General features: G+C 73.3%; 44 protein-coding genes and 2 pseudogenes (2 of these 46 running past the window's edge). 17 read left to right on the plus strand and 29 right to left on the minus strand.

The genetic code is table 11. The features are described from left to right. From Q0994_RS26125 to Q0994_RS26150, 6 genes are all read right to left on the minus strand, one after another. Positions 1-545 carry the 5' end (the start) of an 8-oxoguanine deaminase gene (locus Q0994_RS26125; RefSeq protein ID WP_299538949.1) on the minus strand. Its footprint begins 847 nt before the window's first position, so the window shows 545 of its 1,392 coding nt (coding positions 1-545); it begins with the start codon at positions 543-545; the stop codon falls past the left edge of the window. Positions 546-688: 143 nt separating this feature from the next. Further along, on the minus strand, positions 689-1,624 hold the full coding sequence (gene pucL / locus Q0994_RS26130; protein ID WP_299538951.1) for a factor-independent urate hydroxylase: 936 nt from the start codon (positions 1,622-1,624) through the stop codon (positions 689-691). 7 nt (positions 1,625-1,631) lie between these two features. Continuing rightward, positions 1,632-2,030, minus strand: a complete 399-nt coding sequence (uraH, locus tag Q0994_RS26135) for a hydroxyisourate hydrolase (protein WP_299539077.1) — start codon at positions 2,028-2,030, stop codon at positions 1,632-1,634. Positions 2,031-2,035: 5 nt separating this feature from the next. Further along, on the minus strand, positions 2,036-2,545 hold the full coding sequence (gene uraD, locus Q0994_RS26140; protein WP_299538953.1) for a 2-oxo-4-hydroxy-4-carboxy-5-ureidoimidazoline decarboxylase: 510 nt from the start codon (positions 2,543-2,545) through the stop codon (positions 2,036-2,038). Between the two features lie 218 nt (positions 2,546-2,763). Then, positions 2,764-3,123 carry a helix-turn-helix domain-containing protein gene (locus Q0994_RS26145; RefSeq protein ID WP_299538955.1) on the minus strand — a complete coding sequence of 120 codons (360 nt, stop codon included), beginning with the start codon at positions 3,121-3,123 and terminating at the stop codon, positions 2,764-2,766. Further along, the gene (locus Q0994_RS26150; protein WP_299538957.1) at positions 3,120-3,371 is read right to left on the minus strand and encodes a hypothetical protein; all 252 of its coding nucleotides are present in this window, start codon (positions 3,369-3,371) and stop codon (positions 3,120-3,122) included. The genes Q0994_RS26145 and Q0994_RS26150 overlap by 4 nt, the downstream gene beginning before the upstream one ends. Before the next feature lie 239 nt (positions 3,372-3,610). Between Q0994_RS26150 and Q0994_RS26155 the strand changes: the two genes are divergently transcribed. The 3 genes from Q0994_RS26155 (at position 3,611) to Q0994_RS26165 (ending at position 7,094) form a co-directional block, all read left to right on the plus strand. Next, a complete protein-coding gene (locus Q0994_RS26155; RefSeq protein WP_299538959.1) occupies positions 3,611-4,462 on the plus strand; it encodes a TIM barrel protein in 852 nt (283 codons plus the stop codon). A 72-nt stretch (positions 4,463-4,534) separates the two neighbouring features. After that, positions 4,535-5,428 (plus strand): 2-hydroxy-3-oxopropionate reductase, encoded by an 894-nt coding sequence (locus Q0994_RS26160; protein WP_299538961.1) that lies wholly within the window; start codon positions 4,535-4,537, stop codon positions 5,426-5,428. A 208-nt stretch (positions 5,429-5,636) separates the two neighbouring features. Then, entirely contained in the window at positions 5,637-7,094 is a 1,458-nt protein-coding gene (locus Q0994_RS26165) for a catalase (RefSeq protein WP_299538964.1), read from the plus strand. 78 nt (positions 7,095-7,172) lie between these two features. On the opposite strand, the gene Q0994_RS26170 is transcribed toward Q0994_RS26165, so the two are convergent. Both Q0994_RS26170 and gcl read right to left on the minus strand, forming a co-directional pair. Further along, positions 7,173-7,487 (minus strand): hypothetical protein, encoded by a 315-nt coding sequence (locus Q0994_RS26170; RefSeq protein WP_299538966.1) that lies wholly within the window; start codon positions 7,485-7,487, stop codon positions 7,173-7,175. A 219-nt stretch (positions 7,488-7,706) separates the two neighbouring features. Further along, on the minus strand, positions 7,707-9,485 hold the full coding sequence (gene gcl, locus Q0994_RS26175) for a glyoxylate carboligase (RefSeq protein WP_299538968.1): 1,779 nt from the start codon (positions 9,483-9,485) through the stop codon (positions 7,707-7,709). A gap of 394 nt (positions 9,486-9,879) precedes the next feature. On the opposite strand from gcl, the gene Q0994_RS26180 reads away from it, so the two are divergent. The 3 genes from Q0994_RS26180 (at position 9,880) to Q0994_RS26190 (ending at position 11,995) form a co-directional block, all read left to right on the plus strand. Then, the gene (locus Q0994_RS26180; protein WP_299538970.1) at positions 9,880-10,716 is read left to right on the plus strand and encodes a hypothetical protein; all 837 of its coding nucleotides are present in this window, start codon (positions 9,880-9,882) and stop codon (positions 10,714-10,716) included. 241 nt (positions 10,717-10,957) lie between these two features. Further along, the gene (locus Q0994_RS26185) at positions 10,958-11,548 is read left to right on the plus strand and encodes a GNAT family N-acetyltransferase (protein WP_299538972.1); all 591 of its coding nucleotides are present in this window, start codon (positions 10,958-10,960) and stop codon (positions 11,546-11,548) included. A 186-nt stretch (positions 11,549-11,734) separates the two neighbouring features. After that, on the plus strand, positions 11,735-11,995 hold the full coding sequence (locus Q0994_RS26190; protein WP_299538975.1) for a hypothetical protein: 261 nt from the start codon (positions 11,735-11,737) through the stop codon (positions 11,993-11,995). Positions 11,996-12,088: 93 nt separating this feature from the next. Here the strand turns inward: Q0994_RS26190 and Q0994_RS26195 are convergent, their stop codons facing one another. The 8 genes from Q0994_RS26195 to Q0994_RS26230 form a co-directional block, all read right to left on the minus strand. Beyond that, complete coding sequence (locus Q0994_RS26195; protein WP_299538977.1) at positions 12,089-12,694, minus strand: helix-turn-helix domain-containing protein; 606 nt, start codon at positions 12,692-12,694, stop codon at positions 12,089-12,091. A 125-nt stretch (positions 12,695-12,819) separates the two neighbouring features. After that, positions 12,820-14,859, minus strand: coding sequence for an ABC transporter ATP-binding protein (locus Q0994_RS26200; protein WP_299538980.1), 2,040 nt, complete (start codon positions 14,857-14,859; stop codon positions 12,820-12,822). Continuing rightward, on the minus strand, positions 14,859-15,689 hold the full coding sequence (locus Q0994_RS26205; RefSeq protein WP_299538983.1) for an ABC transporter permease: 831 nt from the start codon (positions 15,687-15,689) through the stop codon (positions 14,859-14,861). Before Q0994_RS26205 ends, Q0994_RS26200 begins: the two co-directional genes overlap by 1 nt. Continuing rightward, positions 15,686-16,834 carry an ABC transporter permease gene (locus Q0994_RS26210; RefSeq protein WP_299538985.1) on the minus strand — a complete coding sequence of 383 codons (1,149 nt, stop codon included), beginning with the start codon at positions 16,832-16,834 and terminating at the stop codon, positions 15,686-15,688. Before Q0994_RS26210 ends, Q0994_RS26205 begins: the two co-directional genes overlap by 4 nt. Continuing rightward, positions 16,831-19,170 (minus strand): S9 family peptidase, encoded by a 2,340-nt coding sequence (locus Q0994_RS26215; RefSeq protein WP_299538987.1) that lies wholly within the window; start codon positions 19,168-19,170, stop codon positions 16,831-16,833. The genes Q0994_RS26210 and Q0994_RS26215 overlap by 4 nt, the downstream gene beginning before the upstream one ends. Before the next feature lie 97 nt (positions 19,171-19,267). Further along, on the minus strand, positions 19,268-20,881 hold the full coding sequence (locus Q0994_RS26220; RefSeq protein WP_299538989.1) for an ABC transporter substrate-binding protein: 1,614 nt from the start codon (positions 20,879-20,881) through the stop codon (positions 19,268-19,270). A gap of 724 nt (positions 20,882-21,605) precedes the next feature. Then, positions 21,606-23,213 carry an AMP-binding protein gene (locus Q0994_RS26225; RefSeq protein WP_299538992.1) on the minus strand — a complete coding sequence of 536 codons (1,608 nt, stop codon included), beginning with the start codon at positions 23,211-23,213 and terminating at the stop codon, positions 21,606-21,608. A 123-nt stretch (positions 23,214-23,336) separates the two neighbouring features. Further along, positions 23,337-25,037: an AMP-binding protein gene (locus tag Q0994_RS26230; RefSeq protein WP_299538995.1), complete on the minus strand. Its 1,701-nt coding sequence runs from the start codon at positions 25,035-25,037 to the stop codon at positions 23,337-23,339. A gap of 137 nt (positions 25,038-25,174) precedes the next feature. On the opposite strand from Q0994_RS26230, the gene Q0994_RS26235 reads away from it, so the two are divergent. From Q0994_RS26235 to Q0994_RS26245, 3 genes are all read left to right on the plus strand, one after another. Further along, positions 25,175-26,017, plus strand: coding sequence for a helix-turn-helix transcriptional regulator (locus tag Q0994_RS26235; RefSeq protein ID WP_363325578.1), 843 nt, complete (start codon positions 25,175-25,177; stop codon positions 26,015-26,017). Positions 26,018-26,287: 270 nt separating this feature from the next. Continuing rightward, a complete protein-coding gene (locus Q0994_RS26240; RefSeq protein WP_299538998.1) occupies positions 26,288-26,914 on the plus strand; it encodes a hypothetical protein in 627 nt (208 codons plus the stop codon). A 359-nt stretch (positions 26,915-27,273) separates the two neighbouring features. Continuing rightward, positions 27,274-27,780 carry an Imm1 family immunity protein gene (locus tag Q0994_RS26245; RefSeq protein WP_299539000.1) on the plus strand — a complete coding sequence of 169 codons (507 nt, stop codon included), beginning with the start codon at positions 27,274-27,276 and terminating at the stop codon, positions 27,778-27,780. Between the two features lie 34 nt (positions 27,781-27,814). Here the strand turns inward: Q0994_RS26245 and Q0994_RS26250 are convergent, their stop codons facing one another. Next, on the minus strand, positions 27,815-28,981 hold the full coding sequence (locus tag Q0994_RS26250) for a winged helix DNA-binding domain-containing protein (protein WP_299539003.1): 1,167 nt from the start codon (positions 28,979-28,981) through the stop codon (positions 27,815-27,817). Positions 28,982-29,158: 177 nt separating this feature from the next. Between Q0994_RS26250 and Q0994_RS26255 the strand changes: the two genes are divergently transcribed. Continuing rightward, the gene (locus tag Q0994_RS26255) at positions 29,159-30,031 is read left to right on the plus strand and encodes a DMT family transporter (protein ID WP_299539005.1); all 873 of its coding nucleotides are present in this window, start codon (positions 29,159-29,161) and stop codon (positions 30,029-30,031) included. A 34-nt stretch (positions 30,032-30,065) separates the two neighbouring features. Here the strand turns inward: Q0994_RS26255 and Q0994_RS26260 are convergent, their stop codons facing one another. Both Q0994_RS26260 and Q0994_RS26265 read right to left on the minus strand, forming a co-directional pair. Beyond that, the gene (locus Q0994_RS26260) at positions 30,066-31,145 is read right to left on the minus strand and encodes a glutathione S-transferase family protein (RefSeq protein ID WP_299539006.1); all 1,080 of its coding nucleotides are present in this window, start codon (positions 31,143-31,145) and stop codon (positions 30,066-30,068) included. Continuing rightward, positions 31,142-32,599 (minus strand): annotated as a pseudogene (locus tag Q0994_RS26265) (MFS transporter); the annotation flags it as partial. The gene Q0994_RS26260 and the pseudogene Q0994_RS26265, both read right to left, overlap by 4 nt. Before the next feature lie 538 nt (positions 32,600-33,137). On the opposite strand from Q0994_RS26265, the pseudogene Q0994_RS26270 reads away from it, so the two are divergent. Beyond that, positions 33,138-33,521, plus strand: a pseudogene (locus Q0994_RS26270) (VOC family protein); the annotation flags it as partial. Between the two features lie 582 nt (positions 33,522-34,103). Further along, entirely contained in the window at positions 34,104-36,515 is a 2,412-nt protein-coding gene (locus tag Q0994_RS26275; RefSeq protein WP_299539009.1) for an endonuclease/exonuclease/phosphatase family protein, read from the plus strand. Positions 36,516-36,613: 98 nt separating this feature from the next. On the opposite strand, the gene Q0994_RS26280 is transcribed toward Q0994_RS26275, so the two are convergent. From Q0994_RS26280 to Q0994_RS26290, 3 genes are read right to left on the minus strand one after another with little or no spacing between them, the layout of a single operon-like run. After that, complete coding sequence (locus Q0994_RS26280; protein ID WP_299539011.1) at positions 36,614-37,549, minus strand: alpha/beta fold hydrolase; 936 nt, start codon at positions 37,547-37,549, stop codon at positions 36,614-36,616. A gap of 18 nt (positions 37,550-37,567) precedes the next feature. Beyond that, on the minus strand, positions 37,568-38,833 hold the full coding sequence (locus Q0994_RS26285) for a beta-ketoacyl synthase (protein WP_299539013.1): 1,266 nt from the start codon (positions 38,831-38,833) through the stop codon (positions 37,568-37,570). After that, positions 38,830-39,063: an acyl carrier protein gene (locus Q0994_RS26290; RefSeq protein WP_299539015.1), complete on the minus strand. Its 234-nt coding sequence runs from the start codon at positions 39,061-39,063 to the stop codon at positions 38,830-38,832. The genes Q0994_RS26285 and Q0994_RS26290 overlap by 4 nt, the downstream gene beginning before the upstream one ends. 429 nt (positions 39,064-39,492) lie before the next feature. Between Q0994_RS26290 and Q0994_RS26295 the strand changes: the two genes are divergently transcribed. Next, the gene (locus tag Q0994_RS26295) at positions 39,493-41,046 is read left to right on the plus strand and encodes a peptidoglycan-binding protein (RefSeq protein WP_299539018.1); all 1,554 of its coding nucleotides are present in this window, start codon (positions 39,493-39,495) and stop codon (positions 41,044-41,046) included. Positions 41,047-41,143: 97 nt separating this feature from the next. Here the strand turns inward: Q0994_RS26295 and Q0994_RS26300 are convergent, their stop codons facing one another. The 6 genes from Q0994_RS26300 to Q0994_RS26325 all read right to left on the minus strand — a co-directional run bounded on the left by Q0994_RS26300 (position 41,144) and on the right by Q0994_RS26325 (position 51,748). Further along, positions 41,144-44,794 (minus strand): S8 family serine peptidase, encoded by a 3,651-nt coding sequence (locus Q0994_RS26300; RefSeq protein ID WP_299539081.1) that lies wholly within the window; start codon positions 44,792-44,794, stop codon positions 41,144-41,146. Between the two features lie 230 nt (positions 44,795-45,024). Continuing rightward, positions 45,025-46,197: an XdhC family protein gene (locus tag Q0994_RS26305; RefSeq protein ID WP_299539021.1), complete on the minus strand. Its 1,173-nt coding sequence runs from the start codon at positions 46,195-46,197 to the stop codon at positions 45,025-45,027. 37 nt (positions 46,198-46,234) lie between these two features. After that, positions 46,235-47,686, minus strand: coding sequence for an NCS2 family permease (locus Q0994_RS26310; RefSeq protein ID WP_299539023.1), 1,452 nt, complete (start codon positions 47,684-47,686; stop codon positions 46,235-46,237). A 190-nt stretch (positions 47,687-47,876) separates the two neighbouring features. Continuing rightward, complete coding sequence (locus Q0994_RS26315; RefSeq protein ID WP_299539026.1) at positions 47,877-50,270, minus strand: xanthine dehydrogenase family protein molybdopterin-binding subunit; 2,394 nt, start codon at positions 50,268-50,270, stop codon at positions 47,877-47,879. Between the two features lie 3 nt (positions 50,271-50,273). Further along, positions 50,274-50,855: a (2Fe-2S)-binding protein gene (locus Q0994_RS26320; RefSeq protein WP_299539027.1), complete on the minus strand. Its 582-nt coding sequence runs from the start codon at positions 50,853-50,855 to the stop codon at positions 50,274-50,276. A gap of 2 nt (positions 50,856-50,857) precedes the next feature. Beyond that, positions 50,858-51,748, minus strand: a complete 891-nt coding sequence (locus Q0994_RS26325) for a xanthine dehydrogenase family protein subunit M (RefSeq protein ID WP_299539029.1) — start codon at positions 51,746-51,748, stop codon at positions 50,858-50,860. 316 nt (positions 51,749-52,064) lie between these two features. Here Q0994_RS26325 and Q0994_RS26330 point away from each other — a divergent pair, with 316 nt between their 5' ends. Both Q0994_RS26330 and Q0994_RS26335 read left to right on the plus strand, forming a co-directional pair. Next, positions 52,065-53,810, plus strand: coding sequence for a PucR family transcriptional regulator (locus Q0994_RS26330; RefSeq protein ID WP_299539083.1), 1,746 nt, complete (start codon positions 52,065-52,067; stop codon positions 53,808-53,810). 165 nt (positions 53,811-53,975) lie between these two features. Beyond that, positions 53,976-54,761: a hypothetical protein gene (locus Q0994_RS26335; protein ID WP_299539031.1), complete on the plus strand. Its 786-nt coding sequence runs from the start codon at positions 53,976-53,978 to the stop codon at positions 54,759-54,761. A gap of 37 nt (positions 54,762-54,798) precedes the next feature. Here the strand turns inward: Q0994_RS26335 and Q0994_RS26340 are convergent, their stop codons facing one another. Continuing rightward, the gene (locus Q0994_RS26340) at positions 54,799-55,527 is read right to left on the minus strand and encodes a GntR family transcriptional regulator (protein ID WP_299539085.1); all 729 of its coding nucleotides are present in this window, start codon (positions 55,525-55,527) and stop codon (positions 54,799-54,801) included. Positions 55,528-55,715: 188 nt separating this feature from the next. Here Q0994_RS26340 and Q0994_RS26345 point away from each other — a divergent pair, with 188 nt between their 5' ends. Continuing rightward, on the plus strand, positions 55,716-56,558 hold the full coding sequence (locus tag Q0994_RS26345; RefSeq protein WP_299539034.1) for a (2Fe-2S)-binding protein: 843 nt from the start codon (positions 55,716-55,718) through the stop codon (positions 56,556-56,558). A 194-nt stretch (positions 56,559-56,752) separates the two neighbouring features. Further along, on the plus strand, positions 56,753-57,671 hold the 5' portion of the coding sequence (locus Q0994_RS26350) for a DUF2637 domain-containing protein (RefSeq protein ID WP_299539036.1). The gene runs 158 nt beyond the window's last position; only the first 919 of its 1,077 coding nucleotides appear in the window; it begins with the start codon at positions 56,753-56,755; the stop codon falls past the right edge of the window.

A 57,671-nucleotide genomic window follows, 5' to 3' on the forward strand; every position in this document is an offset into this window, starting at 1 on the left:
GTCTCCACGGCGAAGTCGGGCGGCAGGCCGCCGTCCTTCTCGCTGCGGTCCATGGAGCCGCGGGCGAGGGTGAAGCGCACGCCCATGTCGCGGGCGGCGCCGATGATGGCGCCGGAGAGGTCGCCGGAGCCGCGCGGGTAGACGTAGTGGTGGTCCATCGCCGTGGTGACGCCGCCGCGCGCCATCATGGCGAGCGAGCCCTGTGCGGCGGCGCGGACCATGGGCTCGTCGATGCGGGCCCAGGTGGGATAGAGCGCGACGAGCCAGTCGAAGAGGTTGTGGTCGGTGGCGAGACCCCGGGTGATCCACTGGTAGTAGTGGTGGTGGGTGTTGACGAGACCGGGGGTGACGAGGTGGCCGGTGCCGTCGATCCGCCGGACCACGCCGGTCAGGTTCTCCGGCGCCTTGCCCGCGCCGACGGACTCGATGCGATTGCCGGCGACGACGACGTGGCCGTCGGCGTACTCGGTGTCCTGGGCGTCGACGGTCGCGATCGCGCAGTTCTCGATCACGATGCGCCGGATGTCTGCTGCCGCAGCTGCCATGGTGCTTCCTTCTCTCTGTCGCGGGGCGGGCACGGCAGGACCCGGTAAGACATTGAGTGCCACAGCGTCATGGCCGGCTGTGGGTGCCGAGTGGTGGAGAGGTCCGAGGGCCGGGCCGGCCGGGTGGGCCGGCCCGGGGCGGATCAGAGGTTGGTGAGGTCGACCGGGATACGCGGCTGGACGCCGTCCCGCAGCACGGTGGCCTCGATCAGACCGTAGGGGCGGTCCGCCGCGAAGTAGACGGCCTCGCCCTCGGCGGGGTCGTTCTTCAGGCCGAACGGTTCGAGGTCCACCAGGAAGTGGTGGTTGTTGGGCAGCGAGAACCGGATCTCGTCGATCTCGCTGCGGCTCTCGATGATCCGCGAGCCCATCTGGTACAGGGTCTGCTGGAGGGAGAGCGAGTACGTCTCGGCGAACGCGTGCAGCATGTGCGTGCGGGCCTGCTCGTAGGACTTCTCCCAGTGCGGCACGGGCTGTTCGTCGCTGGTCCAGTTGTACCGCCAGCGGGCGGAGACGTCGGTGGCCAGGATGCGGTCGTACGCCTCCTTCAGCGTCGTGTACTTGTCCTTGACGTAGCCCCAGAACTCGGAGTTGGTCGAGTTCATGACCGTGAGGTCCTTGAGGCCGGAGATGACCTCCCACGACTCGCCGTCGTAGGTGATCTGGGTGGTGCGGGTCTCCTGTCCCTTGCGCACGAAGGAGTGCTGGACGTCGTCCGCGCCGATGAACTTCGCGTTGGCGTCGGAGGCGGCGATGCGCTCCCAGGCGTACTCCTCGATCCGGATCCGGGCGGTCTTGATCGGTTCCTGGGAGGTCACGAAGTGCCGGGCGAGGTGGATGCCGAACTGCTCGGCCGACTCGATGCCGTGTTCCTTGGCGAACGCGAACACCGTGTTCTTGGTGGTGTCGGTCGGCAGGACGTTGGCGTTCGATCCGGAGTAGTGCACCTCGTCCATGTCGCCGGAGAGGGCGACGGAGACGTTGAGGTCCTTGATGTGGTGGGTGTCGCCGTCCCGCGTGATCTTGACGACGCGGTTCTCTGCTTTGCCGTACTGGTTCTGGCCGAGAATCGTGGGCATGTCGGTGCTAGCTCCCTCGGTAAACGGAGTAGCCGAACGGGTTGAGCAGCAGCGGTACGTGATAGTGCTCGCCCGGCCGGACGGCGAACGTGATCGCCACCTCCGGGAAGAACACACCGCTGTCCCTGAAGCGGGGGGCATCCTGCCGCGCGCCGGCTTGCTGGCTGGAACGGGTGGAGAAGTAGGCCTCGGTGTCGAAGTCGAGGCGTACGTGGGTGGTGCCTTCCGGCAGGGCCGGCAGATCCTTGCAGCGGCCGTCCGCGTCGGTGGCCGAGCCGCCGAGCTCCGTCCACGGCGCGTCCGCGCCGCCGCGGGCGGCGAGGGTGACGGGGACGGAGGCCGCGGGGCGTCCGATGCTGGTGTCCAGGATGTGGGTGGACACCGAGGCGGTGGTGTCGGTACTCAGGACCGTCACGCTCCTTCGGTCACGAGGCGGGTCAGCCGGATACGGTTGATCTTGCCCAGTTCGGTGCGCACGATCGCGCGCTCCCGTTCGGGCGTGTTCCCGGTCCGGGCGATCAGCGCGTCGCGCATCTGCTCGCCCGTGGCGCCGGTCGCGCAGATCAGGAAGACGTGGCCGAACCGTTCCTGGTAGGCCAGGTTCAGTTCGAGCATCTCGGCCTTGAGGTCCTCGGAGGCTCCGGCCATGCCGCGCTGTTCGCGCGAGGAGACCGGGTCGCCCTCCTTGGGGCGTCCGATCGGCGGGTGGCCGGCCATCGCTTCGGCCAGGTCGTCCGCGGTGAGCGCCGCCGTGGCGGTGTCGCTCGCCTCGAGGAGGGCGTCGGCGGTGGGGTACGGGCGGCCTTCCCGCAGGGCGGCCCCCCAGGCCGCGCTGGCACAGACCTCGTGCAACGCGGTGGCGGCGTCTTCGTCCGCGAGGGTGTTGAACCGGGCGAGGCCCGGTGTGGAGCTCGAAGTCACGGGAGCCTCCGTGGCTGATCTTCGCTGGTGCGTCGTTCGGGCTGCCGATAGCTAACGCCCTCCGCAACACCACGTCAACACTTTGTTGAAATCTCGGGTACGGGAAAAGCCGCCGCCGGAGTCTCCGGCGACGGCTCCGCGAACTGTCGTCCAACTGCGCCGCCGCGGGGGCGCTTTCCTCGCGCCGGGGGCACGGGGCACACCGGTCGGGAGGGGGATCAGGCCCGGTTCAGGTAGTTGTAGACGGTGAAGCGGCTGACCCCGAGGGCCGCCGCCACGGTCTCCACCCCGTGGCGCACGGTGAAGGCGCCGCGCGCCTCCAGCGTGCGGACGACGGACTGCTTGGTGCGGCGGTCCAGCTCGGCGAGCGGCATCCCGTGGGTCCGCTCCATCGCGGCCAGGATGTGGTCGAGCGACGCGGAGAGGCGGGGCAGCCGCACGGCTATGACGTCCTCCCCCTCCCAGGCGAGCACCACGTCCTCGGGGAGCGCGTCGCCGACCCGGAGGAGCTCCGCCCCCATGGCGTCCACGAGCGGTTTGACGGCCTCGGCCAGCGGGTGGTCGGGCGCAGCGGTCACCGGTCACCCTCCCCCAGGACATTGACCTGGAGCGACACCCGGGTGGCGCCGGCGGCGAGCGACCGGCGCAGCAGGGCGTCCACCGCGCTCAGCACGGCCTCGGCGCCGCCGTCCGCGGTGTTGCCGAAGGGACCGACGTCGACCGCGTCGAGGTCGGCGCCCTGGATGACCTCGCGGGCCACCACGGCGTGGGCGGGCGCCTCGTCGAGATCGAAGGGCTCGGTGGTGAATTCCACCCTCAAACGCACGGTGCCTCCCTGGTCTCCTCGCCGGGGGTGCGGCCCCGGCGGTCCGGCACGACTGTAACGCGGCGCCCCGCCCGGTCCGGCGGCCGAACGGGCCGCCACCGGCCGGGCCGCACCCCTCCCGAACGGGGGCCGCGGGACGCACGGTCGGAGTCCGCCTCTTGACAGCCTCCCCGCATCCCGTGCAGTCTTCCATTAGGCAGAAACAAACTTCCGCTATACGGAAGGAGCGCCGAACCCTCATGGGCTACCCGGACCAGCGCTTCGATGTGAACCTCTCGATCCTCTTCACCGAACTCCCCCTGCTGGAACGGCCCGCGGCCGCGGCCGCAGCCGGTTTCACCGCGGTGGAGCTGTGGTGGCCGTGGATCTCCACACCCACCCCTCCGGCGGCCGAACTCGACGCGCTGCGGCGCGCGTTGGACGACGCCGGCACCCGGCTGGTGGGGCTCAACTTCTACGCCGGCGAACTGCCGGGCCCCGACCGGGGCGCCCTGTCGGTACCGGGAGACGAGTCGAAACGCTTCCGCGCCAACATCGACGTGGCCACCGAGTTCGCCGACGCCACCGGATGCCGGGCGCTCAACGCGCTGTACGGCAACCGGGTCGCCGGGGTGGACCCGGCCGTCCAGGACGAACTCGCCCTGGAGAACCTCGTCCTGGCCGCCCGCGCGGCGGCCTCGATCGGCGCGGACCTGCTGATCGAGACCCTCAACGCGCCGGAGTCACCGCGCTACCCGCTGGTGAGCGCACCGGCCGGGGTCGAGGTGGCCGACCGCGTCAACGAGGCGACCGGACTCACCAACGCCCTTTTCCTGATGGACCTTTACCACCTGTCGATGAACGGCGAGGACCTGAGCCAGGCGATCAAGAGCTACACCGCCAGGACGGGTCACGTGCAGATCGCCGACAATCCCGGGCGCGGCGCGCCCGGCACCGGCTCGCTGCCGCTGGAACGGCTGCTCGACGAGCTGACCGCGGCGGGCTACACCGGCCATGTGGGCCTGGAGTACAAGCCGGGCGACCGCCCGAGCGCCGAGGCGTTCGGCTGGCTGCCGGCCGACGCGCGGGACGCGTCCCGCCCGCGCGCCTGACCACGCCCGTACCCGCAGCCGTACCGCGGTCGCCGCACCGCGTCCCGTACACCGTCCGAGGAAGGCATCCCCATGAGCAACAACCTCCCCAAGGTCGCCTGGATCGGGCTCGGCATCATGGGGTCGCCCATGTCCGAGAACCTGGTCAAGGCCGGATACGACGTCACCGGTTACACCCTGGAACGCGACAAGGTCGACCGGCTGGTCGCCGCGGGAGGGTCCGGGGCCGGGTCGATCGCGGAAGCGGTCGCCGACGCCGACGTCATCGTCACGATGGTCCCGGCGTCCCCGCAGGTCGAGGCCGTGGCGTACGGCCCCGACGGCATCCTGGCGCACGCCAGGCGGGGCGCGCTGCTGATCGACATGTCCTCGATCACCCCGCAGACCTCGGTCGACCTGGCCGAGAAGGGCCGCGAGCAGGGCGTCCGGGTGCTGGACGCCCCCGTGTCGGGCGGCGAGGCCGGGGCCGTGGAAGCGGTCCTGTCCATCATGGTCGGCGGCGACCGGGACGACTTCGACGAGGCGCGCCCGCTGTTCGACGCGCTCGGCAAGACCATCGTGCTCTGCGGGCCGCACGGCTCGGGCCAGACGGTGAAGGCCGCGAACCAGCTCATCGTCGCGGTGAACATCCAGGCGTGCGCGGAGGCGGTCGTCTTCCTGGAGAAGTCGGGCGTCGACCTCTCGGCCGCGCTCGACGTGCTGGGCGGCGGACTGGCCGGCTCCACGGTGCTGGCCCGCAAGCGGGACAACTTCCTGGACCGCGACTTCGCGCCCGGCTTCCGCATCGACCTGCACCACAAGGACATGGGCATCGTCACGGACGCCGCCCGCAACGTCGGCGCCGCGCTGCCGGTCGGCGCGGTGGTCGCCCAGCTCATCGCCTCGCTGCGCGCCCAGGGCGACGGCGGCCTCGACCACTCCGCCCTGCTCCGCGCCGTCGAGCGCCTCTCCGGCGCGCAGGTCTGATCCCGGCCCTCCTCGCCGAGGGCCCCACCGACCCCGGTCCGCGGCGGCGCCGACACCTGTCCTGTCGCGCCCAGGCGCCCCCGCGGACCGGATCCAACCGCACCACCGCCCCACTCTTCGAATTCAACAAACTGTTGACGTTTCGTTCCCGGCGAACCTACGCTCGCCGGGCCGTCAGCAGCTCCAGTGAGGAAGGTCATTCCGACATATGGCTACGCGTGTGCTCACGACCGAGTCAGGCGCCCCGGTCGCCGACAACCAGAACTCCGCCACCGCCGGCGTCGGCGGGCCGGTCCTCCTCCAGGACCAGCACCTGCTGGAGAAGCTCGCCCGTTTCAACCGTGAGCGCATCCCGGAGCGCGTGGTGCACGCCCGCGGCTCGGGGGCGTACGGCTACTTCGAGGTGACGGACGACGTCAGCGGGCTGACCCGCGCCCACTTCCTGTCCGAAGTCGGCCGCCGCACCGAGACGTTCATCCGCTTCTCGACCGTCGCCGACTCGCTCGGCGGCGCGGACGCCGTCCGCGACCCGCGCGGCTTCGCCCTCAAGTTCTATACCGAAGAGGGCAATTACGACCTGGTCGGCAACAACACCCCGGTCTTCTTCATCAAGGACCCGGTGAAGTTCCCCGACTTCATCCACTCGCAGAAGCGCGACCCGTTCACCGGGCGCCAGGAACCGGACAACGTCTGGGACTTCTGGGCGCACTCCCCCGAGGCGACCCACCAGATCACCTGGCTGATGGGCGACCGGGGCATCCCCGCCTCGTACCGCCACATGAACGGCTTCGGCTCGCACACCTACCAGTGGACCAACGCCGAGGGCGAGGCCTTCTGGGTGAAGTACCACTTCGAGACCAACCAGGGTGTGCGCTCGCTCTCCAACGAGCAGGCCGCCGAGACCGTGGGCAAGGACGCCGCCTCGCACCAGACCGACCTGCTTCAGGCGATCGAGCGTGGCGTGTACCCGTCGTGGACGCTGTACGTGCAGGTGATGCCGGTGGCCGAGGCCGCCGACTACCGCTTCAACCCGTTCGACCTGACCAAGGTGTGGCCGCACGCCGACTACCCGCTGCGGCGGGTCGGCCGGCTGGTGCTGAACCGGAACCCGGACAACGTCTTCGCCGAGGTCGAGCAGGCCGCCTTCTCACCGAACAACTTCGTGCCGGGCATCGGTCCGTCGCCGGACAAGATGCTCCAGGGCCGTCTGTTCGCCTACGCCGACGCGCACCGCTACCGCCTCGGCGTCAACCACACCCACCTGCCGGTCAACGCGCCGAAGAACGCCACCGTGGACAACTACGGCCGCGACGGCCTGATGGCCACCCGCAACGGCGGTCGCCGCGACAAGAACTACGAGCCCAACTCGTACGCGGGCCCCGCCGAGACGGGCCGTCCGCTGTCGGCGCCGGTCGCCGTGCAGGGCTGGACCGGGACGCACGAGGCGCCGGCCCACACGAAGGACGACGACTTCTTCCAGGCGGGCGAGCTGTACCGGCTGATGTCGCCGGCCGAGAAGGACCGCCTGATCGCCACCATCGCGGGCGGCCTCTCCCAGGTCACCCGCGACGACGTGGTCCAGAAGAACGTCGCGCATTTCCACGCCGCGGACCCCGAGTACGGCCGCCGCGTCGAGGAGGCCGTCCGCGCACTCCGCGAGGGCTGAGCCCACGCCGCACCACGACCCGCACACGCCGGTGCCGCCGATCCGTCTCCCAGGATCGGCGGCACCGGCGTGTGCGGGTCAGCCGGGGTAGCCGATGCGCACCGACTCGAAGGCGGTGAACGTGCCGTCGTCGGGCAGTACGAGCGCGACGGGCCGCCCCTGGCAGTCCGTGTCCGCGTAGAGGACGACGGGGGTGTCCGTGCCGTTGGCGATGAAGTGCCGGGGAGCGGCGGGCCCGCCGACGTTCAGGCAGCCGTCCGCGGGGTCCTGGTGGGTGGTCGCGTCGATCGTGAGCGGCCCGGTCGCGGCGAAGGCCGCGGCGGGAGCGGTGAGGGCGAGCGCGAAGGCCGCGGTGGTCGCGGCCAGTGCTGTGGTGACACGTCGAAGAGTCATGATCCGACCCAACCGGACCCCGGCGCCGGGACGGGGAAGGCCCGGCCCGGAAGTCACCCCCCTGCCGGAACCGCCACCCGCCGTACGGAAAGCGTCCGTGCGCACGGCGGGGGCGCCGAACCTTCCTGCTCCCCGTCGGACGCGGCGAGAAACGCACGTGCGGTCCGGCCCTCTCTTCGTGAGGGGGCCGGACCGCGACGGGTGCGGGGTGGCGGCGGATCAGACCAGCGGGCGGATCGCGGTGGGGGCGTGGCCCGGTTCGGTGGCGAGGTCCTCGAACTCGTTGACGGAGGCGATGTCGCTGCCGCTCATCGAGATGTTGGTGACCCGCTCCAGGATCGCCTCCACGACCACCGGGACCCGGTGCTCCGCCGCCAGCTTCTTCGCCTGCTCGAAGGCGGGCAGCAGCTCCGCAGGGTCGGTGACGCGGATCGCCTTGCAGCCGAGGCCCTCCACGACCTTGACGTGATCGACGCCGTAGACGCCCAGCTCGGGGGCGTTGATGTTCTCGAACTCCAGGTTGACCTGGAAGTCGATGTCGAAGTTGCGCTGCGCCTGCCGGATCAGCCCCAGGTAGGCGTTGTTGACCAGCACGTGGACGTACGGGATGTGGTGCTGTGCGCCGACGGCCAGTTCCTCCAGCATGAACTGGAAGTCGTAGTCGCCGGAGAGCGCCACGACCGAGCCCTCCGGGTCGGCGGAGGCCACCCCGAGGGCGGCCGGGATGGTCCAGCCGAGCGGACCGGCCTGGCCGCAGTTGATCCAGTGGCGCGGCCGGTGGACGTGCAGCATCTGGGCGCCCGCGATCTGCGAGAGGCCGATGGTGGTGACGTAGCGGGTCTCGGGCCCGAACGCGCGGTTCATCTCCTCGTAGACGCGCTGGGGCTTGATCGGCACGTTGTCGAAGTGGGTACGGCGCTGGAGCGTCGCCCGACGGTGCTGGGCGGAAGCGGCCCACGCGGAGCGGTCCTTGAGCCGGCCCGCCTCCTTCCGCTCCCGCGCCACCTCGATCAGCAGCTCCAGCGCGGCGCCCGCATCGGAGACGATGCCCAGCTCGGGGGCGAAGATCCGGCCGAGCTGGGTGGGTTCGATGTCGATGTGGACGAAGGTGCGCCCCTGCCGGTACACGTCCAGCTTCCCGGTGTGCCGGTTGGCCCAGCGGTTGCCGATGCCGAGGACGAAATCGGACTCCAGGAACGTGGCGTTGCCGTAGCGGTGCGAGGTCTGGAGGCCGACCATGCCCGCGTTCAGTTCGTGCTCGTCACCGATGGCGCCCCAGCCCATGAGGGTCGGGATCACCGGAACTCCGGTCACCTCGGCGAACTCGACCAGCAGCGCGGACGCGTCCGCGTTGATGACGCCGCCGCCCGCCACGATCAGGGGGCGCTCCGAGGCGTCGAGCAGATCCAGTGCGCGCTCGATCTGCCGCCGCGAGGCGGCCGGGCGCTGCACCGGGATCGGTTCGTACAGATCCGGGTCGAACTCGATCTCGGTGAGTTGCACGTCGATCGGGAGATCGATGAGGACCGGTCCCGGGCGCCCGCCGCGCATCAGGTGGAAGGCCTGCTGGAAGACGCCCGGCACCTGGGCGGCCTCCAGGACGGTCGTCGCGGCCTTGGTCACCGGGCGGGCGATGGAGGCGATGTCGACGGCCTGGAAGTCCTCCTTGTGCAGGACGGACGTCGGGGCCTGGCCGGTGATGCAGAGGATCGGGATCGAGTCGGCGATGGCGGAGTAGAGGCCGGTGATCATGTCGGTGCCGGCGGGGCCGGAGGTGCCGATGCACACACCGATGTTGCCGGGCCGGGCCCGCGTGTACCCCTCGGCCATGTGCGAGGCGCCCTCGACGTGCCGGGCGAGGGTGTGGTGCACCCCGCCGGCCGCCTTGAGTGCGGCGTAGAAGGGGTTGATGGCCGCTCCCGGCACACCGAACGCGTGGCTGACGCCTTCACGCTTGAGGATCTCTACTGCCGCGCGGGCAGCGGTCATACGAGGCATGAGTGCTCCTGCTCGGACGTGGTGGATTCGGGCTCTGTCGCGCCACCCGAGAGCACCAATTCCGCATTGTGGAATATTTCTTCTGTTATGTGGAATCAGCGTAGGGTTCGACGGAGGGGGCGTCAAGGGAGGGGCGCCGGTCGCCCGCAGGACGGAGCCGTCGGGACCACCGGCGGTGGAAATCGGCCAACTGCCCACGCCCGGCACGGCCGGGGAGGACCATGGGGGTGCGGACGATGCCCGGTCCGGCCGGCGCGGCGGCGGGAGGGCGGGCTCGACGGGAGGAGGCGGCGCGATGGATTCCGTTCAGGTGCGATGTCCGGTCTGCCGGAGGGAGCACGCGTGCGCGCTGCCGGCCTACCCGTGCCCGTGCGGAGCGCCGAACTCCCCGCCGGTGCTGCCCGACACGCCCGTCACCGCTACCCGGCACCGGTCCTGGGCGGACGGCTGGGTGGTCGCCCGCTGCACGTCCTGCGGACGGCGCGACCACTGGCCGCAGCCCGAAGTCGGCTGCCCCTGCGGCATGTTGCTCCGCATCCCGGTCCGGCCGGAGGCGGGGACGCCAGACACGGGGGACACGACGACGACCACGGACGGTACGGAGCGCGGTCTCCCCACGGACGCGGACGCGCTCGGCGGGGACCAGCTGGGCGCGGGCCTCTTCACGGAGGGGCGGCCCGCGGCGGAGGGGAACGCGGGCGGGGACCGGGACGGGGACGGGGACGCGGGGTCGGTTGGCCCGCAGCCCGGCGGGCCGACCGCCGGGACGTTCGGGGCCGTACGTCCCGAGGGGCCGCCCGCCGGTCCGGGACCCGCGCACATCCCGTTGCCGCGCACCGCCACACGTCCGCGCCCCGCGTTCCGGCCGGTGGCCATCCGGAAGGCCGAGGACGCCGTCACCGCCGCGGGCGCGTATCTGACCTGGCTCGGCTTCCGCGGCATCGGACCCCCGCACCAGGAACTCGCGTCCGACATCGCGTTGCGCGCGGACGGTCTCGTGGCGCAGGTGGACGTGTCGTCCCGGCCGACCCCCCTGCGGGACGTGGAATGCCTCTGGCTGCACGCTCTGAGCGCCTCCGCCCACTCCGCCTGCTTCTCGCTCGCGGGCTACACCGACGACGCCGCCGCGCGCGCCGAGCAGCTGGGGGTCGCCCTGTTCGCCCTGGACCTGTCGGGCGCACCGCAGCCGGCCAACGGCGCCGCCGACGAGATGTACAGCACCGGGGCGTGATCCGGCGGGCCGCACCGGCCGCCCGCGCCCGGTGCGGTCACGGGCGCGGGTCACGGTCGCGGTTCGCGGCACGATAGCGGTCGTGCGCGACCGTCACGCCGTACCGCCGCCACCGTCACGTCGTACCGCCGCCGTTACGCCGTACCGCGCCACCGTTACGGTCGTGCGCCGCCGGCGTCCGCGCCCTCGGGCCCACCCGGCCCGATTCCGCGTTCGGGGTGCGCTGGCCATACTGGGATGCATGCGTATCCGCTTGGCCAGACGCTCCGAGCTCTCCCGTATCCAGGACATCGAGCGCGCCGCCGGAGAGCCGTTCCGCGCCCTCGGCATGGACACCGTCGCGGACGACGACCCGCCCCCCGTCGAACTGCTGGAGTGGTACCGCGCGGCGGGTCGCTGCTGGGTGGCCACCGGCCCCGCCGGCCGCGCCGACGACCGGCCCGTCGCCTACCTGACGGCGGACCTGGTGGACGGCGCGGCCCACATCGAACAGGTCTCGGTCGACCCGGCATACGCGCGTCTGGGCATCGGCCGCGCGCTCATCGACCACCTCGGCGCGCGGGCCGAGCGTCACGGCCTCCCTGCGCTGACCCTGACGACCTTCTCCGGGGTCCCGTGGAACGAGCCCTACTACGCCCGCCTCGGCTTCGTGACCGTCCCGGACCGTGAACTCGGGGACGGGCTGCGGAACATCAGAGCCGAAGAGGCCGAACACGGTCTGGACCGCTGGCCCCGCGTCTGCATGCGCCGCTCCCCCGCGCTCCTCGTCCCCCCGGCGCTCGCCCCGCTCGCCGCCGACGGGCACGCGGACGACCGCGCGGCGCTGCGCTGAGCGCCGGGCTGCCGGAAGTGCGGCCCGTGGGAGATCCGGCCCCGGAAATCAGGCCTTGAGATCCGGCCCGCTACCGCCAACAGAGTGTGACTCCATGAGCACGTTACGTACTTTTACCCGACCATGGGAGTCGGGCTCCGGAGAATCTCCGCGGCCGTTGTCAGTGGCGAACGCTAATCTGTGCGCATGGCTTTGACACCCCGTCACTCCCTCCCGAAGAGCCCTTCCCGCACCGCGGCACCGGACGTCTCCACGACCGTCCGGCCCGCCGCCGAGACCTCCGCATCGGTCGGCAAGTCCGCCTCGGAGACCAACGACGCCATCCGTGCCCTGGTCGACGCGACCGCGGGCCAGGACTGGTCGTCGGACGCGTACGAGATCCTGCTCGTCGAGTGGGCGGCGGCGATACGCACGGGCGGCCCCGGCGACATCGTCGAGGCCGCCTGAGGCGGGGCGGCGCGCCGGGCGGACGATCCGTCCCGGCAGGCCGGAATGCCGAGGCCCCGGACGCCGGGTCTTCCGGACGCCGGGGCTCCGGCGTCAGTCGTCGGGGTAGCAGACCATCGTCTGGGTGACCGCAGGGCGGTCCTGGGTGGTGTAGTAGTGGCTGCTGAGCCCGGAGAAGCGCGCGGTGTCGCCCGCTTCCAGCAGGTGCGGCACCTCGTCCACCACCAGCGTCACGCTGCCCGACACCACGGTGACGTACTCGACGGAGCCGGCCCCGTGCGAGCTGACCTGACTCTGGTCGTGCGGGTGCAGCCGTGACCGGTAGATCTCGATCCGTCCCTCGCCCCGCCCGGCGAACAGCAGGTTGACGGAGGTCTCGTCGTCCGGCTCGTGCAGGTCCGCCGCGCGCACGATCTCGGGGCGCAGCATCGGCTGGCGGAGTAGATCGGTGGCCGTGGTCTCCAGCACGTCGGCGATCCTGACCAGCACGTCCACCGTGGGGTTGGCCTCGGCGCGCTCGATCTGGGACAGCAGCCCCTTGCTGACCCCGCAGGCCGCCGACAGCTCGCGCAGGCTCCATCCCCTCGCCAGCCGACGGCGGTTGAGGTTGGCGGCGAGCGCGGAACGAACCGTCCCCGGGCCGGCCGACGGGGTCTGCTCGCGGGCGGGCGCGGGCAGGGCGGCGGTGAGTGGCTCCACCCTTCCTCCTCGCTGTGTGTCGGGCACGGTGTATCGGACACGATGTGTCGGGACGCCGTGTGTCGGGACGCCGGGTCCCCGGATCGCGCAGGTCAGCGGCTCACTCTACCGGCGGGCTGCGGCCGTCAGCCCGCTGCGGGCACGGGTTCCCCGTCGGGCAGGGCATCCAGCATGCGCCGGGTCCACGGGTGTCGCGGCGCCTCGAACACCTCGGGCACAGAGCCCTGTTCGACGATCCGTCCCCGGTACATGACCGCCACACGGTCGGCGATCTGACGCACCACCGCCACATCGTGGGTGATGAAGAGGACGGCGAAACCCTCGCTGCGCCGGAGCCGGTCCAGCAGGTTCAGCAGCTGCGCCTGGACCGAGACGTCGAGGGCCGCCACCGCCTCGTCACAGATCAGCAACCGGGGCCGGGCCGCCAGGGCGCGGGCCAGGGCGACTCGTTGCCGTTCCCCGCCGGAGAGGGCGGCGGGCCGCCTGGCGGCGTAGGAGGCGGGCAGGCCCACCTGGGTGAGGAGCGCGACCACGTCGGCGGGCGCGACGTCGCGGGCACGGCGTCCCGCAGGCGCTGCCAGTGCCTCCCGCAGCGTCGTGCCCACCGAACGCACCGGGTTGAGCGAGGAGTACGGGTCCTGGAACACGATCTGCGCCTGCTCGGCCAGCCGTCGGCGGTCCGCGGTGCCGGGACGGCGGCCTGACGGCAACGGGATGCCGCCGGTGGTCACCGTTCCCTCGTCGAACGTCTCCAGGCCGATGGCGATCCGGGCCAGCGTCGTCTTGCCGGAACCCGACTCCCCGACGAGCGCCAGCACGGAGCCGCGCGGGACCGTGAGGCTGACGTCGAGCAGCGCGGGATGGTCGCCGGCCGGCGACCGGAAGGTGCGGTGGACGGAGGTGACGGCCAGGGCCGGTTCCTCGCCCGCACCGTCGGCGTCCGGGGCGGCGGACCGTACGGCGGTCACCGCGTCGGGATCGGCGGGCCGGCGGTCACCGGGGCCGGCCAGGGCGGCGGCGATCTCGGTGATCCGCAGACACGCGGAGAGCCTGCCACCGGCACCCGCTCCGGGCCCCGCATGGGCTTTGGCAGCGGCAGCAGCGGCGGCTTCGGCAGCGGCTACGTCCTGGGCGTCGGCATCGGCACCGGCCGGAGCGGTGACGGCCGACGGCGGCACGGGTCCGAGGACCGCTGGGGTGGTCCGGCACCGGGCAGCCACGTACGCGCACCGGTCGGCGAAGAGGCAGCCTCCGGTACGGGTCCCGGGCGCGGGGACCGACCCGGGCAGGGCCGGCAGTTCCTCGAACCGGGTCCTCACCGACGGCTCCGACGCCAGCAGCCCGGCCGTGTAGGGGTGGCGGGGCGCCGCTTCCAGCTCGGCTGGACGCCCGTGTTCGAGTACCGCACCGGCGTAGAGCACGTAGACCCGGTCGCAGGCGGAGAAGGCGACCCGCAGGTCGTGGCTGATCAGCACGAGCCCCATGCCGCGGTCCCGTTGGAGGCCGCGCAGCAGGTCGAGCACCGCCTGCTGGTTGGCGGCGTCGAGTGCGGTGGTCGGCTCGTCGGCGATGAGGAGTTCGGGGTCGCCCGCGAGCGCGGCGGCCGCCGCGACCCGCTGGCGCATGCCACCGGACAGCTCGTGCGGGTACCGGTCGGCGACCTCGGGGGCGAGACCGACCTCGGCCAGTCGCCGCGCCACCTCGGCGCGCCGCTCCGCCGCACCACGGCGGCCACGCAGGGCGCCGTGCCGCTCCCGCAGCCCGTCGGCGATCTGTCGACCGCAGGTCAGCTGCGGATGGAGCATGGTGAACGGGTCCTGCATCAGCAGGGTGACGCGGCGACCGCGCAGGGCGTGCCGGTCCGCCGAGGAGAGTCCGAGCACGTCCTCGCCCGCGATCCGCACCGTGCCGCCGGTGGCGGCGGTGCCGGCCGGGAGCAGACCGGCCACGGCCCGCATCGCAAGTGACTTGCCGCTGCCCGACTCCCCCACGATGCCGACGCATTCGCCCCGGCCGACGCGGAGCGACACGCCGTCGACGATGGGCACGGAACCGTCGCGGTGGGCGGTGGCGGCGACCTTGAGGTCCTCGACGACCAGCAGGTCGTCTGCCGGGAGGAGGTCGTCGGGCACCGGCGCGGCGCCGGGCGCGGAGGCGGCGGACATCATGACCTCCCACGGTCGGAGAAGGCCTCGGACATGCGGTCGCCGAGGAGGTTGAGGGCGACGGCCGCGACGATGACCAGGACGGCGGGGGCGAGCGCGGCGGACGGGTTGTCGTAGAGCAGGGTGCGGTTCTCGGCGAGCATCCGTCCCCAGTCGGGAGCGCCGGGCGGTACGCCCAGCCCGAGGAACGACAGGGAGCTCAGCGCCACGATCGCCCCGGCGAAGTTGAGCAGGGCGTTGGCGAGGGCGACCGGCAGCACGTTGGGCCAGATGTGCCGGGTCATCACGGTGAACGGGGACAGTCCGAGCGTCTCGGCGGCCTCGACGTAGGCGCGGTGCCGTTGTTCCCGCACCGCGGACCTGACCAGCCGGATGTCGGCCGGCGAGGTGAGGACCACCAGCACCCCGACGGCGAGCGCGTATCCGCCGCCGCCGATCCCGGCGACCACGAGGGTGACGAGCAGAGCGGGGAGCGCCAGCAGCAGATCCGCCCAGCGCCGCACGAGCACGTCGACCGGACCGCCCCGGTACCCGGCCCACAGGCCCAGCACATTGCCGATGACCATCGATCCGACCGCCACCAGGGCGGCGCCGACGAGGGTGGAACGCGCCCCCGCGACGACCAGGCTGAGGACGTCGCGGCCCAGTTCGTCGGTGCCGAGCGGGTGTCCGCCGCCCGGCATGGAGACCCCGGTGGCGAGGTCCTGATCGGCCCAGGCCGGTATCGCCCACTGCCCGGCGACGGCGGCCAGCGCCAACAGCGCCACCACGGCTCCGCTGCCCACGGTCAGGGGCGAAAGCCCGCGGAGGATGTGTCTGCGGGAGCTCATCGGCCCTCCTCATGGACGGCGGCGGACGCCGGGACGGCGGAGGGCCCCTGCGCGGAGAGGCCCTGCCCGGAGAGTCCCTGTACGGACGGAATCGGCGCGGAGTCGCCGGTGAGGTCCTGCGGTGAAGCGGGCGCTCCGGGGCGCGGCGCCTTCGGCGGCGGGGCGTCGGTCAGCCGGGGGTCCAGCAGCGGGAGCAGCAGGTCGGTGGCGAGGGTGGCGACGCAGACCAGAGCGGCGAGCAGCAGCGCCTCCGCCTGGACCACCGGCAGGTCCCGGAAGGTCACCGCCTCCACGAGCAGTGATCCCAGGCCGGGCAGCGCGAAGACCTGTTCCACCATGACGGTGCCCGCGAGCAGGAAGGCCACGACGAGGCTCACCCCGGTCAGGACCGGGACCAGCGTGCCCCGCAGGACGTAGTGGAGCAGGATGTCCCGTTCCCGTACGCCGCGGGCGCGAGCGAACGTGACGTGCTCGCGCTCCAGTTCCCGTACGACGGCGGTGCGGGTCAGTTTGAGCAGGACCGCCATGACGGCCAGCCCCAGGGCGACGGCGGGAAGCACCAGATGTGCCAGCCGGTCCGTGCCGCTCCCTTCGCCGGGGCCGTAGGCGGGGAACCAGCCGAGCATCAGCGAGAACACGTAGATGAGCAGCAGACCGCCGGCGAACACCGGGGTGGAGAGCGCCACCACGCCCAGGCTCTGCACCGCCCGGTCCACCGGACGCCGGCTGCGGACTCCGGCGAGGACGCCGAGCGGGATGCCGAGGAACAGGGCGACGGCCAGGCCGAGCCCGACGAGTTGGGCGGTGAGCGCCAGCCGTCCGCCGATGGCGGCGGAGACGCTCTCGCCGGTGCGGATGGAGGTGCCGAGGTCGAGCCGTACGGCGTCGCTGAGCCAGTACCAGTACTGCGCGGCCAGCGGGCTGTCGAGATGGTGGCGGGCGCGCACGGCGGCCAGCGCCTCGGGGGTCGCGCTGCGCGGACCGAGCAGGGTCTGCGCGGGGTCGCCGGGGGCGGCCTGGAGCAGGGCGAAGACGGCCACCGAGAGGACGACCAGCAGGGCCGCCGTTCCGCCGAGCCGGCGCAGCACGAAGCCGAGGGGCAGCGTCGCGCGCAGGCGGGCGGCGAACCGGGTGGGGGTGGTCATCGGTGCTCCTCCGCGGAGGGGGCGGGTGCGGTCCGTGCGTCCGCGGACGCCGTACCGGGTGTGCCGGAGGGGGCATCCGTCGGACGGGACGCGGCACGTGGCGTCCGGGGCGAGGCGGTATCCGTGCCGGATGCGGGGGTGGCCGTGCCGGAGTGCGACCGGGGGAAGTCGTCCTCCGGCACGGCCGGGGAAGCCGCACCGGGTTGGGCGGCGGGGGACCGCCCGCCCGGTGCGGCGGCTGGGAGGGACCCGCAGGCGGCCGGCCGTGCGGCGGCGGCCGGGTCCAGGTGGGTGTGCAGCCATGCCTCGACACGCGTGGCGACGTCGAGGAGGTGGCCGGGGTCGGTGAACTCGTGGCCCTCGCCGGGGTACACCAGCAGTTCCGAGGGGGCCCGGCCCGCCCGCAGCAACGAGCGATGGAGTTCGTGGGCCTGACCGACCGGGGTGACCCGGTCCTCCGCGCCGTGCACGAGCAGGGTCGGGGTGCCGCTGCCGCCCCGGGCGAACACGGCGGACCGCGGCAGCAGTCCGGCGGGCCCGGCGGCGGGATCGCCGATGCGGTAGGTGCGGTCGTAGCCGCCGCCGATGTTGCTGGTGTGGGTGAAGCTGAGCCAGTCGGTGGGCGCGGACGCCACCACGGCGGCGGCGAACACGTCGGTCCGCGCGGCGGCGAGCGCGGCAAGGTGTCCGCCGTAGCTGTGGCCGAGCACCGCGGTGCGCGCCGGGTCGGCGAGGCCCAGCCCGACGAGGTGGCGGACGCCCGAGAGCACGTCGTCCAGGTCGCCGCTGCCGACGTCCCCGACGACGGCCCGCGCGTACTCCCTGCCCCGGCCGGTGCTGCCGCGGGGGTTGGGCAGCAGGACGAGGTACCCGGCGGCGGCCAGCGCGGGGGCGAGCCCCAGTACGTCCCCGGGCGCGTACGAGGACGACCAGAGCCAGGCGGGCCCGCCGTGCACGAGCACGGCGAGCGGCCGGGGTACGGGTGCGACGTGAGCGGCGGCGTTGCCCGAAGGGGTGGCGTTGGGCGCGGTGTTTCCGAGGGGGGCGGTGTTGCCGGAGGGGGTGGCGCCGTCCGTGGGGTGGAGCAGCAGGCCGTGGATCGGGCGGCCGTCGGCGGAGTGCCAGACGGTCTCCGTGGTCCGCGTCGGCCAGGCGGGTGCGTCCGCGTTCAGCGAGGTGACCGGGGTCCAGTTCCAGGCGTCCGGCCCTTCGGTAGGGGCCACGACCGCCTCGGGGGCGCGGCCCGGCGCGTCCAGCACCGTCGCGGCGAGGCCGCCCGGCGCGTCGAGCGACAGCGTGGGCTGGAACCCCGCCCCGAGCAGCGTCACCGCGTCCGACCACAGCCGCGTCCCGGCGCGGCCGACCCGCGATCCGGTGCCGTCCCAGCCGGCGTACCAGAGGGTGCCGGGCGCGGCCGAATCGTCGAACCCGAGCCAGGTGGCGTCCTCGACGTCCGCGCACGTCCGGGTGTCGCCGGTGGTCAGGTCCACCAGCACGGGCCGGCCGGCCACGATGGAGATGCCCTCGCAGACCGCCGCGAACCGGCCGTCCGCCGAGAGCGCGGGAGCGGCCAGTTGACCGTCCGGCGTGTAGAGGGTGCGCGCGGTACGGGCCGCGAGGTCGAGGGCGACGAACCGGGCGTCGTAGTAACCGGCGGGCAGCGGGTCGTCGGAGACGGTGGCTACGGCCGTGTCCCCGCCTCGCCAGGCGACGTTCCAGACGGTCGGACCGGCGGGTCCCGCCGCGCGGAGCGTGCCGTCCGCCAAGTCGACGGTCCACACCGACCGCCGGCCGCGACCGGCGGCGAACCGCTCCGGGGACGGGGACTCGCCGAGGCGCACCGGCAGCCCGAGGTTCATCCCGTCGCGCTCCGCTCCGTCCTCCGCGCACAGCAGCAGCGCCCGCAGTCCGTCGTCGGAAACGAGGAGTTCCTCCACCGCACCGGGTGCGACGGCGACCGTGCGGACGTCCCCGGTCCGGATGTCGAGGGCGGCGAGCACCGGGTGCCCGGCCCCGGCCGGCTCGACCACGTGCAGCAGCGTGCGGGAGTCCGGCAGCCAGCGGGGGCTGTGCCGGGCTGCCCCGTCACTGTCGTCGGGCAGGCCCCGCCGGGGCTCGTCCCGGTCCGGCCCAGCCGTCGTGGCACCGCACAGGTGCTCCGGCACGGGGGCCAGGACGAGGCCGGTCCGCTCAGGACCGGCGGCGGTGACCGCGACCGTACGCCCGTCGGGACTGATGCGGGCCTCCACCGGATGCGTCAGCCGCAGCATGGCCTCGCGGGTCCGCAGCACGGCGCATGCGGCGGGCCGTTGCGGGGGCGCGACGGTGGCGGTCATGGGTCTCCGATCGTGGTGGTGCGGTGGCGGTGGCGGCCGGTACGGGCGGCGGGCCCGCCGCCCGACAGGTGTGCCCGGCGCCCGTGCCCGGCGGGTGTCAGGCGGCCTTGCGGATGCGGGTGGCCCAGGGGCCGATGAACGCGTACGGCCCCTGTTCGAGCAGGACGTACTCCTTCGACAGGGCGGTCGCTGTCCGGGCCCACCAGAGCGGGAGGTAGGGCAGGTCGGCCGCCGCCTCCGTGACGGTCTTCATGAGCAGCCGGCCGCGTTCGGCGGGGTCGGTGGACTTCTTCGCCGTGTAGAGCGCGGAGTTGACGGTGGCGTCGTCGTAGTGCGCGATGTTCGTCGCGGTCGCCGCCGCGTTGAGATACGGGTCGGCGAGCTCGGCCGGGTCGCCGGTGACGGGGAAGTACCACAGGAACTGGAGCGGCTGCTTGCCGGAGCCGAGCTCGGCCACCCACTGCTCCAGGGTGATCTCCTTGACGTTCAGCGTGATGCCGATCTTCTTCAGCGAGGCGGCGAGCGCGAGCGCCGCCTTGCCGAGCTGCGGTCCGCTGCCCGGGTAGTGGAGTTCCGCCGTGAAACCGTTCCTCGAGGCGGACTTGGACAGCTCCGCGCGCGCCGCGTCCAGGTCGAAGGGGAGCGCGGGGAGCGCGTCGTATCCGCTGCGCACCTCGGACGCGGGGAGGAGGTCCCCCCACATCTCCGGGGACGGCAGGGCGTCGGCGACTTCCGCCTTGCCGTGCAGGATGCCGTCGACCATGCCCGCGCGGTCGGCGGCGTGGGCGAACGCCCGTCGTACGTGCGGGTCGTCGAAGGGGGCGCGTGCGGTGTCGAAGGCCAGGGAGACGACGGACCGGTCGCCGGTGTAGGTGACGCGGGCGGCCGACTCCCAGGTGCGGGCCTCGTCCGAGGCGAGGTTGAGGGCGCCGTCCACGGCCTTGGACTTCATGGCCACGAGCCGGGTGCCGGCGTCGGGCACGAAGGAGAGCTTGAGGCTCCGCACCGCGGGCTTCTCCCCCCACCAGGCGTCGTTGCGTTCCAGCAGCACATGGTCGTCGGCGGCGAAGCCGGTGACCCGGTAGGGGCCGGTTCCCAGCAGCAGGGTCCGCGACGTCCCGACCTTCCCCTTGTTCCTGGCGAGGAAGGCCCGGCTGGAGACGAGGAGGCCCCCGGCGGTCGTGGTCCACAGGAACATCGCGTCGGGCGCCGAGAGCCGGATGGTCACCTCTTCGTCGCCGGTCGCCTTCACCGATTCGACACCGGCGTAGGCGTAGGAGAGGGACGAGCCGGAATCGGGGTCGCGCACCGCGTCGATGGAGGCGACCACGTCGTCGGCGGTGAGCGGGGTGCCGTCCGAGAACACGACCCCCTTGCGCAGGGTGTAGACGTACGTCCGCGCGTCGGGCTGCTTCCAGGAGGCGGCGAGCCCCGGCCCCAGCTCACCCGACGGGCTGACGGACAGCAGCGACTCCTGGGCGAGGACGGCGACCAGGTAGTTGAGCACCCCCGATTCGCGCCCCACGTCGAGGGTGGATATCGAGGAGGGCAGGGCGAGCGTGAGCCGGTCGATCACGGCATCGGTGCCGCGCGCCTCGGCGGAACCCGCTCCGGAGGTGCCCTCGCCGGACGCGGGACGCTGCGGCGCACACGCCGCCAGTACGCCCGACGCGGCGAGCAGCCCCATCCCCGCTCCTGCGAAACGCAGCATCCTCCGCCGACTGAAGTCGCCGCCCCGCTCCGAGCCCATCAGGAACCACCCATCCCGCCACGTCCACTAAAACTGCCCGAATGGGCTCGCTCAGTATACGAATCACTTTGAGGGCGTCAACGCATCCCTTATGACCGTCCATGGATTGGACAAGAAAGGTGGACGGAACGGAATTTTCGTTAGAAAAGGCGCCAGTGGAGCAAACGGGCTTCCGTGTCGTACCGGGTGGTTGAGCACTGCGGCTGTTGCACCGGGCAGTCCACCTCGGTACCACCGGCGCGCGTGCGTCGTCGTCGGAGTCCCGCGTCGGGATGGGGCACGGATCGTGTGCACCACGAACGGCCGACCGCCCGGATCACGAATCGCCGGTGTGTCGCGTACGGGTGACGACGGACCCGCACGTCGAGATCCGTCGCGTACGAGGGGGCCGAACCCCGGGCTGCGGGCGTCCACCGCCCGCCACAGGCGCCCCGCCGGCGTGACGCATCGTGTGCCACCACGCCGCTTCGGTGGAACCGGTACCCGTCGCCGCTCAACGGTGGTCGTCAAAGCTGTTCCGTGGGCGACGATTCCTTGTCCGGGCCTCCGGATCAGCGTCGGAGACCGGCCGTGAAAGCCCGAAGATCACTTCGGGGCGCGATTCGAGTTCGTCCCCGGGGCGCCGCCCCCGGAGCGTCAAGGGCGCACGACCGCAGGTCGCGCGCCCTTCACGCATCCGCGCCCCTCACCCCCCGTAGGTCTCGCGCAGTTCCACCTTCCGGACCTTGCCGCTCACCGTCATCGGGAAGGTCTCCAGCACCTGGAGCCGGCGCGGGGTCTTGTAGTGGGCGAGGCGGTCGCGGCAGAAGGCGGTGAGCTCGTCCAGGGTCGGCGGGTCGGCGGGGTCACGGGGAATGACGCAGGCGAGGATCTCCTCGCCGTACCGGGCGTCGGGGACTCCGACGACCTGGACGTCCGCGATCTTCGGGTGGGTGTAAAGGAACTCCTCGATCTCGCGCGGGTAGATGTTCTCCCCACCCCGGATGATCATGTCCTTGATGCGGCCGACGATCTGGACGTAACCGTCCTCGCGCATCACCGCCAGGTCGCCGGTGTGCATCCAGCGGCCGGCGTCGACGACCTCGGCGGTGCGGTCGGGCTGCTCCCAGTATCCGAGCATCACGCTGTAGCCGCGGGTGCACAGTTCGCCGGGCTCGCCCCTCTCCAGCGTCACCCCGGTCAGCGGGTCGACCACCTTCACCTCGATGTGCGGCAGGGCCCGGCCCACCGTGCCGGTGCGCCGCTCCAGGTCGTCGTCGCGGCGGGTCTGGACGGACACGGGCGAGGTCTCCGTCATGCCGTAGCAGATCGACACCTCGGCCATGTGCATCTCGGCGACCACCCGCTTCATCACCTCGACCGGGCACGGCGACCCGGCCATGATCCCGGTGCGCAGGGTGGACAGGTCGAAGCCGGCGAAGTCGGGGTGGTCGAGCTCGGCGATGAACATCGTCGGCACCCCGTAGAGCGAGGTGCAGCGCTCCTGCTGGACGGCGGTCAGGGTGGCGACCGGGTCGAACGCGGGGGCGGGGATCACGATGCAGCCGCCGTGCGAGGTGATGGCGAGGTTGCCCATCACCATGCCGAAGCAGTGGTAGAAGGGGACGGGGACGCAGACCCGGTCCTGCTCGGTGTAGGCGATCGTCTCGCCCACGAAATAGCCGTTGTTGAGGATGTTGTGGTGGGAGAGGGTCGCCCCCTTGGGGAAGCCCGTCGTCCCCGAGGTGTACTGGATGTTGATCGGGTCGTCGCAGGAGAGCTCGGCCTCGCGGGACGCGAGCCGGTCCCCGGTCACCGCCCCGGCCCCCGCGACGAGTTCGTCCCAGCTCCGGTCGCCGATGTAGTGCACGGAGCGCAGGGCGGGGCAGCGGCCGCGCACCTGCTCCACCAGGGCGCGGTAGTCGCTGGTGCGGTGGGCGAGGGACGAGATCAGCATCGTGATGCCGGCCTGCCCGAGCACGAACTCCAGCTCGTGGGCGCGGTAAGCCGGGTTGATGTTGACCATGATCGCGCCGATGCGGGCGGTGGCGTACTGCACCAGGACCCATTCCGGGCAGTTGACCGCCCAGATGCCGACCCGGTCGCCCCGTGCGACACCGGCCGCCATCAGGGCCCGCGCCAACTCGGCCACGTCCGCGCCGAACTCGGCATAGGTCCAGCGCCGTCCGGAGGCGACGTCCACCAACGCCTCGCGGTCCGCGTGGGCCTCGACCGCCCGGTCGAGGTTGCGCCCGATGGTGTCGCCCAGCAGCGGGGTGGTTCCGGTGCCGTGCGCGTACGATGGTTGGCTCATCACAGTCCCCTTCACGGTGTGGGCACGACGACTCGCTCTTCGGGGGCCGCCGCGCCCCGCGGGCGTACGGCGGCCGGGTCCGCCCCCCACCCGGACACGCGGGGCGGACGGGCGGACCGTCGCTCAGCGCAGGTCCGCCTCGCGGTACTCGGCCCCTTCCCCTGCCCCTACCCCTGCCTCTGCCCCCCGCAGGGTCCGCTCGCGCAGTTCGATGCGGCGGATCTTGCCGGAGATCGTCTTCGGCAGTTCGGCGAACTCCAGCACCCGGAGCCGCTTGTAGGGCGCGAGCACGGCACGGGAGTGCTCGAAGAGGGCCTTCGCGGTGTCCGGGCCGGGCTCCCAGCCCTTGGCCAGCACGATGTACGCCTTCGGCACCGACAGCCGCACCGGGTCCGGCGAGGGGACCACCGCGGCCTCGGCGACCGCCTCGTGCTCCAGCAGCGCGCTCTCCAGCTCGAACGGGGAGATCTTGTAGTCGGAGGACTTGAAGACGTCGTCGCTGCGGCCCACGTAGGTGAGGTAGCCGTCGTCGTCCCGCGCGCCGATGTCGCCGGTGCGGTAGTACCCGCCCGCCATCGCCTCGGCGGTGCGCTCCGGGTCGCCGTGGTAGCCGGTCATCAGACCGGCCGGGGCGTCGGTCAGGTCGAGGGCGATCTCGCCCTCGCGGACGCCGGGTTCACCGGACACCGGGTCGAGCAGGACGACCTGGTATCCCGGCGTGGGACGGCCCATCGAGCCGGCCTTCAGCAACTGGCCGGGCGAGTTGGCGACCTGGACGGCGGTCTCCGTCTGCCCGAAGCCGTCCCGGACGGTGACGCCCCAGGCGCGCCGCACGGTCTCGATGACCTCGGGGTTCAGCGGCTCGCCCGCCGCGACGACCTCGCGCGGTGGGGTCTTCAGCGTCGAGATGTCGGCCTGGATCAGCATGCGCCACACCGTCGGCGGGGCGCAGAAGCTGGTGATGCCGGAGCGGTCCATCTCCGCCATCAGCCGGGCCGCGTCGAACCGCTCGTAGTTGAAGATGAAGACGGTGGCCTCGGCGTTCCACGGCGCGAAGAGGTTGGACCAGGCGTGCTTCGCCCAGCCGGGCGAGGAGATGTTCAGGTGGACGTCGCCGGGCTTGAGGCCGATCCAGTACATCGTCGCCAAGTGGCCCACGGGGTACGACACATGGGTGTGCTCGACCAGCTTGGGGCTGGCGGTCGTGCCGGAGGTGAAGTAGAGCATCAGCGGTTCGTCCGCGTCGGTCTCCCGGTCCGGCGCGAAGGTGTCGGCGGCGGTCGCGGCGTCGGCGTAGTCCAGCCAGCCTTCGACCGGTTCGCCGACCGCGATCCGGGTGTAGTCGCCGGGGACCGCGTCGAACTTGGCGGTGCCGTCGGAGCGCACCAGGACGTGCCGCACCCGGCCGCGCTCCACCCGGTCGCGCAGGTCGAGGGGGCCGAGCAGCGGGGTGCAGGGGATGAGGACCGCACGCAGCTTCATGGCCGCGAGTGCCGTCTCCCACAGCTCGGCCTGGTTGCCCAGCATCACCAGGATGCGGTCGCCCTCGCGGACGCCCTGCGCGGCGAGCCAGTTGGCGGCGCGGTGGGAGCGGGTGCTCATCTCCGCGAAGGAGATCTCGGTGCGCCCGCCGTCCTCCTCCACGATGTGCAGCGCGACGCGGTCGTTGTCCCGCGCGATCACGTCGAACCAGTCGAGGGCCCAGTTGAAGTGCGCGGGGCGCGGCCAGCGGAACCCCTCGTACGCCGTCCCGTAGTCCTCGCGGTGTTCCAGCAGGAAGTCCCGGGCGGCCCGGAACGTCTCCGTCGCGCTCGTCGCCGACATGTGCCCTCCTCATTGCGGACCGGTCCCGGTCGTTTAACATCATGTAAACAGTGACCCCGGTCTCACCACCCCCGAACGGGGGGTACGCCTCCCCCGCACGGGGGAGGCTCGTGGACCGGGTGGGGAGGGCGTTCACCGTGGCGGAAGCGGCCGAGGCGGGCGAGATGCAGTCCGCGCTGCTGCGGCTGCGCCGTACCAGCGGCCTCCCCGTGGTGTTCGGGGGGCTGCTGTCCGATCCCCGGCACGCGACGATCGCCGAGTTGAGCGGGGCCCGTACCGGTGCACTGCGCGGGCTGGTCGTCTCGGCCGGAAGCGGTCTCGGAGGGAAGTCCATCGCGCTGTCCCGGCCCTGCGCGGTCACCGACTACGCCTCCGCCCGCCACATCAGCCACGAGTACGACACCGCGGTCGCGGCCGAGGGCCTGCGCTCGGTGCTCGCGGTGCCGGTGGTGGTGGGGCGTCAGGTGCAGGGTGTGCTGTACGGGGCGCTGCGTGAGCCACTGACGCTGGGCGACCGTGCCTTCGACGCCGCGACGGCGGCGGCCAGGGACGTGGAGCAGGCGCTCGCGGTGCGCGACCGGGTGCGGGAGCTGCTGTTGTCGGCCCGCGAGCGGGTGACCGCGCCGGAGGTGGCCCCCGGCGCCTGGGAGGACGTGCGCGAGGCGCACCTCGCGCTGCGGGCGCTGGCTCCCCGGGTGTCGGACCCGGGGCTGCGGGCCGAGCTTCTGGCGGTGTGCGGGCGGCTCGCCTCGGCCTCGGGCGCGCCGGTCCGGCAGGACCGCCGGGTACGGCTCGCGCCCCGCGAGGTGGACGTGATCGCGTGCGTGGCGGCCGGCGCCACCAACGCGTCGGCCGCCGGGCAGTTGGGGCTGCGCCCGGAGACGGTGAAGGGGTACCTGCGCGCGGCGATGCGGAAGCTGGGCGCGCACACCCGGCTGGAGGCGGTGGTCGCGGCCCGCCGCGCGGGGCTGCTGCCCTGAGCCGTGCCCGGCAGGCCCCGGCACATCAGTCGCACTTCCAGCCGCAGCCCCACTGGCAGGAGGCCGGTGCCCTGGGCACACGAACCCGCGCCTCGGCCACCGGAATCGACGCTGACGGGAGTCGGGTCTGAAGCGTCGTGCGCATCATCCGCGGAGAAGGCCCGCAGGGCGAGACCAGCACATCCGGCTTTCGTTGATGTCCGCACCGGGAGCGGAGGCCGCTCAGCCAGGGTAGTGCGACGATGTCTGGGTCAAAGGGGTGGCACGCACGTGGGCAAGCGCACGATCGAAGCAGGCCCGTTGCGGGCTGACGGAAAAAGCGGGTGGCGAATGCAAACGCTGGTGGAGAGGGCTGTCGCGGAGACACTGCGCAACAGTGGCGGCGAGGTGATCCGTCTGTACGTCGCAGCCTGCGCAGAGCGCATGGTGCCGCTGTTCACAGGCCTGCGGGCGGGGGCGCCCGGGCGGGAGGCCGACCTGGATTTCTGCGTGCGGTCCGTAGGCGACCTCTGGCATACCGGCCAGCCGCTGGCCGACGCTGAGCGAGTGGGCGTGCTGGAGCGCTTCCCCGAACTTCAGCCGAGCGACGAGGGGATCACCGACGTCGCTGACACGTACGCCTTCTTCGGTGCCCTCGTCCTGCGGCACGCGCTGTCGGCCAACGACACCGGGGATGCCCGTGACGCAGTGGCTTGCGGCCACGTGGCGCTCACCGCGATGGGGATGCTGGACCAGAACCTCACGGGGGCAGGCTTCGGCGCCGAGGAGCAGCGGCTCCAGTCCTGCTCGGCGTCCGGTGACGCCGCCGGCCTATGGGAGGCCAGCGTGACGGCGGGACGGGAGCGTTTCCGCGCCGTGCTGGGTCGTACCGGACGCGGCGGAGGCTGGGCGCTGTAGTTGACCCAGGTCGGCGCCGCGGGCGGCCGGGTCATGTCGAGGTGGCCGGCACGACGCTCCGCATGGATCTCGTACGCCCGCTCGACGGTCTGGATGCCCGGTCCTGATCTTCATTCGCCCACGCTTACGGCAGAGTCCAGGCAACCCTTCACCGCCTGGGCCGTGTTCGACCTCAGCGATGACACCCGGCTCCACCCAGCCCGTACGGGCCTGTGACCGGCGGGTGGTTGCGGATGCCGGTGCCCCAACCTCTTCGTCAACTACGATCCTGGCGCTGCGCTTCCGGGCCACGGTACGCCCGGAATCCGACCGCCGGGGGACCGCACCTGACGGCACATCCCATGAGGAGCGAGACCTTAATGGCTATCAAGGTTCTGGAACAGAAGCCGCTGATCCTGAGACGGGAAAGCGAAGTCCGCACATATCTCGACGCATTCTTTGCCGAACGCGACAGGCTCGACGCCGTTGCGGTTTTTCAGGTCGTCGACGATGTCATTTTCGACACAGCCAGGGATTCGGCGCCAGACAATGTTCTTACGATCGGAATTGACCCTACGTCAGGGTACGGGGGGTTGATCTGGTACTGCGACGGACCGCTTGCTCGCCATATTTCTGCGGAATTCGGCCACGATGTAGCCTACAGCGCCTGGGTGCCCCTGAATCCATCCCCACCGGATGTCGACCCCGAAGTGGTCTCCGAACCAGGATGCCCAACCTTCTTCGATCGCACCAGCGTGCTGCCACTGCCTGTCATTCGCTCGGTGGTAGAACAGTACTTTCGCGAAGGAACCGGCTTTCGGCCGACGCAGGTGCAGTGGACGAAAGGTCACTTCACCGGTGCACTCTGGACGGAAGAGCAGGCGTAGCCACCGGCCGATTCCACTCACGCGGATCCTTTCGCTAACCGTCGAAGTCGACCACGTGCCCGAACCGGACGTCGTGCTCGTCCGCGTCCGTCATCACGTCCAGCAAGTGCGCCGCCTCCGCCGTCACCGCGTCCCGGTCCGCCGGCCGGAGCGGCTCGAACGGCTGCACGGTCACGACGGCGGCTCCGCCGCGCCCCTTGCCCCGTTCCAACCGCCACACGGCGGCGAGGAAGCCGTCCACCAGTACGGTGCCGTACGCCTGGTTGCCCTTGCCGTTGCGGCCGTGGTGGACGGCCGGGATCACCCGCGTGCGGTCGGCGTGGCCGAGCAGCACGTTGTCGAACTCCGGCAGGAAGCGCGGCGGGGCGGGGACGTCGGGGCCGGGGCGGGGTGCGTCGGGCAGGTCGAAGAGTTCGGTGCCGTTCTCGTCCCTGAAGGTGAGCAGCCGCGGCCGCAGCCGGTCGAACACCTCGCGCATCATGGTCAGCCCGGCCCAGGTCTGCAGGTCCCGTACGGAGGCGGGCCCGAACGCGGCGAGGTAGCGCAGCACCAGCGCGTCCGGGGAGAGCGGGGCGGGCGCGGTGCGGCCGAGCCAGTGCCCGGCGGTGGTCAGCGCGACCTGACCACTGCGGTCCCACAGCCCGCGTGGGGTCACCTGGACGAGCGGCAGCAGGCAGCGGGCCGCCACGGTGAGCGCGAGCGGGTCGGCTCCGGGCCACTCTTCGAGCAGAGCCTGCCTCAACTCCCTCACCGTACGCGGACGTTCCTCCACGAGCTCCTGGGCGATCCGGGCCAGCCGGGCGGTGTCCACCCCGACGAGCCCCTTGCGGAAGAGATGCAGCTCGCGTTCGCGGGCGGGCTGCACCAGGGGCCGCAGGGTGAGGGCGTCCTCCGCGGTGTGGGTGTGGAGGGTGGACCGGAGGGTGACGGTCCGGACCACCGCACGGGACTCCATCAGCGCGGAGAGGTCCGAGGGGGCGAATCCGGCGAGCCGCGCGAAGAGCTGGAAGTACGGGGGCCGGGTGTTCTGCGCCTGTAGCCCGACCAGGTGCGCGACGGCCCGCTCGGCCGTCAGTGTGGATCGGCGCAGCAGCAGTTGGCGGTCGAGCGTGGCCCGGTTGAGCTCCCGCGCCGACAGGACGGCGGGGTGGGCTGCCCCGGAGGCGCGCGTGTGGGGCGGTGTCTTCTTCGCTGCTGCCATGGGCAGCACGCTACGCCGCGGGGCGCCCACTCCCCCGGCGTTCCACCGGGCCCGCCCGAAGAGCCCGGCGCCGATGCCGGGCCGGGTGCGGCATCGACCACCCGAGGGACGGATCCGACATTCCCGGCGGTGGCGTCCTCCCCCGTTCCGGACACGGTCGCCCCCCATGATGTGCGGGTGATCAGTGTCCTGTTCGCCGTCCTGACCGCGCTCAGCAACGGCGCCGCATCGGTTCTGCAGCGACGCGCGGCGAGTTCCGTGCCCGATTCCGCGTCGATGCGGCTGTCCCTGTTCGGGCATCTGCTGCGTCAACGGGTGTGGATCGCGGGCATCGGTCTGGTGATCGTGGCGGCGGTCTGCCAGGCGGTGGCGCTGGCCACCGGGCCGATCGCGGTGGTCCAGCCGATCTTCGTCATCGAGCTGCCCGCGACGCTGCTGCTGGCGGGGTTCGTGATGCACGCGCGGGTGCCGCGCCCCATCTGGTTCGCGGTGGCCATGGTGACCTGCGGGCTGGCCCTCGGCATGGCGTCGGCCGCACCGGAGGGCGGACACGACACCGTGTCCGGCACGGCCTGGATCCCCGCGCTGCTGGCCACCGCGCTCTTCGAGGCGGTGCTGATCGGCGCGGCGCTGAGCACCCGGCGCGATCCGCGGGCGGCGCTGCTCGGGCTGGCGGCCGCCTGCGGTTACGCGCTCACGGCCGCGCTGATGAAGGACGCGATGGCCCGGCTGGAGGGCGACGGCGGGATCGCCCAGCTCTTCACCGCCTGGCAGCTGTACGGGACCGCGGCGGCGGGCGTCGGCGCGCTGTTCCTGCTGCAGAACGCGTTGCAGGCGGGGAGTCTGGTCGCCGTCCAGCCGATGCTGACCCTCGGCGACGCGCTGATCAGCATCCTGTACGGCGTCACGCTCTTCGGCGAGCACCTGCGCACCGGCTGGTGGCTGGTGCCGGAGGCGGTGGCGGTCGGGCTGATCGCGGTCGGCTGCGTGCAACTGGCCCGGTCCCCGCTGGCCTCCGGCAACCCGCCCCCGCCGCCGCGGGTCACCTAGCGGGAACGGTCGGCGCACCAACAAGGCTGGACGGTCACGGCCGGTGGCCGGGCGGGATCCGTTCGGCGTCCGGGACCGGGCCGGGCGGGGTGCCGTCCCCGAAGGGCCGTCCGCCGAGTTGCTCGCGGTGGTGCGGGGTGAGCCAGCCGGAGAGGTCGGGGCCGAGGGGGACGATGCCGGTCGGGTTGATGCCGGTGTGGACCTGGTAGTAGTGCCGCTTGATGTGGTCGAAGTCGACCGTGTCGCCGAACCCCGGGGTCTGGTAAAGGTCGCGGGCGTACGCCCACAGCACCGGGTCCTCGGTGAGCTTGTTCCGGTTGCACTTGAAGTGGCCGTGGTAGACGGCGTCGAAGCGTACGAGCGTGGTGAAGAGCCGGATGTCGGCTTCGGTCAGGGTGTCCCCGACGAGGTAGCGGCGGTCGGCGAGCCGGGCGGAGAGCTGGTCGAGGCGCGCGAACAGGGCGCGGAAGGCGGCCTCGTACGTCTCCTGGGTGTCCGCGAACCCGGCCCGGTAGACCCCGTTGTTGACGTCCCGGTAGATGCCCTCCATCACCTCGTCGATCTCGTCCCGGAGCCGCTCGGGGTAGAGGTCGGGAGCGCCGGGGCGGTGCAATGCGGTCCACTCGGTGGCGAGGTCGAGGGTGAGCTGCTGGTAGTCGTTGGTGACGAGGACGCCGGACGCCACGTCGATCACCGCGGGGACGCTGACGCCGCCCGGATAGCCGGTCTCCCGCGCGTCGTACGCCTCGCTGAGGTAGCGGATGCCGAGCACCGGGTCCCGGCCGCCCTCGTCGAGGGTGAAGCGCCAGCTGCGCTCGTCCTGGATCGGGTCGGCGACGGCCACCGGCAGGGCCTCCTCCAGGCCGAGGAGACGGCGGGAGACCAGCGCGCGGCTCGCCCAGGGGCAGGCGCGGCTGACGGCGAGGCGGTAGCGGCTGGCTGCGACCGGCCACCCGTCGCGGCCGTCGGCGGTGACGCGGTCGGCGAAGTGGCTGCGGGACCGCTTGAACGGCTTGTGGCCGTACGAGGCGTTGCCCTCCCGGCCGCCGTCCGCGCTTACGCCGCCGCCCTCGCCTTCGCCTTCGCTCCGCCGGTTGGCGTCGTCGTCCGTCATGTCGTGCTCCTCCCGCTGGTCGTGGTCCCGGGCGTGCCCGTTCCGTCCGCCGTACGCCTTCTGCCCCGGCGTCCCGTGATCACGTCCGCGACCGCCACCAGGAGGGAGGCGACGACGAAGGCGACCGAGACGATGAGCCCGTGGTCGTACCCGGTGGACCAGCCCTCCGGGCCGACCTGGGCGAAGAAGACCGATCCGACGGCGGCGATACCGATGGCCGAGCCGACGCGCTGGCCGGTCTGCAGAGTGCCGCCGGCCGCGCCGCCGTGCGCGACCGGCACGTCGGCCAGGGTGAGCGTCTGGTTGGGCGCGATGACCAGGCCGCTGCCGATCCCGGCCAGCAGCAGCGGCGCCGCCATCGCCCAGCCCGCGTTGTGGCCGGGCACCTGGTGCACGGCGAAGGCGGTACCGGCCAGTCCCACGGCCACCATGGCGAGTCCGACGACGACCAGCGGCCGGCCGAACCGCCCCACGAGTTTGCCGCCCAGCCCGGCCGCCGCGCCGGAGCCGAGGGCGAACGGGGTGATGGCGAGGCCCGCCTGCAGCGCGCTGTACTCCTCGCCGGACTGGAGGTAGAGGGTGGTGACGAAGAAGATCGAGGTGAACCCGGCGAAGTAGAGCAGGATGAGCAGGCACCCGAGCACGTACGAGTGCAGCCGGAACAGCGAGAGGTCCAGCAGCGGCTGCACCCGTCCCCCGGTGCAGCGGCGCTCCCACAGGACGAAGGCGACCAGCAGCACCGCGGCGACCGGCAGGAGCAGCCACTTCCGGGTGCCCGGCCACTGCTGGGACTGGACGAACGGCAGCAGCAGCGCCAGTACGCCCGCGCCCAGCAGCAGGACGCCGAAGGGATCGAGGTCGCGCGGCCGGACGCGGCCCGCCGACGGGGTGTCCGGCAGCAGTTTGCGGGCCAGCAGCAGGCAGACGATGCCGAGCGGCAGGTTGACGTAGAACACCCAGCGCCAGCCTTCCGCCGCGCCCGCGACCTGGATGAGCAGGCCGCCGAGGAGCGGGCCGACGGCGGTGGAGATGCCGACGACGGTGCCGAACATGCCGAACGCCCGGCCGCGTTCCCGGCCGGAGAACATCTGCTGGATGAGGGCGGAGATCTGCGGGGAGATCAGCGCGCCCGCCGCGCCCTGGACCAGTCGGGCGACGACCAGCCAGAGGCTCGACTGGGCGGCGCCGCAGGCGGCCGAGGCCAGGGTGAACAGGGCGAGGCCGACCATGAAGACCACCCGCCGCCCGCGCGCGTCACCCAGTCGGCCGGCCGGGACGAGGAAGAGGCCGAAGGCGAGGGCGTAGCCGGACAGCACCCATTGGAGGTCGGACTCGGGGGTGTGGAGCCCTTCGCGGATCGAGGGCAGCGCGACGTTGACGATGGAGACGTCCAGCAGCGTCATGAACCCCGCGACGAGGCAGACGGCGAGCGCCTTCCACCGGTGGGGGTCAGGGACGGAGCCGGACGCCGCGTCCTGCGGGGTCCCGCCGGAACCGGAAGCCGGGCCGTCCCCTCCCGCGCCGGGCGCCGGGCCGTCCCCGTCCGCGCCGGACGCCGGGCCGTCCCCGTCCGCGCCGGACGCCGAACCGCCCGCGGCCCCGTCCGAACCGGACGCCGAACCGCCCGCGGCCCGGTCCGAACCGGACGGCGCACCCGGAGCCTCGTCCGAACCGGAACCGCCTGGTCCCGACGCCCCGGACCCGTTCACTCCGGACCCCGACGCTCCGGATCCCCCCGCCCCGAACCCGTCCGCCCCGCCCCCCGACGCCCCCGGGCCGTCCGCTCCGGACCCGCCCGTGCCCGCGTCCGCGGGGTCGGAGCCCTTCGGGGTGCCGGGTTCCCCGCCGGCCCCCGGCCTGCCCGGTCGCGCCGCGCTGTCTGCCATGATCCGCACCCTAGAGGCTCCACCGGAGGCATGCATTCCTCATCCCGTCGGCGCGCCGGGGCGCCCCTGCGGCGTGCGGCGGCCGGGCGGGGGTACCCGCAGGGACATGACTGTCGAGAAAACGAGCGTGCTCGTCCTGGACTGTGCCGAGCCCATCGAACTGGCCGGCTTCTACGCCCAACTGCTCGGCGCGGAGACCCGCGTCGGGAGCGACCCCGACTTCATCGAGGTCGTCGGCCAGCGGGGGGTGCACCTGGCGATCCACCGCGACCACGGGTACGCGCCGCCGAGCTGGCCCCGGCCGGAGGACTCCCAGCAGGCGCACCTGCGCATCGTCGTGGCCGAGGAGGACATGGACGAGGCGGAGCGCGAGGCCATCGGCCTCGGGGCGCGCCCGGTCGAGACGAAGGACAACAGCGGCCCCCGCGACGTCCGGGTCTACAGCGACCCGGCGGGGCACTCCTTCTCGCTCGCCGTCTATCCGCTCCAGGGCGCGGCCCTCGCCGAGGCGCAGGGCACCCTCCCTCCGGCGACCGGGGCGGCGATGCCTGCCGCACCGGTGGCGGCCGGCCCGGTCTCCGCGGACCCGCTCTCCACGGGCCAGGCGCCAACCTCGGGTGCGGTGCCGGCCTCGGGTGCGGTGCCGGCGGGCGACGGAGCGTAGGCACGGCCGGCACACGGGCGCACGGGAGGCACGGCGGCACGCGGCCCGGTGCGGCGGCGCACGAGACCGGTACGGTGCACGGGCGCACGGCAGCCGACACGGCGGCGCACGGGTCGGCCCCCGGGACCCGCGCCCTCCCGTCGCGCCCCGCCCGGTCTCCGTCGCGCCCCCGCCCGGTCTCCGTCGCGCCCCCGCCCGGCCTCCCGCCGCCCCGCCCGGCCCTATCGCGCCCAGTCTCCGCGCCCCGTCGCGCGCGCCCACCGCGCGGCCCACGCGGACGGAGGGCGGGCCCCGGCGTCGGGGTCCGCTCATGCACACGATGCGTGGAATTAACCTCTGACTTCTTGTCACAGCCCGTTCTACGCGCATAGCTTGCTGCTCTCATCCTTATTCTTGGGGGCAGCCGCCGTGCAGATATCCCGACCCCGTTCCGCCGCGCTGGCCGCAGCCGTCGCCGTCGCCCTGTCGGTGACGGCGCTGCCCGCGGCCTTCGCCGTTCCCTCCGCCACCGCCGTGATCTCCGAGGTCTACGGCGGCGGGGGCAACTCCGGTGCGACGCTGACCCGCGACTTCATCGAGCTGGGCAACGCCGGGACGGCCTCGCTCGACCTCGCGGGCTACACCGTCCAGTACCTGCCGGGCACCCCGTCGGCCGGTTCGCTCTGGCAGGTCTCGACGCTGACCGGCTCCGTCGCGCCGGGCGGACGCTACCTGGTCGCCGAGGCGGCCGGCACCGGCGGCACGGTGGCTCTGCCGACCGCCGACGCGACCGGCACCGTCGCGATGTCCGCGACGAGCGGCACGGTCGCCCTGGTCTCCGGCTCGGCCCCGCTGACCTGCAAGACCGCCGCCGACTGCGCGGCGGACACCCGGATCGTGGACCTCGTCGGCTACGGCAGCGCCGTGGTCCGCGAGACGACCCCGGTGACCGGCAGCTCCGCGACCGCCTCCGTTGCCCGTGCCGCGTCGCTCGCGGACACCGACGACAACGCCGCCGACCTGGCGGCCGGCGCGCCCACGCCGGTCAACACCGCGGGCGGGACGTCCGGCGGCGGCGGTCCGGAGGACCCGGGCGGCCCGACCGAGCCGGGCACCGTGCGGATCCACGACATCCAGGGCACCACCCGGCTGTCGCCGCTGGACGGGCAGACGCTCACCGGCGTACCCGGCGTCGTCACCGCCGTGCGCGCCTCGGGCTCACGCGGCTTCTGGATCCAGGACACCGCCCCGGACGCGGACGCCCGGACCAGCGAGGCCGTCTTCGTCTACACCGGCTCGGCCGCGCCGGCCGTCGCCGTCGGCGACTCGGTCCTGGTCAGCGGCAAGGTGGACGAGTACGCCCCGTCCGCCACCACCCAGTCGATCACCGAGATCACCGCCCCGAAGACCACCGTGCTGTCCTCCGGCAACGCGCTGCCCGCGCCGGTGGTGCTGGACGCCGCCGCGGTCCCGGCCGGGTACGCGCCCACGGCGGGCGGCGCTTCCGTCGAGTCGCTTCCGCTGGACCCGGCGACGTACGCGCTGGACCTGTACGAGTCGCTGGAGGGCGTCCGGGTCGAGATCGCGGACACCCGGGTGACCGGGGCGACGACCGCGTACGGCGAGGTCTGGGTGACGGTCGAGCCGCGGCAGAACCCGACGGTGCGCGGTGGCACGCTGTACGCCTCGTACACCGACCAGAACACCGGGCGCATCAAGGTGATGTCGCTGGACGCGGCCCGGCCGGTGCCGACGGCGGACGTGGGCGACGTGCTCACCGGCCGGAGCGTCGGGGTGGTGGACTACGACTCGTACGGCGGCTACAACCTCCAGGCGACCGAGCTGGGCACGCTCCAGGACAACGGGCTGCGGCGCGAGGTGACCCGCAAGCAGAAGAAGCGGGAACTGGCGGTCGCCACGTACAACGTGGAGAACCTCGACGCGCTGGACGACCAGGCGAAGTTCGACACCCTCGCCGCGGGCGTGGCCGTCAACCTCTCGTCGCCGGACATCGTGTCGCTGGAGGAGATCCAGGACGACAACGGCGCGGTGAACGACGGCACGGTCGGCTCCGAGGGGACGCTGAAGCGGTTCACCGACGCGATCGTGGCGGCGGGCGGCCCCCGGTACGCGTGGCGCTACGTCGCTCCCGAGGACGGCAAGGACGGCGGCGAGCCGGGCGGCAACATCCGCAACGTCTTCCTGTTCAACCCGGAGCGGGTGTCCTTCGTGGACCGGCCCGGCGGCGACGCGACGACGCCGGTCACGGCGGTGAAGACCCGCAAGGGCGTCACCCTGTCGGCTTCGCCGGGCCGGATCGACCCGGCGAGCACCGCGTGGAACAGCAGCCGCAAGCCGCTGGTCGGGGAGTTCAGCTTCCGCGGCGAGCCGGTGTTCGTCATCGGCAACCACTTCGCCTCCAAGGGCGGCGACCAGCCGCTGCACGGCCGCTACCAGGAGCCCGCGCGCAGTTCGGAGACGCAGCGGGTGCAGCAGGCCGCCGAGGTCAACGCGTTCGTCACCTCGCTGCTGAAGGCGGACAAGGACGCCCGGGTGATCACGCTCGGCGACCTGAACGACTTCGCGTTCTCCCCTACCATGTCGGCGCTGACCGCGGACCGGGTGCTCAGGCCGCTGATCACCACGCTGCCGCGGAACGAGCAGTACAGCTACGTCTACGACGGCAACTCCCAGACGCTGGACCACATCCTGACGAGCCCCGGCATCCGCCGGTTCGACTACGACGTGGTGCACATCAACGCGGAGTTCGCGGACCAGGCCAGCGACCACGACCCGCAGATCGTGCGGGTCGACGTCAAGGGCGGCGGCCACGGCCGCTGACGTACCGCACGACGGTGGGGCCGCCCCGGCGGCCCCACCTCACCGGGTGCGCCCCGCGGCCCCGCCGGGAACCTGCCACGGCCCACCGGGCGGACCGCTCAGTGGCTCGGGGCGTACGGAGCCGGGTCCTCCTCGCGCCGGACGCCCGGGACCCGCGCCGGCGGGCGGTCGGCTGGCAGCGGCCGGTCGGTGAAGAAGGCCGCGACCAGTTCGGCCACGTCGTCGGCGCGTTCGAGGACGACCCAGTGGTCGGAGTCGGCCAGGGTCCGGAAGCCGGCGCCGGCGGCGGCGGCGAACTCCCGCTGGGCGCCGGCCGGGGTCACCGTGTCGTGCTCCCCGGCGAAGACCAGGGTGCGCACCGCGGAGAGGGTGCCGCCGAAGCCGGGCCGGTCGGCGGTCGCCCGGACGAGCGCGTCCGCCGCGTGCGGGGAGGAGGCGAGGGCGTGCAGGAACGAGCGCCGGACGTACCGGCGCGCCAGCTCCCTGCGGTGCACGTGGCGTCGGGGGTCGAGGCACATCAGGGCGTCCGCCGCGCGGGCCGCGAACTCCTCCCGTTGGCCGGCCTCCAGCAGGGACACCGCCTGCTGCCAGGCGTGCCGTTGTGCGTCGGTGACGTGCAACGGCAGTCCGCCGAGCGCCAGCCGGGCGACGCGTCCGGGATGGTGGACCGCCCAGTCGTGGGCGAGGGCGGAGCCGTAGGAGAAGCCGAAGAGGTTGACGCGGGGTGCGCCGAGGCCGTCGGCGACGGCGGTCAGCGCCCGGCGCAGGACCGGTGCGGCGGGGCCGGGCGGCAGGGGGTCCGCGCCGCCCATGCCGGGCAGGTCGGCGGTGACCACGTCGGTGACGGCGCCGAGGTGGTCGTCCATCTGGGGCCAGCCGTGCATCCCCTGGAGCGCGCCGCCGATGACGACGGCGGGTTCGGTGACGGGGCCGGTGGGTGTGCCGGTGCGGCGCAGCACCCGGTAGGAGAAGCGCACCCCGTCCACCGAGAGGTGGCGCACGGTCTCTTCGCCGGTGTCGGCGCGGGTCGTCATCGTCGTTCTCCTCGGCCGTCAGGCCCTGGACAGGACGAGCGCGGCATTGTGCCCGCCGAAGCCCAGGGACGTCTTGACGGCGTGGTCGAACCGGTGCGGCCTGGCTTCCTTGGACACCACCTCGACGGGGATCTCCGGGTCCGGTACGTCGAGGTTGACCGTGGGCGGCACGAGCTGGTGCTGGAGCGCGAGGACGGTCAGCGCCGCCTCGATGCCGCCGGCCGCGCCCAGGGTGTGGCCGGTCATGGCCTTGGTGGAGGTGACCAGGGCGCCGTCGCCGAGGACACGGTGCAGCATGGTCGCCTCGATGAGGTCGTTGGCGACGGTCGAGGTGCCGTGCGCGTTGACGTGGCCGATGTCGGCGCCGGTCAGTCCGGCGTCGGCGAGCGCGGTGCGCAGGGCCCGTTCGATGCCGAGGCCGCCCGGTTCGGGGGCCACCACGGAGTGGGCGTCGCTGGCGGCGCCGTAGCCGTCGACGCGGGCGCGGACGGTGGCGCCGCGGGCGCGGGCGTGGTCGGGGTGTTCCAGGACGAGGAGTCCGGCCCCCTCACCGACGACGAAGCCGTCGCGGTGGGTGTCGAAGGGGCGGCAGGCCGACTGCGGGTCGTCGCGGCGGGTGGAGACGGCGCGCATCCGGCAGGCGCTGGCGATGAGCAGCCGGGAGCAGGTGGATTCGGCGCCGCCGGCCACGACGATGTCGCAGGCCCCGGTGCGCAGCAGTTGGTGCGCGGTGCCGAGGGCGACGGTGCCGGAGGAGCAGGCGGTGGAGACGGCGAGGCTGGGGCCGTGCACGCCGAGGTCCATGGCGACGCTGCTGGCGGCGCCGTTGACGACGACGAGCGGGGCGAGCTTCGGGGAGACGCGGCGGGGGCCGCGTTCGGTGAGCGCGGTGTGCTGCGCGTCGTAGAAGGGCAGTCCGCCGTGGGCGGAGCCGATGACGACGCCGACCCGGCCGCTGTCCCAGACGGAGGCGTCGAGTCCGGCGTCGGCGACCGCCTCACGGGCGGCGATCACGGCGAGCTGGGCGAAGCGGTCCATCAGCCGCAGGGCGGCCACGCCGAGGGCGGCGGTGGTGTCGAGCCCGTCGACGCTGTAGAAGAAGTCGCATTCCAGGCCCTCCAGTTCGGGCCGGTGCGGGACGTGGGGGGCGTCGCCCGCGCCGCACGCGCCGCGCCAGGCGGCGTCGGCGCCGACGCCCGCGGCGGTGACGAGTCCGACGCCGGTGACGGCGGCGCGGAAGGGTTCCGGGCGGGGCGGCGACCAGCCGGCCGGGCGGCCGGTCACGCGGCGGCCTTGTCGCGCACGGCGGCCACCAGGTGGCCGACGGTGTCGCGGGAGGTGAGGACGACGTCCTCCAGGTCGACGCTCATCCGGTCCTCGATGAGCAGCCGCAGTTCTTCCAGCGCGAGTGAGTCCAGCCGCAGCCGCCGGAGCGGCACGTCGTCCGCGATCGCCTGCCGATCGGTTCCGAAGTGCGCTACCAGCAGGTCGCTGATCTGTTCCGAGGTGCTCATGCGGCGCTCCTCCGCTCGGGGACGCGGTGACGCCTGCCGCGTGGGGGATGAGGTGGGCCATCGGGGGACGCCGGCTGCTCCGAAGGGCCCTTTATACGCCTTCGGCGGACATGATCGGCTCCTCGTTCCCCCGTGCGGTGGGCCTCTGCGCAGGTGTACGAATTCCCGGCCCCGCCCAGCCTCCACGAGCGGCCCGCACTCCCGTTCGAGCGGCCTCCCCGCTGGTCCGACCGGGCAGACCTGGCGGCGGCACAGCTCCGCCTCCCTTTTTACTGACGCCCCGTCACTTACCTTTCCTGTAGGGCGCATTGACGCGCCCGCACGCATTGTCATGCCCCTGCCCCGCCGATACCCTGGGCCCGCTCGGCGGCCCGGGCCCACCCCACCGGGCCGGGGCCGCCGTCACCCCCCACACGAGCAGGAGCACACATGTCCAGACACCCCTCGGGCCACCCGCGGCGCACCGCCTCCGCACTCGCCGTCCTCACCGCGACCGCCGTCCTCACCGCCGCGCTGCCCGCCCTGGCCGCCCCCGCCGCGGACGCCGAAACCACCCTCAACAGCGCCTTCGCGCGGGCCGCCACCGCCTACGACGTGCCGCGCGACCTGCTCGCCGCGGTCGGCTACGGCGAGACGCACCTCGACGACCACGGCGGCGCCCCCAGCCAGGCCAACGGCTACGGGGTGATGCACCTGGCCAGCAACCCCTCCACCCACTCGCTGGAGCGCGCCGCGGCGCTGACCGGCGCCCCGGTGGCCCGGCTGCGCGAGGACAGCGCGGCCAACATCCTGGGCGGCGCCGCCGTGCTGCGCGAGCACGCGGACGCCCTCGGGCTCGGGCGCGACGACCGCCGGGACGTCGACGCCTGGTACACCGCCGTCGCCCGCTACGGCGGCGCGGAGGGCGCGGCGGCCGAGCTGTACGCGGACGCCGTGTACGCCTTCCTCGCCGAGGGCATCCGCGTCACCACCCCGGACGGCGAGAGCGTCACCGTCCCGTCCCGGCCGGTGGCGCCCGAGAAGGGCGCGCTCGGCGCTCCGGGCATCGCGGCGGCTAGCACGGACTACCCGTCGGCGCTGTGGGTGCCGGCGCACGCGAACAACTTCAAGGTGGGCCGCGCGGAGGCGATCGACAAGGTCGTCATCCACGTCACCCAGGGCTCGTACGCGGGCTCCATCAGCTGGTTCCAGAACTCCACGTCCCAGGTCAGCGCCCACTACGTGGTCCGCTCCTCGGACGGCGAGATCACCCAGACCGTGCGCGAGGCCAACACCGCCTACCACGCGAAGAGCGCCAACGCCTCCTCGGTCGGCATCGAGCACGAGGGGTGGGTGGACGACCCGTCCTGGTTCACCGACTCGATGTACCGCTCGTCCGCCGCGCTGACCGCCAGCCTCTGCGCCCGGTACGGCATCCCGAAGGACCGGGCCCACGTCATCGGGCACAGCGAGGCGCCGGGCAACGACCACACCGACCCCGGGCCGAACTGGAACTGGACCTACTACATGCAGCTGGTCGGCGGCAGCACCGGCGGCAGCAGCGACGTGCTGAGCTTCACCTCGTACGCCACCCTGCGGTCGGGATCCACCGGGGCGCAGGTCAAGGCGGTCCAGCAGCTCCTCAACGACCAGGGGTACGGGGCCGGCGCCGTGGACGGGATCTTCGGCTCCGGCACCACGAGCGCGGTCAAGGCGTTCCAGTCGGCACGCGGGCTGACCGCCGACGGCGTCGTGGGGGCCAAGTCCTGGACGGCGCTGCTCTCGGCGGGGACGACGCCCACGCTGAGCCAGGGCGCGACCGGCGACCCGGTCAAGCGGCTCCAGCGGGCCCTGACGGCGGCGCTCGGCTCGACCGTGGGCATCGACGGCAGCTTCGGACCGGCCACCCTCACGGCGGTACGCAGCTACCAGACGAGCCGCGGCCTCTCCGTGGACGGCGCGGTGGGCCCGGCGACCTGGGCGGCGCTCCAGGCGGGCCGCTGACCGGGACGGCGGACCGGCCAGGACGGCGGACGGCCCCGCATCTCCCCCGTGGCGGGGCAGGTGCGGGGCCGTCGTGCGAACAGCCTTGCTCAGCCGGTCACTTCAGGCCGAAGGCCCGGATGATCTCCTGGTCCACGCCGAGGCCGCCGGGGCCCTGGGCGCGCACCTTCAGGGAGACCGAGGAGGCCCCCTTCTTCGGCGTCCGGAACTTCGCGGTCCACTCGCCCGAACCGGTCTTGCGGAGCTGGACCGGGGTCCAGTGCGCGCCGTCGTCGTAGCTGACGGAGAGCGAGGCCGTCGTGGCCCGCACGGCGCCGTCGAGCCACGCCTGCGTGCCGGCGTCCAGGCCGAGTTCGACCTCGCCGCCGGCCTTCACGTCACCGGCGAGGCTGGTGTCGACGTCGTAGTCGAGCTGGAGCAGCGGGATGTCCTGCTGGGAGTAGCCCTCACCGGGGATCTGCCCCGAGAGGAAGTTCCACTCGGTGTGGGTGCGCGTCGAGGTCTTCCAGGTCCCGGCATCGCGTCGCGCGTCGAGGACCAGGCGGTAGGGCAGCTTCTCCGGCGACAGGTCCCAGGCGTATCCGGCCCGGCCTGCGCCCTCCTTGATCAGCTTGCCGCCCTGGTAGAAGGCGTAGGAGGTGGTGTCGTACTCGTCCTCGGGCATGGCGCCCGAGTGCCCCTCGCCCGAGTCCGTCCACGGGGTGATGTTGAACTGGATGTCGTTGTAGCCGGTGCGGAACGGACCCCAGTAGCCGGTGCCCAGACGCGGGCCGGTGACCGGGGCGAACCAGTCGGCGCGGTAGGTGCGGCCGGCCGTGTAGTCCAGGTCGGTGCTGCGCATCTCGACGGCGGTGCCCGTGCCGGCGGCGTTCAGGATCGAGTGGTTCTCGTACCAGAACGAGTCGCCGGGCAGCGGGGTGACCCACTCCTCGCGGACCGACGGGTACTGCTCGTACTCCTCGAAGCCCACGCCGGGACCGTAGTCCGGGATGTCGTAGCGGTAGCCGCCGCCGAGCGTCGTCTTGTCGCCGTAGAAGGTGTTCTCCACCTTGGCGAGCTGACGCGAGGACGGGGCGAAGGCCAGCGAGCGGTCCGGGACCGTGCCGTCGTGGCGGTCGACCAGGTCGTAGACGTAGTCGGCGTACCGCTTCTGGTCGACGTCGATCTTCTTGCCCCGCTGGGCGGCACGGATCAGCGACTGGCCGGCCAGGTGCTGGGCCGAGGCGATCGGGATGGTGGTCTCGGTGCCGTACTCGGTGTACGACTCCAGCAGCGCGCCGCGTCCGTCGTTGACGACGAACAGCGCCTCGGCACCCGCGGCGAGCGCGTTGGCCAGCCGCTCCTCGGGGGCGACCGCGTCGCTGCGGTTCACGACCACGGCCTTGCCCTTGGCGTTGAGCCGCTTGTAGGCCGCGGCGCCGCCGTCACCGGCGTACACGGCGGTCAGCTTGCGCCGGCTGTCCTCCGCGACGTCGGCGCCGTTCTGGACGGTGACGGGGACGTCGTCGCCGTCCGCCGTCACGTCGACCAGTTCCTCGCTGAGGCGCCAGCGGGTGAGGAAGCTGAAGCTGCCCCGGGTGACCTTCTTGGTGGGGGACGCCCAGAGCTGGTCGTACATCGGCGGGATCTGGTAGGCGTCGCGCTGGACGGTTCCGTCGGGCGCGGTCCGTGCCATGTCGTAGCGGAGCTGCCGGGTCTCGGTCTCCCGGGGCGCCTTGGCGCTGATCCTGCGCGCCTTGGAGGCGTCGAGCGTGATGGTGGCGGTGCCCTTGCCGTCGACGATCGTCTCGGGTGCGGCCAGGAAGGCGATCGCCTGCGCGTCGGAGCGGTCGCCGGGGACGTCCACGGAGGCCCAGGCGGTGTAGTTGCCCGGAAGGACCCGCAGGGTGGTCTCGCCGGAGACGTTCACGGGGTCGAGCTGGCCGCCCAGGGCGCCGAAGACGACGGTGCCGTCCATCGGCTTGCCGGAGCGGTCCTTCAGCTTGATCGTGACGTCGTAGCGCTCCTCCTCCTTGGCGACCGCGAAGCCGGTGCGGGCGACGGTCCGGCCCGCGGCGTCGGTGGCGAGCACCTGGCCGGAGAAGGTGGTGGGCGCGGCGACCTGCTGGGGGTCGATGGACAGGACCGCGTCGGCGGACGAGCCGGCCGGGACGGTCAGCTTCTGCGTGGAGAGGGTGTACGCCGCCGCGTCGGTGCCGGTCGACAGGTTCAGCGTCACGTCCTGGGCACCGGAGTTGGTGTAGGTGACGGTGCGCTCGGCGACCTCGTCGGACGCGTCGTGCGGCCACGTGTAGTCGGCGACCTCGACCGAGCCGGTGGCCGTGATCGTGCTGTCCAGGGCGGACTTGACGTCGATGCGGCCGGTGCCCTGCTCGTACGGCGTGTACGGCAGTTCGGTGGCCGTGCTCATCAGCGCGTCCTTGATGCGCTGGCCGGTCCAGTCGGGGTGGCGCTGCTTCAGGATGGCGGCGGCGCCGGCGACGTGCGGCGTGGCCATCGAGGTGCCGGACATCGACTGGTACATGCCCTGGATGTTCGGCACGGACTGCGAGGCGGCGGCGTTGATGTCGACGCCGGGGGCGGAGACGTCGGGCTTCAGGCCGTTGGTGCCCACCAGCGGGCCCATGGAGGAGAAGTCGGCCCGGCCGTCCTGCTTGTCGACGGCGGCGACGGTGAGCGCCTTCTCCGCGGAACCGGGCGCGCCGATGGTGCCGGCGCCGTAGGCGTTGCCCGCGGCGATGACGAACAGCGGTCCGCCGTCGGCCGACAGGGCGTTCACCGCCTGGGCCATGGGGTCGGTGCCGCCGTCCGGGACGGGCGAGCCGAGGCTCATGGAGACGACGTCGGCGCCTTCGGCCTTCGCCCACTCCATCGCCTCGATGATGCCCGAGTCCGCGCCTTCGCCGCTGTCGCCGAGCACCTTGCCGACGAGGAGTCCGGCGGAGGGGGCGACGCCCTTGTTGCGTCCGTCGGAGGCGGCGCCGGAGCCGGCGATGGTGGACGCCACGTGGGTGCCGTGGCCGTGCTTGTCGTCGACCCCCTCGCCGGGGACGAAGCTCCTGGCCTCCAGGACGCGGTCCTTGACGTCCGGGTGGTCCTCGTCGATGCCGGTGTCGAGGACGGCGACCTTGATGCCCTTGCCGTCGTAGCCCTCCTCCCACGCCGCGGGGGCGTTGATCCGGGGCACCGACTCCGCCAGAGTCGCCTCGGCCTTGCCGTCCAGCCAGAGCTTGGCGATGCCGTTGTCGAGCGAACGCGCGGTGGCCGTGCGGGCGATGTCGCTCCAGAAGGTGCGCACCTGCGCCTTGTCGGTCCTGAGCGCGGCGCCGTGGATCGAGGAGAGGGTGCGGACCTTGTCGGACCCGGCCGGGGCGGCGGGAAGCGAACGGGCCCTGCTCGCGGGGTAGGTGGCGATCAGCGGGATGCCGCCGGACCGCTCGTCGTCGTACCCCATCGCGACCAGTGTGGAGATGTTGAACAGCCGGCGGTCGAGCTTGCCCGCGGCGAGCAGCGAGGTGGCCTCGTCGGGGAGGACGTAGAGGTCGTCGCCCGCCTGCTGGACGTGCACACCGCCGGTCGCGCCCTCGGGGCGGTCGACGGTGACGGTGTCCTGGTCCCCCGCGCCGTCCACGTAGTGCACGACGTCACCGGTGACCAGGGTGATGTCGTAGCTCTGGGGATCGGCCGCCCGGCGGCTCTCGGCCTGCGTCGGGGAGGCGGCGGAAGCGGAACCCGCGGCGGGGAGCATCACGCCGCTCACCAGCGCGACCGACGTGGCTATCAGGAGGGCTCTGCGTCCCGTGCGAGCGGGTCTCGCCCGGCCCGAAACGGAGGAGGCTGAAAATGTCATGCTGTTGATCTACCGGTAAATGCGGGGCCACGACTCGGTTCCCTGCTGGCAGGAATGCGCCGTGGCGGCAACCCGCCCGCGCCGGACACCCGGTTGCCACGGGCCCGGTCGCCTGCCCCCGACTGCCCTCAGCCGACCGTCGGGACGGTCGTCGGGGCGTCCTCGTGGTGGATCGGGACGCCCGCCCCGTTGAGCGGGGCGCCGCTGCCGCCCCGGCGCTCGGCGACGATCTCCGCGACGATGGACAGCGCGGTCTCCTCCGGGGTGCGTGCCCCGAGGTCGAGGCCGATCGGCGAGCGCAGCCGGGCCAGTTCGGCCTCGGTGACGCCCGCCTCGCGCAGCCGCTCCATCCGGTCCAGGTGGGTGCGGCGGGAGCCCATGGCGCCGATGTATCCGGCCGGCAGCCGCAGCGCGGTCTCCAGCAGCGGCACGTCGAACTTGGGGTCGTGGGTGAGGACGCAGAGCACCGTCCGGGCGTCCACCTCGGTGGCGGCGAGGTACCGGTGCGGCCAGTCGGCCACCACCTCGTCGGCCTCCGGGAAGCGGGCGGAGGTGGCGAAGACCGGGCGGGCGTCGCAGACGGTGACCCGGTACCCGAGGAACCTGCCCGCCCGAACGAGGGCCTGGGCGAAGTCGATCGCGCCGAAGACGATCATGCGGGGCGGTTCCACGCTCGATTCGACGAGCAGGGTGATGGGCTGTCCGCAGTGGCTGCCCTCCGCGCCGACGGTGAGCGTCCCGGTGCGCCCGGCGCCGAGCAGGGCGTACGCCTCGGCGGCCACCGTCCGGTCCAGCGCCGGGTGGCCGCCCAGGCCGCCGGTGTACGGGACGCCGCCGCCGGCCTGCGGGTCGCCGGGTCCGTCGGTGTCCACCAGGAGGGCCCGGCCGAGGAGTTCGGCGGGTCCGTCGGTGACCCGGGCGAGCGCCGCCGGCCGCCGCCCCGCGGCGGCGGCCAGGGCGGCGGCGTACACCGGACGGCCGGGGTCCGCCGCCCGGACCGGCACCACCAGGACGTCGATGACGCCGCCGCAGGTCAGGCCCACGGCGAAGGCGTCCTCGTCGCTGTAGCCGAACCGTTCCCGCACGGGCAGGCCGTCGTCCAGGGCCTGCGCGCACAGTTCGTACACGGCGCCCTCGACGCAGCCGCCGGAGACCGAGCCGACGACCGCGCCGTCCCGGTCGACGGCGAGCGCGGCCCCCGGCTGCCGGGGGGCGCTGCCGGTGACGGCGACGACCGTGGCGACGGCGAAGTCGCGGCCCTCCTCGGCCCATCGGTGCAGTTCGGCGGCGATGTCCAGCATGGCGGGTCTCCTTCGGGCAGCCGGTGACGCGGTGGCGTCAGCCGACACCCAGCCAGTTCTCGATCGGGTGAAGGGCGAAGTAGCCCACGAACACCACCGTGAGCACCCACATCAGGGGTCCTGCTTCCCGCGCGCGGCCCTGGGCAAGCTTGATCACGGTGTACGAGATGACGCCGGCGGCCACTCCGGCGGTGATGGTGTAAGTGAACGGCATCAGGACGACGGTGAGGAAGACCGGTACCGCGACCGATCGGTCGGCCCAGTCCACGTGGCGCGCGTTCTGCATCATCATCGCGCCGATGACGACGAGGGCGGCGGAGGCCACCTCGGCGGGGACGATCGCGGTGAGCGGGGTGAAGAACAGGCAGGCGGCGAAGAGCAGTCCGGTGACGACGGAGGCGAGGCCGGTGCGCGCGCCCTCGCCGACGCCGGTCGCCGACTCCACGAACACCGTCTGGCCGGAGCCGCCGGCGACCCCGCCGATCGCACCGCCTGCGCCGTCCACGAACAGGGCGCGGGACAGGCCCGGCATGCGGCCCTTGTCGTCGGCGAGCCCGGCCTCGGTGCCGACGCCGATGATGGTGGCCATCGCGTCGAAGAAACCGGCCAGCACCAGGGTGAAGACGATCATGCCGACGGTGATCACCCCGACGTCGCCCCAGCCGCCGAGGTCGACGTCGCCGAAGAGCGAGAAGTCGGGTGCGGAGACCGCGGAGCCGTCCAGCGCGGGCGGGCCGCTGCTCCATGACTTCGGATCGATCTCCAGGACGGTGTTGAGCAGGACGGCGAGGACGGTCCCGGCGAGGATGCCGATGAGGATGGCGCCGGGGATCCGGCGCGCCTGGAGCGCGAAGATCAACAGCAGCGTGACGGCGAAGATCAGTACGGGCCAGCCGACGAGTTCGCCGGCCGGGCCGAGCGAGACCGGGGTCGCGGCCCCCTGGTGGACGAAGCCCGCCTTGTAGAGGCCGATCAGCGCGATGAAGAGGCCGATGCCCATGGTGATGCCGTGCTTCAGCGCCAGCGGGATCGCGTTCATGATCAGCTCACGCAGTCCGGTGACCACGAGCAGGCAGATGATCACGCCGTAGACGACGCACATGCCCATCGCCTGGGCCCAGGTCATCTGGGGCGCCACCTGGGAGGCGAGGACACCGGAAACGCCGAGGCCGGCCGCGAGGGCGAGCGGCACCCGGCCGACGAACCCCATGAGCAGGGTGGTCGCGGCGGCGGCCAGCGCGGTGGCGGTGATCAGGCCGGAGCGGCCGAGAAGGTGGCCGTCGACGTCCTCGCCGCCGAGTATCAGCGGGTTGAGCAGCAGGATGTAGGCCATCGCCATGAAGGTGGTGACCCCGCCGCGCACCTCGCGGCCGACGGTCGAGCCGCGCTCGGTGATCGAGAAGTAGCGGTCGGCCCGGGACCGGCGGGCGGGCGGAGCGGCGGGTGCGTCGGGCCGCCGGGCGGCGGGTTCGACGGACTGCTGGGTCATGATGCCTGACTCCCAAGGTTCACAGGGGCACCCGCGGCGGGATCCGCGGCGGGATTCGGGATGGTGCAGGGACGGCACGACCCGGGGGACGGCCCGAGGCGAACGGCGTGGTGGGCAGGGGGTGTCGCGGTGGTCTCCGGGCGGCGCGGGCCCTGCGGCGCGCGCCGCCCGGAGCGTGGTGGAGCGCCGGTCAGGTGCCGGTGAGGTGCTCGGGCCGCACCGGGGTGCGGTCGAGCGCCAGGCCGGTCGCGGCGCGGATCGCCGCGAGCACCGCCGGCGTCGAGGAGAGGGTGGGCGCCTCGCCGACGCCGCGCAGCCCGTACGGGGCGTGCTCGTCGGCGAGTTCGAGCACGTCGACCGGGATGGTCGGAGTGTCGAGGATGGTGGGGATGAGGTAGTCGGTGAAGGAGGGGTTGCGCACCTTCGCCGTCTTCGGGTCGACGATGATCTCCTCCATCACCGCGACGCCGAGGCCCTGGGTGGAGCCGCCCTGGATCTGGCCGACGACCGACAGCGGGTTGAGCGCCTTGCCGACGTCCTGGGCGCACGCCAGCTCCACGACCTTGACCAGGCCGAGTTCGGTGTCGACCTCGACCACGGCGCGGTGCGCGGCGAAGGAGTACTGGACGTGTCCATTGCCCTGGCCGGTGCGCAGGTCGAAGGGTTCGGTGGGCCGGTGGCGCCACTCCAGGTCGGCCTCGACCACCTCGTCGCCGAGGACGTCGGCGACGGACGCGAGGACCTCGCCGCCGTCGGTGACCACCTTGCCGTCCTCCAGCAGGAGTTCGGCGGTGGCCCAGGCCGGGTGGTAGGTGCCGAAGGCCCGGCGTCCGCGCTCCAGGACCTGTTCGCGGACCGCCTCGCAGGCGTTCTTCACCGCGCCGCCGGTGACGTAGGTCTGGCGGGACGCGGAGGTCGAACCGGCGGAGCCCACGCGGGTGTCGGCGGGCTGGATGGTGACCTGGGCGACGCCGAGTTCGGTGCGGGCGATCTGGGCGTGCACGGTGACGCCGCCCTGGCCGACCTCGGCCATCGCGGTGTGCACCGAGACGACGGGTTCGCCGCCCACCACCTGCATCCGGACGCGGGCGGTGGAGTAGTCGTCGAACCCCTCGGAGAAGCCGACGTTCTTGACGCCCACCGCGTAGCCGACCCCGCGCACCACGCCCTCGCCGTGGGTGGTGTTGGAGAGCCCGCCGGGCAGCGCCCGTACGTCCACCGAGCTGCCGTGCGCGCCGGCCGCCAGCCACTGCTGTTCGGGCGGCAGCGGGCGGGACTTGACCCGGCGCAGCAGCTCGGCGACGGGGGCGGGCGAGTCGACGCGCTGACCGGTGGGGAGCAGCGAGCCCTGCTCCATGGCGTTCAGCTGCCGCAGTTCCACCGGGTCCATGCCGAGCGCGGCGGCGAGCTTGTCCATCTGCGCCTCGTAGGCGAAGCACGCCTGGACCGCGCCGAAGCCGCGCATGGCGCCGCAGGGCGGGTTGTTGGAGTAGAGCGCGATCGCCTCGATGTCGACGTCCTCGACGACGTACGGGCCGACGGCGAGGGAAGCGGCGTTGCCGACGACGGCCGGGGAGGCGGAGGCGTAGGCGCCGCCGTCCAGCACGATCCGGCACTTGAGGTGGGTGAGCCGGCCGTCCCTGGTGGCGCCGTGCTCGTAGTGGAGCCTGGCCGGGTGGCGGTGGACGTGCCCGAAGAAGGACTCGAAGCGGTTGTAGACCATCTTGACGGGCTTGCCGGTGCGCAGGGCCAGCAGGCAGGCGTGGATCTGCATCGACAGGTCCTCGCGTCCGCCGAACGCGCCGCCGACGCCGGAGAGCGTCATGCGGACCTTGTCCTCGGGCAGGCCGAGTACGGGGGCGATCTGCCGCAGGTCGGAGTGGAGCCACTGGGTGGCCACGTACAGCTCCACACCGCCGTCCTCGGACGGCACGGCGAGGCCGGACTCCGGGCCGAGGAAGGCCTGGTCCTGCATCCCGAAGACGTAGTCGCCGGTGACGACGACGTCGGCGCGGAGCGCGGCGGCGTCGGCGTCGCCGCGGACGATGGGCTGCCGGTGGACGATGTTGGGGTGCGGGACGTGCCCGATGTGGTGGTCGTCACGCCCTTCGTGGATCAGCACGGCGTCGGGGGCGGTCGCGGAGGCCTCGTCGGTGACGACGGGGAGTTCGGCGTAGTCGACGCGGATCTTGGCGGCGGCCCGGCGGGCGGTCTCGGGGTGGTCGGCGGCGACCAGCGCGACCGGCTCGCCGTGGTGGCGGACCCGGCCGTGGGCGAGCGCCGGGGTGTCCTGGATCTCCAGGCCGTAGTTCTTCACGGCCGCGGGCAGGTCGTCGTAGGTCAGCACGGCGTACACGCCGGGGGTGGCCAGCGCCTCGGCGACGTCGATGGAGCGGATCTCGGCGTGCGCGACGGTGGAGCGCAGGGTGTGGCCCCAGAGCATGTCCTCGTGCCACATGTCGGAGGAGTACGCGAACTCGCCGGTGACCTTGAGGGTGCCGTCGGGGCGCAGGGTGGACTCGCCGATGCCGCCGCGGGTGCGGGAGCCCTGGGTGACGCCGACGGGGGTTCCGGTGGTGGGCATGGGTCAGACCGCCTCTGACTGACGGGCGGCCGCGAGGCGGACCGCGTCGAGGATCTTCTCGTAGCCGGTGCAGCGGCAGAGGTTGCCGGAGAGCGCCTCGCGGATGTCCTGGTCGGACGGCGAGGGGTGGTTCTCCAGCAGTTCGTCGGCGGCGACCAGCAGGCCGGGGGTGCAGAAGCCGCACTGGACGGCCCCGGCGTCGATGAACGCCTGCTGCACCGGGGAGAGCGCGGCGTCCTCGCCGGTGGGGCGGGGCTGCCACCGGCGGGCGTCGTCGAGGCCGGTGCCGCAGGCGCCGGAGGCGCAGCCGGCGCCGGGGTGGGCGCCCTCGCGGTGGCGGGCGTAGTCGGCGAGGCCCTCCACGGTGACCACCTCGCGGCCCTCGGCCTGGCCGGCCGCGACGAGACAGGAGCAGACCGGCACGCCGTCCAGGCGGACGGTGCAGGAGCCGCACTCGCCCTGTTCGCAGGCGTTCTTGGAGCCGGGCAGACCCATCCGCTCGCGCAGCACGTACAGCAGGGACTCGCCCTCCCAGACGTCGTCGGCCTGCTGCGGCCGGCCGTTGACGGTGAAGTTGACGCGCATGGTCAGGCAGCTCCTTCGAGGTGGCGGCCGGCGCCGCGGTACTGCTCCCAGGTCCAGCCGAGCGTCCGGCGGGCCATGACGCCGACGGCGTGCCGGCGGTACTTCGCGGTGCCCCGCACGTCGTCGATCGGGTTGCAGGCGCCGGAGGCGAGGGTGGCGAACTGTGCGGCGACGGACGGCGGGATGATCTTGCCGCTGTCCCAGAGGCCGGCCTCGTCGAGCGCGGCGGCGAGGAACTCCTCGGCCGCGGTGGCCCGGACCGGGGTGGGGGCGGCGGAGCCGATGCCGGTGCGGACCGTGCGGCTCTCCGGGTGCAGCGCAAGGCCGAAGGCGCAGACGGCGATGACCATGGCGTTGCGGGTGCCGACCTTGGAGAACTGCTGGGGGCCGTCGGCGCGGGCGACGTGCACGGCCCGGATCAGCTCGTCGGGCGCGAGGGCGTTGCGCTTGACGCCGGTGTAGAAGTCGTCGATGGGGATCATGCGGGTGCCGCGTACGGAGACCGCCTCGACCTCCGCGCCCGCCGCGAGCAGCGCGGGGTGGGCGTCGCCGGCCGGGGAGGCGGTGCCGAGGTTGCCGCCGACCCCGCCCCGGTTGCGGATCTGCGGCGAGGCGACCGTGTGCGAGGCGAGCGCGAGACCGGGCAGCTCGGTCCGCAGGCTCTCCATGATCGCGCTGTACGGGACGGAGGCGCCGAGGCGCACGGCGCCGGGGCCGGTCTCCCACTCGGAGAGTTCGCCGATCCGGGTGAGGTCGAGCAGGTGTGCGGGGCGCCGGTGGTCGAAGTTGATCTCCACCATCACGTCGGTGCCGCCCGCCAGGGGGACGGCCGCCGGGTGCTCCGCCTTCGCGGCGAGCGCCTCCTCCCACGTTGCGGGGCGAAGGAAGTCCATGCGTGGCTCTCTTCTTCTCGTTTCGGGTGTCGCGTGGGCCGGGGCCGCGGGCCCCCGGAGACCGCTCGGACCGGACGGGCGCCCCCTCCGCGGGGGGTGCCGGCGCGGCGCTTCATCAGATGTTCACGCGGTAGGTGCCCCAGTACACAAGGCGTGCTCCAGTCGGTGCAGTCACCGAAACCATGAAGGAGTTGGCTGGTCTCCCGACTCGTCTTGTAGATTCGAACGAATGACGGGGATCGGAAACCTCACCGCAATCCACAGGTATCCCGGTCCCCCCTCCGCACCTACGGAACAACAGATCGGCGGCAACGAGATGCGGCTGCGCGCACTGCTGGAGACCGACGCGCTGGGCCTGCGACTGCTCGGCGGCGCCGGTGAGCTGGACCGGACGGTCCGGGGAGTGATGACCACCGACCTGCGCGACCCGAGCCGGTACCTCACCGGCGGCGAGCTGGTCCTCAGCGGGCTGGCCTGGCGCCGGGACGCCGCCGACTCCGAACCCTTCGTGCGCATCCTGGCGGCGGCCGGGGTGGCGGGTCTGGCGGCCGGCGAGGCGGAGCTCGGGGCGGTGCCGGAGGACCTGGTCGAGGCGTGCCGGCTGCACCGGATGCCGCTGTTCGCCGTGAACGAGACCGTGGCGTTCGCCACCATCACCGAGCACATCGTGCGGCAGGTGTCGGGCGAGCGGGCCGGCGATCTGGCGGCGGTCGTGGACCGCCACCGCAGGCTGATGACGTCGGGCCCGGCTGGCGGCGGCCCCGAGGTGGTGCTCGACCTGCTCACCTCCGACCTGTCGCTGAGCGCCTGGGTGCTCTCCCCCACCGGCCGGCGCGTCGCGGGCTCCGGGCCGCTGGCGGGCCCGGTCGCCGCCGCCCTGGCCGGACACCACCTGGCGGCCGGCCGCACCGGCCGCCGGGGCCCGCACCGGGCGGTGGTGGACGGCACCGCCTACGCCCTCTTCCCGGTCCCGCACACCGGCCGCACCCCCGCGCCCGGACTGCGCGACGCCCGCGAGTCGGTGCTCTCCGACTGGCTGCTCGCGGTCGAGGCCGACGCCGGCGACTGGCCGGCCGAGCGGCTCGACCTCCTGCAGGGCGTCACCCAGCTCATCGCCGTCGAGCGGGAGCGGCGCGACGCCGCCCGCACGGTGCGCCGCAGGCTGGCGCAGGAGGTGCTGGAACTGGTGCAGGCGGGCGCAGCCTCGACCGAGATCGCGGCCCGGCTGCGGGTCGCCGCCCCCGTCCTGCTGCCCGGCCCCGCCGCCGCCCCGCACTGGCAGATCGTGGTGGCGCGCGTCGAGTGGTCGGGGGCCCACGGCCCGGCTGCGGGCGGGGCGGCGGCCCAGGCGCTGCTGGAGGAGATCCTGGTGGACCCGGCGGCCACCGGCCCCGATTCCGCCGACCGGATAGCGGTGGCTTACACGGACGAGGAGGCCGTCGCCCTGGTCCCGCTGCCGGCGTCGGCCGGCGCGAGGAAGGCCGGAGAGGAAAGGGCCGGGGAGGAGGGGGCCGGGGAGGAGGGGGCCGGGGAGGAGCGGACCGACGCGGCCGCCGGGGGCGGTCCGGAGCTGCTGGCCGACTCCCTGCTGGCAGCCGTCCGGGAGCCGCTCTCCGCCGGACTGGCGGACGACGGCCGCCTCACCATCGGCGTCAGCGCGGCGGTGCACTCCGCCGACGGACTGCGCGGTGCGCTGGAGGAGGCCCGGCACGCCCGCCGGGTCGCCGCCGCCCGGCCCGGCCGGGTCTGCGCAGCCGGACACCACGAGCTGGCCTCGCACGTGCTGTTGCTGCCGTTCGTCCCGGACGACGTGCGCCGGGCGTTCACCGCGCGGCTGCTGGACCCGCTGCGCGCGTACGACCGCAGGCACCGCGCGGAGCTGATCCCGACGCTGGAGGCTTTCCTCGACTGCGACGGCTCCTGGACCCGCTGCGCCGCCCGGCTGCACCTGCACGTCAACACCCTGCGCTACCGCGTCGGGCGGATCGAGCAGTTGACGGGCCGGGACCTTTCGCGCCTGGAGGACAAGCTCGATTTCTTCCTCGCCCTGCGGATGAGCTGACCTTCCGGCCCCGGCCGCGCTCCCCTCCGGTCCGGGACGATTGTGAATTCCTTCACCAGAACCGCACCGGCCCTCTTGGCGGTCCGCTCTTTCCATGCTGAGATGCGCGCAGACCCAACACAGCTCGATGGCGCGCTCGGGGAGGGCACTGTGGCGCACTCCGCCATGTCTGGTTCCGGAACGACAGCCGAAGACGATCCGCCGCTCCGGACAGCGGTGTGGCGCCTGCGCTCGCGCGCCTGCTGGACCGACGCGGCCGCACTGCTGGAGGACGCCGCCGCGACGGACCAGGCCGCGGCGCTCCAGCGCACCGCGCTCCTGACCGAACGGTGTCTGTACACCACCGAGGGCTGGGCGGAGGCCGAGGACGCGCTGCGCACCGCCGAGGCGCTCGCCCGGGACGACGCCGGACGGGGTGCGGCGGCCTGCGAACGCGGCCACCTCGCCTACGCCTCCACCCTGCTCGGCGTCCGGGACCGCGCCGACGAGGCGAGTGTCGCTCTCAGCCGGGCGGCCGCGCTGCTCGCCCCGGCCGCCCCCGGCCGTCCGCTGCTCGACTTCCGGCGGGGGCTGATCGCGCAGGACCTGGCGGGCGCACCGCAGTCGGCACGGGCCGCCTTCCGCCGGGCGCACGCAGGCGCGACCGCACAGGGCGACGCGCTGCTGCTCTCCTTCACCTGGCGCCATCTCGCCACCCTGGCGCTGGCGGACGGCGAGCTGGCGGAGGCGCGGCACGGTTTCTCGGAGTCGTTGCGGATCCGCGAGGAGCTGGGCTATCTCGTCGGCACCGCCCCGGCCCTGATCTCGCTGGCGGAGGCGGAACCCGCGGCGGAGGCGGCCCGGCTACGGGCCGAGGCGGGCCGGCTGTTCCGGCTGCTGGGGGGCGTGCCGACCTGGCTGGCGCCGTTGCTGGACGCGCCGCCCGACCCGGCGACCGCCGCGGCGAACTGAGCGGGCCCGGCGCCCTCGCCCGGTGCGGGCGGGGGCGTCAGCCGCCCGCGCCGCCGAAGTGCTCGCGCACGAGTCGCTGGACGACGGCCGGGTCGTGCTGGGCGACGAGGGCGTCCAGGAGTGCGGTGTGCTCGGCCGCGTCGGCGATCAGCTCGGCCCGGCGCGGGGCCGGGCCGCCGGCCGGCGGCCACTGGGCCCGGCGGTGCAGGTCGTCGGCGACGGCGACCAGCTGCCCGTTGCCGGCCAGCGCGAGCACCGCGCCGTGGAAGCGGCGGTCGGACTCGGCGTACGCGGCGCGGTCGCCGGTCGCGGCCGCCGCCGCGGCGGCCTCGGCGAGCGGCCGCAGCGCCTGCCAGCGGGCGGGCGGCACGGTGACGGCGAGCCGCAGCACCACGGGTACCTCGATGAGGGCGCGCACCTCCGCGAGCTCCGCGCGTTCGCGGGGCCCGCGTTCGCTGACCCGGAAGCCGCGGTTGGGTACGACCTCGACGGCCCCCTCGGTGGCCAGCTGCTGCATGGCCTCGCGCACCGGGGTGGCCGACACGCCGAAGACCGCGCCGAGCGCGGGCGCCGAGTAGACCCGGCCGGGCACCAGTTCCCCGGAGACGAGACGGGCGCGCAGCGCCTGCAGGATCTGCCCGCGCACGGAGTGCCGCCGGACGGAGGCGGGGCCGTCGGTACCGGCGTGGGTGTGCTCGCCACGGGCCCGCTCCGGGCCGGGCTGCGCGGGTACGCGGGCGTCCCGGGCGTCGGCGGGGTGCGGCACGGGCCGTGCGGCGTCCCTCGCTCCGCTCTGCTCCACGCTGGCCTCCTCCGGCGGGGCACGGCTCGCGGACGGCGGGCCCCCCGGTGCACGATAGGCGCAGTACGCCGGAGTTCAAACCTCGATCATCTCGGGTAAGGTAAGGCTTACCTGCAAGCGATCGGGATTCGGTGGTCCCTGGTATGCCCCTCATGACGACTCCGCCCCTCGGCGCCGCGACGTCCCCCGTGACCGCGGCGTACGCGCGCCTCGCCGAGGTGTTCCCCGGTCTGCGGGCGGAGGTCGTCGGTGACGCCGTGCCCTTTCCGACCGGTGGCGGCTGGGTCGGGGCCGCCGAGCTGGCCGCGGGCGGCCCTGCCGTCGACGCGTTCCTGGCGTGGGACGAAGCGCAGGTGCTCAAGGACTACGGCCGGGGGGCCCGGCCGGACGTGGTGGCCGGCTTCGGGCTGCACCGCTACGCCTGGCCCGCCTGCCTGCTGGTGACGGTCCCGTGGTTCCTGCTGCGCCGGGTGCCGCGGGTGCCGGTGCGGGACGTGTCGTTCCACCGCGCGCTGGGACGCCTTCAGGTGCGGATCTCCGAGTTCGCCTGCCTGCCGGACGACCCGGCCGCCTCGCTGCCCGGCGCGCGGGTGGTCCCGGACGAGGCCGCCCTGCGCGCCGAGGTGCTGGCCGCGGTCGCCGAGCACGTCGGCCCGGTGCTGGAGGGCTTCGCGCCCCGGATGCGGCGCGGGAAGCGGGCGCTGTGGGGCATGGCGACCGACGAGATCGTCGAAGGACTCTGGTACGTCGCCCATCTGCTCGGCGAGGAGCGCCGGGCCATGTCCGAGCTGGAACTGCTGCTGCCGGGAACCACCAAGCCGTACGTCGGCGCCGCGGGCTTCCGCGAACTGACGGGCCCGGCCGGCGAGTCGCTGCCGACGCGCGACCGGGCGAGCTGCTGCCTGTTCTACACGCTGCGCCCCGAGGACACCTGCGTGACCTGCCCGCGTACGTGCGACGCGGCCCGCGTGAAGCGCCTGACGCCTGCTCCCTGAACCACGCCACCCGGACGAGTGGCACCCGCTCGAACGCAACTCCCCTGCCGCGCACGCCCGTTCGGGCGATATCCGGTCACCCGTACGCATCGGGCCCCCCGATGGCGTGTTCTTGCCCCGAATCCCGCTGAACGGCCCTGGAACTCCGTCACGATGGCGTCCGAAACGCCCTATCGCGACGCAAGGGACCGCGCATGAGACTGACCGACATATCGCTTGACTGGCTGCTTCCGGGCGCCGTGCTGCTCGTGGGGGTCATGGCGGCGGTGACGGTGGTCGCACGCGGCAAGCGCGCCGCCGGCAAGGCCCCGGCGGACGACTCCTGGGAACGCAGCGAAGACCGGCGCAGGCGCAAGGAGGCCCTTTACGCCACCGCTTCGTACGTGCTGCTGTTCTGCTGCGCGGCCGTGGCCGCCGCCCTCTCCTTCCACGGGCTCGTCGGCTTCGGCCGGCAAAACCTCAACCTCTCCGGGGGCTGGGAGTACCTGGTGCCGTTCGGCCTCGACGGGGCCGCCATGTTCTGCTCGGTACTGGCGGTACGGGAGGCGAGCCACGGCGACGCGGCCCTCGGCTCCCGGCTGCTGGTGTGGACGTTCGCCGGCGCCGCCGCCTGGTTCAACTGGGTGCACGCGCCGCGCGGCATGGACCACGCGGGAGCCCCGCACTTCTTCGCGGGCATGTCGCTCTCCGCCGCGGTGCTCTTCGACCGCGCGCTGAAGCAGACCCGCCGGGCCGCGCTCCGCGAACAGGGGCTGGTACCGAGGCCCTTGCCGCAGATCCGCATCGTGCGCTGGCTGCGCGCGCCCCGGGAGACCTTCGGCGCCTGGTCGCTGATGCTCCTCGAAGGCGTCCGCACCCTGGACGAGGCGGTGGACGAGGTGCGCGAGGACCGCCGGGAGCGGGAGCAGGACCGGCTGCGGCGCCGGGGCCAGCAGAAGCTGGACCGGGCGCAGATCAAGGCGCTCAACCGGCAGAACCGCGCCTGGGGACGCGGCAGGGACGGCCGCGCCGCGGAGGTTCCGGCCCTCGCCCCGCCGGCGGGCTCGCCGTCCGCCGCGGAGCCCGCCATAGCGGAGCCGGGACAGCTGCCGCTGCGGCCCCGGCCGTCCCTGC

This window comes from uncultured Streptomyces sp. (genome assembly GCF_947488945.1).
Classification (GTDB): Bacteria; Actinomycetota; Actinomycetes; order Streptomycetales; family Streptomycetaceae; genus Streptomyces.

Bases quoted from the DNA above. Each gene is read 5' to 3' on its own strand.
- pucL (WP_299538951.1), bottom strand. From the start codon at position 1,624: ATGCCCACGATTCTCGGCCAGAACCAGTACGGCAAAGCAGAGAACCGC.
- Q0994_RS26155 (WP_299538959.1), top strand. From the start codon at position 3,611: ATGGGCTACCCGGACCAGCGCTTCGATGTGAACCTCTCGATCCTCTTC.
- Q0994_RS26160 (WP_299538961.1), top strand. From the start codon at position 4,535: ATGAGCAACAACCTCCCCAAGGTCGCCTGGATCGGGCTCGGCATCATG.
- Q0994_RS26165 (WP_299538964.1), top strand. From the start codon at position 5,637: ATGGCTACGCGTGTGCTCACGACCGAGTCAGGCGCCCCGGTCGCCGAC.
- Q0994_RS26170 (WP_299538966.1), bottom strand. From the start codon at position 7,487: ATGACTCTTCGACGTGTCACCACAGCACTGGCCGCGACCACCGCGGCC.
- gcl (WP_299538968.1), bottom strand. From the start codon at position 9,485: ATGCCTCGTATGACCGCTGCCCGCGCGGCAGTAGAGATCCTCAAGCGT.
- Q0994_RS26185 (WP_299538972.1), top strand. From the start codon at position 10,958: ATGCGTATCCGCTTGGCCAGACGCTCCGAGCTCTCCCGTATCCAGGAC.
- Q0994_RS26190 (WP_299538975.1), top strand. From the start codon at position 11,735: ATGGCTTTGACACCCCGTCACTCCCTCCCGAAGAGCCCTTCCCGCACC.
- Q0994_RS26200 (WP_299538980.1), bottom strand. From the start codon at position 14,859: ATGTCCGCCGCCTCCGCGCCCGGCGCCGCGCCGGTGCCCGACGACCTC.
- Q0994_RS26205 (WP_299538983.1), bottom strand. From the start codon at position 15,689: ATGAGCTCCCGCAGACACATCCTCCGCGGGCTTTCGCCCCTGACCGTG.
- Q0994_RS26210 (WP_299538985.1), bottom strand. From the start codon at position 16,834: ATGACCACCCCCACCCGGTTCGCCGCCCGCCTGCGCGCGACGCTGCCC.
- Q0994_RS26215 (WP_299538987.1), bottom strand. From the start codon at position 19,170: ATGACCGCCACCGTCGCGCCCCCGCAACGGCCCGCCGCATGCGCCGTG.
- Q0994_RS26220 (WP_299538989.1), bottom strand. From the start codon at position 20,881: ATGCTGCGTTTCGCAGGAGCGGGGATGGGGCTGCTCGCCGCGTCGGGC.
- Q0994_RS26225 (WP_299538992.1), bottom strand. From the start codon at position 23,213: ATGAGCCAACCATCGTACGCGCACGGCACCGGAACCACCCCGCTGCTG.
- Q0994_RS26230 (WP_299538995.1), bottom strand. From the start codon at position 25,037: ATGTCGGCGACGAGCGCGACGGAGACGTTCCGGGCCGCCCGGGACTTC.
- Q0994_RS26245 (WP_299539000.1), top strand. From the start codon at position 27,274: ATGGCTATCAAGGTTCTGGAACAGAAGCCGCTGATCCTGAGACGGGAA.
- Q0994_RS26250 (WP_299539003.1), bottom strand. From the start codon at position 28,981: ATGGCAGCAGCGAAGAAGACACCGCCCCACACGCGCGCCTCCGGGGCA.
- Q0994_RS26260 (WP_299539006.1), bottom strand. From the start codon at position 31,145: ATGACGGACGACGACGCCAACCGGCGGAGCGAAGGCGAAGGCGAGGGC.
- Q0994_RS26280 (WP_299539011.1), bottom strand. From the start codon at position 37,549: ATGACGACCCGCGCCGACACCGGCGAAGAGACCGTGCGCCACCTCTCG.
- Q0994_RS26290 (WP_299539015.1), bottom strand. From the start codon at position 39,063: ATGAGCACCTCGGAACAGATCAGCGACCTGCTGGTAGCGCACTTCGGA.
- Q0994_RS26295 (WP_299539018.1), top strand. From the start codon at position 39,493: ATGTCCAGACACCCCTCGGGCCACCCGCGGCGCACCGCCTCCGCACTC.
- Q0994_RS26300 (WP_299539081.1), bottom strand. From the start codon at position 44,794: ATGCTCCCCGCCGCGGGTTCCGCTTCCGCCGCCTCCCCGACGCAGGCC.
- Q0994_RS26305 (WP_299539021.1), bottom strand. From the start codon at position 46,197: ATGCTGGACATCGCCGCCGAACTGCACCGATGGGCCGAGGAGGGCCGC.
- Q0994_RS26310 (WP_299539023.1), bottom strand. From the start codon at position 47,686: ATGACCCAGCAGTCCGTCGAACCCGCCGCCCGGCGGCCCGACGCACCC.
- Q0994_RS26315 (WP_299539026.1), bottom strand. From the start codon at position 50,270: ATGCCCACCACCGGAACCCCCGTCGGCGTCACCCAGGGCTCCCGCACC.
- Q0994_RS26320 (WP_299539027.1), bottom strand. From the start codon at position 50,855: ATGCGCGTCAACTTCACCGTCAACGGCCGGCCGCAGCAGGCCGACGAC.
- Q0994_RS26325 (WP_299539029.1), bottom strand. From the start codon at position 51,748: ATGGACTTCCTTCGCCCCGCAACGTGGGAGGAGGCGCTCGCCGCGAAG.
- Q0994_RS26330 (WP_299539083.1), top strand. From the start codon at position 52,065: ATGCGGCTGCGCGCACTGCTGGAGACCGACGCGCTGGGCCTGCGACTG.
- Q0994_RS26335 (WP_299539031.1), top strand. From the start codon at position 53,976: ATGTCTGGTTCCGGAACGACAGCCGAAGACGATCCGCCGCTCCGGACA.
- Q0994_RS26345 (WP_299539034.1), top strand. From the start codon at position 55,716: ATGACGACTCCGCCCCTCGGCGCCGCGACGTCCCCCGTGACCGCGGCG.